This is a genomic window from Pseudomonadota bacterium, assembly GCA_008501635.1.
Taxonomy (GTDB): Bacteria; Pseudomonadota; Gammaproteobacteria; order QQUJ01; family QQUJ01; genus QQUJ01.
Map to the genome: position 1 here is coordinate 1 of QQUJ01000007.1, position 57671 is coordinate 57671.

At 62.0% G+C, this 57671-nt stretch carries 46 protein-coding genes and 2 pseudogenes (1 of these 48 running past the window's edge); 19 read left to right on the forward strand and 29 right to left on the reverse strand.

Annotated elements, in window-relative coordinates; all coding sequences use genetic code 11:
* From DWQ09_02080 to DWQ09_02100, 5 genes are all read right to left on the reverse strand, one after another.
* On the reverse strand, positions 1-338 hold a 338-nt coding region (locus tag DWQ09_02080; protein ID KAA3629994.1), incomplete at its 3' end, for a transposase.
* Between the two features lie 110 nt (positions 339-448).
* Positions 449-2485, reverse strand: coding sequence for a DUF87 domain-containing protein (locus DWQ09_02085; protein KAA3629995.1), 2037 nt, complete (start codon positions 2483-2485; stop codon positions 449-451).
* 14 nt (positions 2486-2499) lie between these two features.
* Positions 2500-3639: a hypothetical protein gene (locus DWQ09_02090; protein ID KAA3629942.1), complete on the reverse strand. Its 1140-nt coding sequence runs from the start codon at positions 3637-3639 to the stop codon at positions 2500-2502.
* Positions 3636-4778 (reverse strand): hypothetical protein, encoded by a 1143-nt coding sequence (locus DWQ09_02095; protein KAA3629943.1) that lies wholly within the window; start codon positions 4776-4778, stop codon positions 3636-3638. The genes DWQ09_02090 and DWQ09_02095 overlap by 4 nt, the downstream gene beginning before the upstream one ends.
* Before the next feature lie 404 nt (positions 4779-5182).
* On the reverse strand, positions 5183-6109 hold the full coding sequence (locus DWQ09_02100) for a universal stress protein (GenBank protein KAA3629944.1): 927 nt from the start codon (positions 6107-6109) through the stop codon (positions 5183-5185).
* Between the two features lie 916 nt (positions 6110-7025).
* Here DWQ09_02100 and DWQ09_02105 point away from each other — a divergent pair.
* The 11 genes and pseudogenes from DWQ09_02105 (at position 7026) to DWQ09_02155 (ending at position 19618) form a co-directional block, all read left to right on the forward strand.
* On the forward strand, positions 7026-8654 hold the full coding sequence (locus DWQ09_02105) for a TPP-binding protein (protein KAA3629945.1): 1629 nt from the start codon (positions 7026-7028) through the stop codon (positions 8652-8654).
* 9 nt (positions 8655-8663) lie between these two features.
* Positions 8664-9035, forward strand: a pseudogene (locus tag DWQ09_02110) (alpha-hydroxy-acid oxidizing protein).
* Positions 9019-9204 carry a hypothetical protein gene (locus DWQ09_02115; protein ID KAA3629946.1) on the forward strand — a complete coding sequence of 62 codons (186 nt, stop codon included), beginning with the start codon at positions 9019-9021 and terminating at the stop codon, positions 9202-9204. Before DWQ09_02110 ends, DWQ09_02115 begins: the two are co-directional and overlap by 17 nt.
* A gap of 167 nt (positions 9205-9371) precedes the next feature.
* A complete protein-coding gene (locus tag DWQ09_02120) occupies positions 9372-10778 on the forward strand; it encodes an FAD-binding oxidoreductase (protein ID KAA3629947.1) in 1407 nt (468 codons plus the stop codon).
* Positions 10779-10781: 3 nt separating this feature from the next.
* Positions 10782-12269, forward strand: coding sequence for an aldehyde dehydrogenase family protein (locus DWQ09_02125; protein KAA3629948.1), 1488 nt, complete (start codon positions 10782-10784; stop codon positions 12267-12269).
* 491 nt (positions 12270-12760) lie between these two features.
* The gene (locus DWQ09_02130) at positions 12761-13561 is read left to right on the forward strand and encodes an IclR family transcriptional regulator (GenBank protein KAA3629949.1); all 801 of its coding nucleotides are present in this window, start codon (positions 12761-12763) and stop codon (positions 13559-13561) included.
* Positions 13562-13645: 84 nt separating this feature from the next.
* Positions 13646-14665 carry a hypothetical protein gene (locus tag DWQ09_02135; GenBank protein KAA3629950.1) on the forward strand — a complete coding sequence of 340 codons (1020 nt, stop codon included), beginning with the start codon at positions 13646-13648 and terminating at the stop codon, positions 14663-14665.
* 100 nt (positions 14666-14765) lie between these two features.
* Complete coding sequence (locus DWQ09_02140) at positions 14766-16655, forward strand: TRAP transporter permease DctM/Q (protein KAA3629951.1); 1890 nt, start codon at positions 14766-14768, stop codon at positions 16653-16655.
* Entirely contained in the window at positions 16652-17629 is a 978-nt protein-coding gene (locus DWQ09_02145; GenBank protein KAA3629952.1) for a 2-amino-3-carboxymuconate-6-semialdehyde decarboxylase, read from the forward strand. Before DWQ09_02140 ends, DWQ09_02145 begins: the two co-directional genes overlap by 4 nt.
* Before the next feature lie 10 nt (positions 17630-17639).
* Positions 17640-19313 (forward strand): FAD-binding protein, encoded by a 1674-nt coding sequence (locus DWQ09_02150; protein KAA3629953.1) that lies wholly within the window; start codon positions 17640-17642, stop codon positions 19311-19313.
* A 17-nt stretch (positions 19314-19330) separates the two neighbouring features.
* The gene (locus tag DWQ09_02155; GenBank protein KAA3629954.1) at positions 19331-19618 is read left to right on the forward strand and encodes a 4Fe-4S dicluster domain-containing protein; all 288 of its coding nucleotides are present in this window, start codon (positions 19331-19333) and stop codon (positions 19616-19618) included.
* Positions 19619-19876: 258 nt separating this feature from the next.
* Here the strand turns inward: DWQ09_02155 and DWQ09_02160 are convergent, their stop codons facing one another.
* From DWQ09_02160 to DWQ09_02235, 16 genes are all read right to left on the reverse strand, one after another.
* Positions 19877-20341: a hypothetical protein gene (locus DWQ09_02160; GenBank protein KAA3629955.1), complete on the reverse strand. Its 465-nt coding sequence runs from the start codon at positions 20339-20341 to the stop codon at positions 19877-19879.
* On the reverse strand, positions 20338-20814 hold the full coding sequence (locus DWQ09_02165) for a hypothetical protein (GenBank protein KAA3629956.1): 477 nt from the start codon (positions 20812-20814) through the stop codon (positions 20338-20340). The genes DWQ09_02160 and DWQ09_02165 overlap by 4 nt, the downstream gene beginning before the upstream one ends.
* Positions 20815-20830: 16 nt before the next feature.
* On the reverse strand, positions 20831-21430 hold the full coding sequence (locus DWQ09_02170) for a CBS domain-containing protein (GenBank protein KAA3629957.1): 600 nt from the start codon (positions 21428-21430) through the stop codon (positions 20831-20833).
* 127 nt (positions 21431-21557) lie between these two features.
* Entirely contained in the window at positions 21558-22724 is a 1167-nt protein-coding gene (locus DWQ09_02175; protein ID KAA3629958.1) for an NnrS family protein, read from the reverse strand.
* A 139-nt stretch (positions 22725-22863) separates the two neighbouring features.
* On the reverse strand, positions 22864-24054 hold the full coding sequence (locus DWQ09_02180; protein KAA3629959.1) for a CoA transferase: 1191 nt from the start codon (positions 24052-24054) through the stop codon (positions 22864-22866).
* The gene (locus DWQ09_02185) at positions 24051-26372 is read right to left on the reverse strand and encodes a xanthine dehydrogenase family protein molybdopterin-binding subunit (GenBank protein ID KAA3629996.1); all 2322 of its coding nucleotides are present in this window, start codon (positions 26370-26372) and stop codon (positions 24051-24053) included. The genes DWQ09_02180 and DWQ09_02185 overlap by 4 nt, the downstream gene beginning before the upstream one ends.
* A gap of 5 nt (positions 26373-26377) precedes the next feature.
* Positions 26378-26851 (reverse strand): (2Fe-2S)-binding protein, encoded by a 474-nt coding sequence (locus DWQ09_02190; protein ID KAA3629960.1) that lies wholly within the window; start codon positions 26849-26851, stop codon positions 26378-26380.
* Positions 26835-27707 carry a xanthine dehydrogenase family protein subunit M gene (locus DWQ09_02195; protein ID KAA3629961.1) on the reverse strand — a complete coding sequence of 291 codons (873 nt, stop codon included), beginning with the start codon at positions 27705-27707 and terminating at the stop codon, positions 26835-26837. Before DWQ09_02195 ends, DWQ09_02190 begins: the two co-directional genes overlap by 17 nt.
* Before the next feature lie 252 nt (positions 27708-27959).
* A complete protein-coding gene (locus DWQ09_02200; protein KAA3629962.1) occupies positions 27960-29564 on the reverse strand; it encodes a methylmalonyl-CoA mutase in 1605 nt (534 codons plus the stop codon).
* Positions 29561-29956: a methylmalonyl-CoA mutase gene (locus tag DWQ09_02205; protein ID KAA3629963.1), complete on the reverse strand. Its 396-nt coding sequence runs from the start codon at positions 29954-29956 to the stop codon at positions 29561-29563. Before DWQ09_02205 ends, DWQ09_02200 begins: the two co-directional genes overlap by 4 nt.
* The gene (locus tag DWQ09_02210; GenBank protein ID KAA3629964.1) at positions 29953-31086 is read right to left on the reverse strand and encodes an acyl-CoA dehydrogenase; all 1134 of its coding nucleotides are present in this window, start codon (positions 31084-31086) and stop codon (positions 29953-29955) included. Before DWQ09_02210 ends, DWQ09_02205 begins: the two co-directional genes overlap by 4 nt.
* A 167-nt stretch (positions 31087-31253) precedes the next feature.
* Positions 31254-32969 (reverse strand): hydantoinase B/oxoprolinase family protein, encoded by a 1716-nt coding sequence (locus tag DWQ09_02215; protein KAA3629965.1) that lies wholly within the window; start codon positions 32967-32969, stop codon positions 31254-31256.
* Positions 32966-35086 (reverse strand): hydantoinase/oxoprolinase family protein, encoded by a 2121-nt coding sequence (locus DWQ09_02220; protein ID KAA3629997.1) that lies wholly within the window; start codon positions 35084-35086, stop codon positions 32966-32968. Before DWQ09_02220 ends, DWQ09_02215 begins: the two co-directional genes overlap by 4 nt.
* A 13-nt stretch (positions 35087-35099) precedes the next feature.
* Positions 35100-36638, reverse strand: coding sequence for a long-chain fatty acid--CoA ligase (locus tag DWQ09_02225; protein ID KAA3629966.1), 1539 nt, complete (start codon positions 36636-36638; stop codon positions 35100-35102).
* The gene (locus tag DWQ09_02230; protein ID KAA3629967.1) at positions 36635-38185 is read right to left on the reverse strand and encodes a long-chain fatty acid--CoA ligase; all 1551 of its coding nucleotides are present in this window, start codon (positions 38183-38185) and stop codon (positions 36635-36637) included. Before DWQ09_02230 ends, DWQ09_02225 begins: the two co-directional genes overlap by 4 nt.
* Positions 38185-39393: a thiolase family protein gene (locus DWQ09_02235; protein ID KAA3629968.1), complete on the reverse strand. Its 1209-nt coding sequence runs from the start codon at positions 39391-39393 to the stop codon at positions 38185-38187. Before DWQ09_02235 ends, DWQ09_02230 begins: the two co-directional genes overlap by 1 nt.
* A gap of 330 nt (positions 39394-39723) precedes the next feature.
* Here DWQ09_02235 and DWQ09_02240 point away from each other — a divergent pair, with 330 nt between their 5' ends.
* From DWQ09_02240 to DWQ09_02255, 4 genes are read left to right on the forward strand one after another with little or no spacing between them, the layout of a single operon-like run.
* Positions 39724-40317 carry a TetR/AcrR family transcriptional regulator gene (locus tag DWQ09_02240; protein ID KAA3629969.1) on the forward strand — a complete coding sequence of 198 codons (594 nt, stop codon included), beginning with the start codon at positions 39724-39726 and terminating at the stop codon, positions 40315-40317.
* Positions 40318-40329: 12 nt separating this feature from the next.
* Complete coding sequence (locus tag DWQ09_02245) at positions 40330-40653, forward strand: XdhC family protein (GenBank protein KAA3629970.1); 324 nt, start codon at positions 40330-40332, stop codon at positions 40651-40653.
* Positions 40650-41342, forward strand: a complete 693-nt coding sequence (locus DWQ09_02250; GenBank protein KAA3629971.1) for a xanthine dehydrogenase — start codon at positions 40650-40652, stop codon at positions 41340-41342. The genes DWQ09_02245 and DWQ09_02250 overlap by 4 nt, the downstream gene beginning before the upstream one ends.
* Complete coding sequence (locus DWQ09_02255; protein KAA3629972.1) at positions 41339-42952, forward strand: 4-diphosphocytidyl-2C-methyl-D-erythritol kinase; 1614 nt, start codon at positions 41339-41341, stop codon at positions 42950-42952. Before DWQ09_02250 ends, DWQ09_02255 begins: the two co-directional genes overlap by 4 nt.
* Positions 42953-42959: 7 nt before the next feature.
* Here the strand turns inward: DWQ09_02255 and DWQ09_02260 are convergent, their stop codons facing one another.
* The 4 genes from DWQ09_02260 to DWQ09_02275 all read right to left on the reverse strand — a co-directional run bounded on the left by DWQ09_02260 (position 42960) and on the right by DWQ09_02275 (position 46871).
* Positions 42960-43889: a methylmalonyl Co-A mutase-associated GTPase MeaB gene (locus DWQ09_02260; GenBank protein KAA3629973.1), complete on the reverse strand. Its 930-nt coding sequence runs from the start codon at positions 43887-43889 to the stop codon at positions 42960-42962.
* Between the two features lie 81 nt (positions 43890-43970).
* Positions 43971-45287 carry a TRAP transporter large permease gene (locus DWQ09_02265; GenBank protein ID KAA3629974.1) on the reverse strand — a complete coding sequence of 439 codons (1317 nt, stop codon included), beginning with the start codon at positions 45285-45287 and terminating at the stop codon, positions 43971-43973.
* Positions 45287-45766, reverse strand: coding sequence for a TRAP transporter small permease (locus tag DWQ09_02270; protein KAA3629975.1), 480 nt, complete (start codon positions 45764-45766; stop codon positions 45287-45289). Before DWQ09_02270 ends, DWQ09_02265 begins: the two co-directional genes overlap by 1 nt.
* A 73-nt stretch (positions 45767-45839) precedes the next feature.
* Positions 45840-46871, reverse strand: a complete 1032-nt coding sequence (locus tag DWQ09_02275; GenBank protein ID KAA3629976.1) for an ABC transporter substrate-binding protein — start codon at positions 46869-46871, stop codon at positions 45840-45842.
* A 687-nt stretch (positions 46872-47558) separates the two neighbouring features.
* Between DWQ09_02275 and DWQ09_02280 the strand changes: the two genes are divergently transcribed.
* Positions 47559-49394: a feruloyl-CoA synthase gene (locus tag DWQ09_02280; protein ID KAA3629977.1), complete on the forward strand. Its 1836-nt coding sequence runs from the start codon at positions 47559-47561 to the stop codon at positions 49392-49394.
* Between the two features lie 12 nt (positions 49395-49406).
* A complete protein-coding gene (locus tag DWQ09_02285; protein KAA3629978.1) occupies positions 49407-51083 on the forward strand; it encodes an acyl-CoA dehydrogenase in 1677 nt (558 codons plus the stop codon).
* Here the strand turns inward: DWQ09_02285 and DWQ09_02290 are convergent.
* The 3 genes from DWQ09_02290 to amrS all read right to left on the reverse strand — a co-directional run bounded on the left by DWQ09_02290 (position 51080) and on the right by amrS (position 53925).
* A complete protein-coding gene (locus DWQ09_02290) occupies positions 51080-51889 on the reverse strand; it encodes an enoyl-CoA hydratase (protein KAA3629979.1) in 810 nt (269 codons plus the stop codon). The two genes, DWQ09_02285 and DWQ09_02290, sit on opposite strands and share 4 nt — an antisense overlap.
* Complete coding sequence (locus tag DWQ09_02295; GenBank protein KAA3629980.1) at positions 51861-52625, reverse strand: SDR family NAD(P)-dependent oxidoreductase; 765 nt, start codon at positions 52623-52625, stop codon at positions 51861-51863. Before DWQ09_02295 ends, DWQ09_02290 begins: the two co-directional genes overlap by 29 nt.
* 208 nt (positions 52626-52833) lie before the next feature.
* A complete protein-coding gene (gene amrS / locus DWQ09_02300) occupies positions 52834-53925 on the reverse strand; it encodes an AmmeMemoRadiSam system radical SAM enzyme (GenBank protein KAA3629981.1) in 1092 nt (363 codons plus the stop codon).
* 158 nt (positions 53926-54083) lie between these two features.
* Between amrS and amrB the strand changes: the two are divergent.
* Positions 54084-55419, forward strand: a pseudogene (gene amrB, locus DWQ09_02305) (AmmeMemoRadiSam system protein B).
* Positions 55420-55494: 75 nt separating this feature from the next.
* On the opposite strand, the gene DWQ09_02310 reads toward amrB, so the two are convergent.
* A complete protein-coding gene (locus tag DWQ09_02310) occupies positions 55495-56418 on the reverse strand; it encodes a pentapeptide repeat-containing protein (GenBank protein ID KAA3629982.1) in 924 nt (307 codons plus the stop codon).
* A 124-nt stretch (positions 56419-56542) separates the two neighbouring features.
* Here DWQ09_02310 and DWQ09_02315 point away from each other — a divergent pair, with 124 nt between their 5' ends.
* A protein-coding gene (locus tag DWQ09_02315; protein ID KAA3629983.1) for a flagellar hook-length control protein FliK crosses the window boundary here: on the forward strand, positions 56543-57671 show its 5' portion. The gene runs 113 nt beyond the window's last position; only the first 1129 of its 1242 coding nucleotides appear in the window; the start codon lies at positions 56543-56545; its stop codon lies beyond the right edge, outside the window.

Sequence of the window (57671 nt, forward strand, 5' to 3'; positions counted from 1 at the left end):
TCCAGCAGATGACGAAAATTGAGAATCGTCGTCTCGTCGGGAACCGGCTCACGCCCAAGGTCAATGCCGGCGAAAAGACACATGGAGCGAGATTCATACAACGCTTCCTCGGCGCCTGGATCCGACAGGTTGAACCAGTGTTGGAGGAAGTAGATGCGCAACATCCGTTCCAGTTCAATGGGTGGGCGCCCGTTTCCCGCTTTGGGGTAGTGGGGTTCGATGAGCTCACAAAGCTGATCCCATGGAACCACAGCATCCATCTCCGAGAGAAATTTCTCTCGCCGGGTTGGTTTTCGAAATTGCTCAAATTCCCCCGCGGCAAACGTTTGCTGCTTCATCGTTTTCTACCGGTTCCAAATAATGCGTGTATTGTCGCAAACTTTGGGACTTAATCAGAGATGCCTTAGTCTGTCACCTTCTCCGCCACTTCATTTGTGAGTAATAAAGTTCAAATCAAACGTATCCATGTCTTGCCAGTCCCCTCGTTTTTGAAAGTCTCCCAATACTGCCCTTGGGGGCCAAAAGCCTCATCCATGGCATGTTTAACCTCTCTATAGGCCAAGTCACTGGCATCTTGTGTGATTCCTTCGGGGATACACTCTTCAACAATTTTATTCATGGCACCCCACGGCATCCCGTCTGATTTGAGTTTTTCTCTGATTGACTGATCGTTTTGCAGCCGCTCAACAGCTCGCATGTGAAAAACCTTCAGTGGGTCAATCTCACCTGTTTCTGGATCGGGTACTACGTCATGGGTTTTCTTGATTCCAGAGGCAAAAGTATTCCCAGCAGGCATGTTGTAGTCATGGTCAATCATCGAGAATTTGTTCTCGAACGAGAGTACTCGTACACCAACCGGGTAGGGCTTCTTGGTGGCTGAACTCCAGAACACACCTTGACCAGGGATTGGCTCGTTCAGCAGACCGCTCAAGATGTCTGAACTGAAGTGCGCGTTGGCGCTCTTAATATTTTGAAGATCACTGGCAGACAGCAGGTGGAACACGAACCAGTTGTCGCCCTGACTCAAAATCTCGTTAGGAATGCTTCCGGGTTGTTGGGTAATGAGCACCGCTCCAAGATCGTATTTTCGCCCCTCCTTCACCCATTCAATATAGGGGCCGGAACCCGATGCGCGTTCATTCAAAACGCTTTGAGCCTCTTCCACAACAGCTATCGTTGGAATAGTTTTCGGGTTGGCATCCGTGAACTGTTCTTGGTTGTGGTCGAATATTTTCCGAAGGAGGATGCCACTGAGAATCAGCCCCTGATTCCCGCGCATTTGCGACACGTCAATCACGCAGAGCTTTCCAGCGCTCAGTGAATCCAAAAGCTTGTCTAACAGGGTGCTGCTTGGGTCATGCAGCATACGCACAATGTTGGTCATGTGACTTCGGGCAGCGATTGCCTCTACAGACCCTTCTTGAACATGTATAATCGCGGCGATCTCATTCTCGTCAGCACGATTCCCATCGCGGTAGATCAGGTCGACCAGTCTGGACCAGCCATCCATAGGGAGACCGCGTAACTTTACAACGTTCTGCTGATCTTGCTTCTCTGGGCTTATCGCAATTGAGATCACATCGCCTGGGCGCAAGCGTCGAATATCCAAGCGGATTCCGCCCGCAACAAACGACTGATAGAACGCACTTGAGTTGTGGCGGTTCGTGAAGACAACCAGTTCGTCTTCCAGGTGAGGAACATCGCACAGACCAGGGCGTCCTTTATCGTCTGGCCAGAAGTATTCACCATCGGGATCGAACAGCAGTGTGCCAACAGGCACTTGAACACCCTTGCGTTTCTCAACAGTAGGCGTCTCTCTATAAAGCTCCGAAAACAGCAGTTTGTTGAGGTTTGATTTTCCGAAGCCTGCTCGGGCAAAGATAAAAGAACGACGAGAGACGAGATGATGGATCGGGAATTTAACCATCACCTCGGGTTCTTTTATCTGCATCCCAGGCTCCACCGAAGCATAGGGGCTATCACCGCAGTAGACATACTCGCCCAATGCAAAGTGGCCGATAGGCTCTGCCTGCTGGTTGTGTCCGACGATCTCTCTGAGGACTTCATCATCCAGAAAGGCTACCGGGCTACCCACGTGGGGAAGTCGGCGGTGTGAGGGCAGGAAGTGCAGCGCCGTTTCGTTTTGGCGAAGGACCCCGAGTACGCGAATGTCGACCTTGTACTTTAAGTATTTTTCTCTCAGATCCTCTGGGACAGGGCGCTCCTCCTGCATGGCTCGGACGTTGAATTCCTCTCCAACACCACTGGAAAGCTTGCCTGCTGATGAGAGCGAGGTGATTCTGCCAAGGACCGCCTCATCGTCGGATTCAAGCTGCACAAGAAGGAATTGCCCATGCATTGGGATGCTCTGAAAATCAGACCGGTATGGCAGAACCAAGTCGGCATGGAACTCTAAGCCGCCTTCCGAGAACCCTCTGAATACACCGATGATTTGATGTCGGGGAAAGAGTTTGAATGCCGCCACTATTTTTTTCTCCATTAATACCGGCGTTGCGCAGGATCAGCATCCTGGAACCGAGCAATATCCAATACTTTGCTGTTCTCTCCGAGCAGCTTACGGATGCCATCAAAAATCTCGTCTTGTAGTACGTCGAAGTCAAAATCAACCAGAGCCGCATTCTCGTGCGCCCTTTGCAGGCAGAGCGGATAAAAAGGCACGGGAAAACCGTTTTCCGCATCTGCCAGTAGGTATCCCATCGTCGCGTGGGCTTCTTTCACCTGGGGAACGAAGATGTCTACTGGCCATACCGAGTCGTGTGAACTCTTCCCGAACTTCACGAAGAACATCTTCCCACCGACGAATTTGTTAACCTCTTGGCCGTCGAAGTTCATGTCGTCGCCGCGTGCGTACTCTTGCCATGCGTAGGCTTTGCCCTCGATGTCCCTCGGAATCTCGACATAGCAGGGGTATGGCGAGTTCATGACGCTCTCGAGTTGCATGGCGAGCCTGTAACGGGAGAGCACCTTGCTGTGTTTCGCGAGTCCCACAAGATAGATGCGACGGCGAGTTTTTTTCCTGTGCTCCTCAATGGCCTCTTCAATACCACTGAGTAAGCGTCGGAAATACTCGCCAGAAAATATTTTGCTCCGCAGTAAGCCATCGAAGACGACCAATGTGTCAGAGCCGAACTCTTTTGTACGGATGATCTTGAAGAGAATTGCCCACTCGATGATCTCACGATACACCTGAACCCAACTCGGGTTAGCAATGTCCTTGCCTTCGTTCAGCTTGATCATTGGACTAAGCTTGTGAAGGCTATCCACGCCCAGAAAATCCATCAGCTCACCGAGAGCTGAAATGGCTTTACCGCCGTCAAGGTGCCGGGTATTCAACTCCCGAATTTTTGAAGAGGTCGAAACGGCTTCGAGGCAGTATTCGTTGTTACTGGAGTCAACGACCCGAATGAGCTGAATCAGGAACGGGTCGTATTCAATCTTGTTGTTACCCCCGTCAGTACCAACGAGGGAAATCGAGGTGGCCGTCCTCGGCTGGATACGACGAACTTGGTCTCGAAGCGGGCGGACTTCATATCGAATGTCGTCCAGAAGGCCGCGGTCCTCCATTATTCGTCTTGAAATCTCTTCACTGAGTTTCTTGTGGCTCTCTGGGTCAATCATTGCGCACGTAACCTAATGAAATAGTCCTTTTCTTCGATGGCAGTTGTTTTTGTTCTACTGCCCATCACATCGGCTTGTCTTCTCCCTCTAGATGCATTTCCTGCATTGCGACTATAGTAGATATACCAATCACCAGCTGATTGCTCTATGGAGTTACGAAAAATCTGGTCGTAGTCTGCTTTGCGTGACGCCAAGCCGCCAAAGCGGATAACCATGCGAACATCATCGGAGGCTTTATTATAAATATTGTCCCAGACGACTGATAACGATTCAGCAAAGCCCTTTGGGGAGAGGTGATCGACTTGCCCAGTGGCTTCGTAGGCAATAGTTTCAGGGCCACCAATTAACCAATGACGGAGCCATTGATCCTGAACATAGGTGCGCATACCGTAGTAAGGTGGCGACGAAATCACCAAATCAATGGGCTGTTGGATATCTCTATACCCAGCGTAATCACGACTATCCACACATCGGATATTGTTGACGCTGGAATGTCCTTCGATAGCGTGACCAAGCACTAATCCCACCTTCTTTCTGATCGGGATTCGTACATCGACAAATCGCGGATTCATCCCTCGCTGTTTCCAGTACCTGATCGAGTATTCGGGCTTGGAGGCGAAAGTGCGCGGCATTTGATTGGAAAAATAAGAGGGGTTGCCTAAGTCCTTCGTTAGTGGGCCATGCAGACACCCCATCAGAATGGCACGTAGCATGATCGATGCATCGGTTTCCGGTAGCGCCATCAGCCCCTCACGAAGTTTGCACAGATCCTGCAAGGTTTCTGGGTGAAACGCCCATTCCCAAAACTCGCCTTGAGGCACTGCACTGCGATGTTCTTCCTCAAGCAAGCGCCCCATTAAAGAGAGGACTTCAGTAGGGTCTGTGACGGCGAGTTTAGCCTTTGCGATGGCAACCGCTATAGGAGAAGAATCGTGGCCATATGAAGCGATCCCAAGAGTCTGAGCAGCATAGTTTGTCGTGCCCCTGCCGCAGAATGGATCAAACACAACAGTGTCTTGAGATGCTTGCTTGAGGATAGTCAGCGGGAATTCGAGCGGAAACATGGTGTAATACGGACACACCGCATTCAGCTTGTACTGTGGCCCCCTGGAAAGACTCCTTGCCGCACCGCCGCCCACTATTGCTCCTCGTTATTTGCTGTTTTCAAAAAAATTAATCTGTCACCTTTCCCGATCTTTCTTGATAAGGGCACATTTCATAGCAGTATACTAGCCAACCATTGGCGTTTTTACACTCACCCCAAACACTCTTGCTGCTCAATCTCTTTGTTTTCGCTACCGATGATCGCGAATGTTTTGACTTCGCCTTCTGCATGGTCTTTTAGAAAACTCAGGTTCTCATCAACAAAGTCTTTATTGCAAACACGGATATCCAAGGAGTGGGACTGGATGTCACCTTGATTGAGCGATCCGTTTTCTGTCGTGACCGTGAAATCCGGGCCGCGATAATTATCCGGGAGGTTTCCGGTTTCACGATCAATGGGGTCAGAGTCATTGATTTCATTAACCCTTGAGAACCGGCGTCAGCGACCGACCCAGACCGAGCACCGCGCATCTCTGACAATCCGGCCCGCAACGCTTCCCAGCAGCACCCTTCCGATACGACCCTTACCCGTTCCGCCAACGAGAATCAGATCCGCACCGAACTCATCGGCCGCACCGAGGATCGCTTCACTCGCGCTGGGAGCCTCGAGGACCTGTGTCGTAACTTCAACGGCGAGCAAATCGAGAGCTTCCGCTGTCTCTTTCAGGTGTTGCTTGGCGCCCGCCTTGCGTTGCCTCCACGATTCATTGAGCCGCTGACGAATATCCATCCGGAATGCCGTAACAAGTTCCATCACAGTCACCACCTTGATGGTGCACCAGCGTCTGGCGGCCAACTCGGCGAACTGCTCAATGGCAGCGTTCGATTGCTCCGAGCCATCGGTCGCCACGAGTACTCGAAGTGTCTCGGAGCGACCGTCGCCGGCGGAATCCATTGCTCCCATCGGCCGGGCGATGAGCACCGAGAACGGGGCGTATGTGACCACCTTGAGGGCAACGCTCCCTAAGAGGAACCGTTTGAACCCACCGCGTCCGTGCGAACCGACCACCGCGAGATCAGTCTCTGTCCGCACCCCGTGCTCGATGATCTCACCGGCGGCGTTGCCCATCAGCACGGTTTGCGACACTGGGAGGCCGAGTCTGGACGCTCGCTCGACCGTCTGTTGAAGCGCCCGATCTGCTTCCATCCGTACCGCTTCCTGAACGTCGACACTCTCCGGTGAAGTGTGGCCGCCTGTGACAGACGCAACATCCGGCACAACGGTTACTACCGACATCTCGCTTCCCTCTGGAAACGGCAGTCGGGCGAGGAACTCAAGCGACGATGTTGTGAAGTCGGAACCGTCTGCTGCGAACAACACTTTCATCATGAATCCCTCTCGGTGAACACGGCTCTGTCTCCACATCCTAAACTGGACAGGCACGTATCGGAACCCCGCCGGGGCTGGCCGGGCGCCCCGCGGGCGCCGACCCTGTGTCGAGCGGTCGACTCGGGGGTGATACTGAATTAGATCGATTGCTCCGTGGTCGCGGTCAAGCCGCCTGGCTTCGTAACGCCATTCACTTTGGTCGTACCGTGGTCTTCGTCACCGGGAACCGCGCACAATCAGGAAAGCCATAGAGTCATGTCCAGACCAGAACCAGCTATAGTCTCGATCCACGGCCATCTCTGGAAGGCCAGCTTCCAACCAAACCCATCAACTCGCCCAATTGGGAACGAATTTCCGCTGACGCGGCAAAACAGCCACCTAATGACAACTTCATACGTGTTTGCTTCTGACCGATCTCCGTCATGCGGGGCTTGAATTTATCCGGCGCTGGCTGTCAGCTGCAGCAACGACTGCTGCAATTCAATCCTGAGTCGAACAACCCTGCTGCGCAGCTCTGCATCGAAACGTGTTTTAGACGCGATCGACCTGGGCGTTCTTCGCGGCTCGGCGCAAAACCGCATCACCCGACCACCACCTTCCCCGCGTCCACTTCGATCGTCACTGCGTCGCCAACCCCGACACCCTCCAGCCACGGCGATCCCGACCCCATTGATCCCGGATTTAGGCGCCACAAGTGGCGAAACTGATTAACAACTACCTGGAGGATTGGCTAAGCAAGTATATTCTGGTGGCCAACATGGACTACATGCCGCTACTCGGCGGGCAGGAATCAAGAACAGGCTGCGTTGATTTCTTGATTTTCCGCTGTGAGGGCGCCAACGATACTTAACTTTGGCACAAGGGAACTTCAGCTTAAGAGGAAGAGACGTAAATTGATCAACCGGACAAAAACCATGACTGATACCGTCACCAGGCTCATAGGAGAAGCTCTGTGCCTCAAACCATAGCCCAACTGACCGTCGAGTCGCTGATTGCCAACGGGATCGAGAACCTCTATTGCGTGCCGGGCGTGCAAAACGATCATTTTTTCAACGCTCTGTTTGATCGCCAGAACGAATTGCGACCCGTCAATACCCGCCACGAACAGGGTGCGGCCTACATGGCCTTGGGCGCGGCACTGGCGACGGGTAGGCCGCAAGCCTTTTCCATCGTGCCCGGGCCCGGCTTCTTGAATGGCTGTGCAGCCCTGTGCACGGCCTATGCGCTGAACGCACCGGTTTTTGGCGTGATCGGGCAAATCCCTTCGGGTGCCATCGGCAAGGGGCTGGGCCTGTTGCATGAAATCGAGGGCCAGCTTGAGACCCTCAAATCATTGACAAAACATTCCGATCGTGTGGTGAGCGGCGCGGATGCGGTTCAGAAATTCGACACGGCGTGGAGCGAGCTTTTATCGGGCCGGCCGCGCCCGGTCGGCCTCGAGGTCCCGGTCGATGTGTGGCTGAAGGAGACGAGTTATGACCCGGGTAAATTGACAGTCATTCGCCCGTCCCCCGCGGAGGCAAATCCCACAAAGATTACCCAAGCCGCCGCGCTAATTTCGTCAGCCAAACGCCCCCTGATCGCCGTTGGATCCGGCTCGCAAGCCCACAGCGCAGAGGTACGCAGACTGGCTGAGGCAATCGGAGCCGGCGTCATGGCCTACCGGACCGGGCGCGGCGTCATGGATTCACGCGACGATCTGGCGATCACCATGCCGATTGGACACACCCTGTGGCCCGAATGCGATCTCGTTATCGGTCTTGGCTCGCGACTGACCACGCAGAAGCTTGACTGGGGCGTCGATGACGATCTTAAAATCCTGCACATCGATGTGGATGAAACCACGCTGACTAAGATCACGCCGCCGACGCTCGGGATCCATGCCGATCTTGCCACCGCCCTGCCAGCGCTGAACGCGGCACTTGGGGCACAGCCGGACCGCTCCGGCTGGAAAGCAAAAATCGCCAAGGAAAAGGCCCGTTTCGCTGCTGTCATCGCTGAGGAGTTTGCGCCGCAGCTCGGTTGGTTGAAGGCTATTCGCGACGCACTCCCCGAGGACGGAATCTTTGTCGACGAGCTCACCCAGATCGGCTACGTCTCGCGCTTCGCTTTCCCAAGCTATCGGCCACGCACCTACCTGTCGACCGGCTATCAGGGTACGCTTGGCTGGGGCATCGCCGCTGCACTTGGTGCCGCCCACGCGAGGCCGGATGTACCGGTTGTTTCCATCGCGGGCGACGGAGGTGCGATGTTCACAATCACGGAACTCGCCACGGCCACACATCACAACATCCCGCTCAACGTAATTGTCATGAAGGACAACGCGTTCGGCAACGTGAAAGGCATCCAGCGGGATAAATACGACTCGCGCTATATCGCGTCAGATCTGACCAGCCCCGACTTCGTCATGTTGGCCAGGAGCTGTGGGGTAACGGCTGCCCGTGCAACCACCTCGGATGAGTTGCATGCGGAGCTGACGAGGGCAATCGACAATCCCGGCCCGAACCTTATCGAGGTTCCGGTGAGTGACTTCCCCTCGCCCTGGCATTACCTCCTCATGCCCAAAGTGAGAGGCATGTGAGCGCAATGAGTGATTCCGCAATGTTCATTGCAATCTCTAGAACTTGCCGTAAGGGCAAGGTCGTGCATTTCAGATTTCGCCGGGAAATGTCTCGGCGGCGGCACCGGACCTGATATGCTCATCACTCGAAACCAGGACGCGACCCACCCGATTCGGTTTTCGCCATTGGTGCTTGCTGGGACGTTGGAGTCTGATACCGACCCAAACCTCTTTGGGCGAAGATTCGATGTCCCGTTCGGCTCGGTGCCGGTCGGCATATCGGGGTTGATATGGCCCGGGTCTGAGAAGTCCATTACTACTGCGGCCGCCCGGAGAAACTTCCCTTACCGCCTGAGTATGGCCGTGTGCGAAACGCCCAAGGCGATTGCCGCGATCGCCGGGGAAGGCAAGCTGGTTTCAGCTCCACCCGTCGCTTACGGCGGATATCCAGGCCGACATCCTCGAGCAGGTGAAAAACGCAGGCGTGGAGACGCTCGGCCGCATAGTGGACGCACCGGTGGTCAGCTGCCGCGAACGGCAGGCCAGGTTGGGGCTCGGCTCACCGCCCTGATACACACCCGGCTCGATGTGGCGCGTGGCGAGTCCGGGGAGGAACCACGTCACCGGGATCCTGGTGCAAGACCTGAAAAACAAGATGATCCAGACGGTGTTGAGTGATTTTGCCAGGCTTCGGGACCGTTTGTTGCCAACCCAATGCGAAGCTGAAGCAGCCCGACCATGAACGCTCCCCTCGAAACGCTGCGATCCTTGCTTGGCCCCAAAGGGCTTATCCCAGGCTCGGAGGCCGCCGGTTATACAACCGACATCGCCGGAAGAACCGCCCCGTGCCTTGCCGTCTTACGGCCCGCATCGACCCAGGAAGTCTCTGACGCCGTCAGGATCTGCGCCGAGCACGATCTCGCGATCATCCCGCAGGGCGGAAACACCAATCTCTGCCAAATGACCGTGCCCGAGTCAGGGCGCGACAGCGTTATCCTCAACCTGTCTCGTATGAACCATATCTTGGAAGTGGATCCGGCCTGCTCCACGATCACCGCGGAATCAGGCTGTACTATCCAGGCCTTGCAGGAGGCCGCAGCGGAGCAAGACCGTTTGTTTGCTCCTGATTGGGGCGCGCGGGGAACGGCGCAGATCGGCGGCGCCGTCGCCACCAATGGTGGGGGTCTGAACGTGTTCCGCTACGGTACTACACGCGAACAGGTTTTGGGCATGGAGGTCGTCCTGCCTGATGGCCAGGTCTGGGACGGCATGCGCAGCTTACGCAAGGATAATTCCGGCTATGACCTGAAGCAGCTTTTCATCGGTGCGGAGGGAACGCTGGGCATCATCACCAAGCTCGTCTTCAAGCTCCATCCCCTGCAGCCGTTCACCCAATCGATGATGGCGGTATTGGCCGATATAAGCCGTCTTACCGATTATCTGAACCTCGCCCAATCCCTTGCCGGCGGCAAGCTGGTGGCTGTCGAGCTGTTGAACGGGATCGGTATGGAAAAGGCCTTAGAACGCTATCCGGACCTGCATCGCCCGCTGGATACCAAGGCCGACTGGTATGTGCTGATCCGGCTTGCCGGCGCGTCTCCGGTCGAGGAAACCCTAACCGCGATATACGAACAGGGTTTCAAAGGCGGAATGCTGGAAGATGCGGTAATGGCGCAATCCGTTGCCCAGGAGCGCAATATCTGGGAAATCCGCGAACAGATGATTCCGATGCAGTATTTTAAGGGGCATCAGGTCAAATGGGATGTATCGGTACCCGTTTCCAGGATTGTGGATTTCCTGCGGGCCGCCGAAGCCATCGCCGCGAAACATCAGAAAGAGGCCATCACCTATGCGGTTGGCCATGTAGGCGACGGCAATATCCATTACAGCATTTTCCCCAAAGGCGAAGCGGGGCCGGAGATGGATCGATTGAACGCCATTTATACGCAGGAAATCGATGCACTCATCTGGTCCTTTGGCGGGTCGATCGTCGCGGAACATGGTGTGGGGTCTGTCTATATGGACCGCATGCGCCGGCAAAAGTCGGCGGTCGAATACCAGATGATGCAGAAACTGCGCGCCCTCTTCGACCCACAAGGCATTATGAACCCCGGCAAACTGATTCGCCGCAACCCGGACAACTAATCCATGTTGAAACAAGACGAAATCAATCGCTTGCGCGCTGCAAACCTGCCGCCCAGGGCCATGATCATCGACGGCGAAATCTGCCAGGCCCTATCGGGGCGGACACGCGAGGTTATCTCGCCGATCGACGGTACGGTCCTGACCACCATTCCCGATGGCGCTGCCGAAGATGCCGAGCGGGCCATCGCTGCTGCGCGCGTTGCGTTCGAAGATGGACGCTGGTCGCGGATGGCGCCGCAGGAGCGTAAGAAGATCATGCATCGCTGGGCGGATCTGATAGAGGCCGAGGCATTGTCGCTCACCGTCATGGGCGTGCGCGAAAACGGCACTGAGATCGCTACGGCGATCGACGCCGAGGCCGGGTCGGCGGTGACGACGATCCGCTACTATGCCGAGGCAATCGACAAGATCTATGGCGAAATCGCTCCTACCCCGGACGGTATCCTGGGTCTTATTCACCATGAGCCTGTGGGGGTGGTGGGGGCCATCGTACCCTGGAACTTCCCGCTCATGATTGGCGCCTGGAAGCTGGGACCGGCTCTTGCGACGGGTAATACCGTGATCTTGAAGCCCGCGGAAACGGCGTCGCTCACTCTCCTGCGGATTGGGGAACTGGCGCTGGAAGCCGGTATCCCCGCCGGCGTTTTGAATGTGGTGACAGGGGCTGGTTCGGTGGTCGGCGAAGCCATGGCCCGCTCCATGGAAATCGATGTCATCACCTTTACCGGCTCTGGCGGAGTCGGCCGCAGGCTCCTGGAAAATGCTGCGAAATCGAACCTGAAGCGTGTCTATCTGGAACTTGGAGGAAAATCCGCGAATATCGTCTTCGCCGACACGCCCGACCTTGATACCGCAGCTCGGGCTGCCGCCGCAGCGATTTTTAAAAATGCCGGCCAGGTTTGCGTCGCGGGTTCCAGACTTCTGCTGGAACGCTGTATCTATGACGAGTTTTTAGACCGGCTCGCCCAGGTTACACAGAGCTTGATAGTGGGGGATCCACTCGATCTCAACTCCAACATTGGCGCCATCAACAGCGCTCGCCAGCTCACCCAGAATCTAAGCTTCGTCGACACAGCGCAAGCCGAAGGCGGAACCCTATTGCTGGGCGGCAAGCGCATCCTGGCGGATACTGGCGGCTTCTACATGGAACCGACCATCGTGGCTCAAGTCGCGCCGCATCACCGCCTCGTCCAGGAAGAAGTTTTCGGGCCCGTTCTGGCGGTGATGGTTTTTGACGATGAAGCGGAAGCAGTGAAACTGGCCAACTGCACTAGTTATGGTTTGGCGGGCGCTGTCTGGACTGCGGACCTGGCCCGCACACTCCGGATGATCCGAGCGGTCAAAACCGGCATGGTGCAGGTCAACCGCTACGCCCAGGTCGATATCACGTCGCCGCTTGGTGGAGTGAAACAATCTGGCAATGGCCACGACAGATCGCTTCATGCGCTTGACAAATTCACCAACCTGAAAACCGCTTGGATCCAGTTCTGATTTTATTTCACATGCGATACCGTCCGCCTGCCCGCTGGTGGAGTGGCTTGAAGATGATGCGCATCGTGCCCCCGCAGTAAACAATTTTCAGCCGGTAACGAACATTGCCGTTTGGTGTGAGCGACAGACGCCTCCCGAAATGGCGGGCGACTGATATAGCGGCACAGCTTTTCGAACTTCTTTCGCAGGCGTTTCAGTCCCTTCAGCTGATCGAGCCTCATGCCGCTGTACCGCTTTCGCCATCGGATATCGGTTTGTTCCGTGATGCCGATTCGCGGATCGCGTCGATTCCGACTGTTTCCTGCTCAACCGGTATTTCCATCTGACAGAACGGGACGGTCCACTGCCAAATTGTTGCGTATATCGTGACAAATATCTGTACGTGATCTGTAATCTCTGCATACCAAGGTATTTTCTCCTTTTAATGTTGCGCATAGCATGACATATAGATACGATTAATCGGGTAAAAGCAGAAACTCGAACGCATCGACATGACAGAAATAAGCCGAATGCAGAGCGTCGCCAGGGCCACGAAGGTCCTCCGCGCGATCACAGAGGCACAGGACGAGGACGGCTGGACGCGGGGGGCGGAAATCGCTGAGGCGACCGGCCTTCACCGCGGCACGGTCCACCGCTTTCTGCGGGCTTGGGTGTACGAGGGTTGGGTGGAACACGATGAGAAGAGCCGCCGCTACCGGATCGGGTTGTCGTTGCTCGCCCTCTCGGCAACCGCCGCGGGCAAAAACCGCTTTCTCTCCGTGGCCCGCTCGGCGGTCGCGGCACTCGCGGAAAAGACCGGAGACACGGCCTACCTGTTTCAGCACGCGGGATTGGACGGGGTGTGCATGGAACGCCAGGCGGGCAGCCATCCGATTCAATACCTGGCCACCCACGTGGGCAACCGGGTCCCGCTGGGCAGGATGGCCGGAACGATCGCTATTCTCTCCGCTCTCGACGAACGAACCGCCGCTTATATTATCGATGAAAACATCTCAAGAAATGACGTTTTCGCTCAGGCGGGCCGCCGGTACTACCTCGACGCTGTCGACACCGCCCGCCGGCAAGGGTACGCGGAGACCGAAGGCACTCTTATTCCCGGCATTCGGGGTTTCGGCGTCCCACTTATGGTCGGCAACCAAGTGGCTGGCGGACTGAGTCTGGCGGTCATGAAGGACCGCCTGGAGGGCGACCACCGCACCGTCGTCCTGAAAGCGCTTAAGGAACAGGCGGCGCAAGTCCGCCGCATCATGAATCCCGGAAATGAAAGGGAAACAGTACGCAAAGCCGTATAGGCCTGCCCGGGCAGGCCGGACTATTTTCAAGCGGACATTAAGAACCGCGAAATACCAACCCACCAAATTGAGGAGTCATGAGAGATGAGCAAGTTCAACAGAACGGCCCTGGTCGTATTAATGGTATTGGGGATCACGGTTACCGCGACTGAGGCATCGGCCCAACTCGGGCGTGTCACCATTGGGACCAATCCACAGGGCACCCTCTATTACGTCGTTGGCGGCGGCTTTTCCAAGCTGCTGTCCGATAAATTGGGCATCAAGGCAACCGCACAGCCCTATGCCGGCTCGTCGGTCTACCTGCCGCTGGTGCAATCCGGCGAGGTCACCATGGGGATCAGTTCCTCGCTTGACAGCGGCATGGCCTTCTCAGGATCCGGCGCCTACGCCAACACGCCCGGCCTCAAGGGCCTGCGCGCCCTGGCCATGACCTGGCCGCTGCCCTACGCCTATTTTGCCCGGGCGGAATCGGGCATGAAGACCATCGCCGACCTGAAGGGCAAACGGGTAGTGACGGACTTCAAGGCCAACGCCGCGCTCAAGGCGGCGAATGAGGCCATGCTCAGGGCCGGCGGAATCGATCCGGAGAGAGACATCGATCCGATCGCCGTGTCCGGTCTTCCGGGCGGCTACGAGGGGGTAAGCGAAGGCTCTATCGACGCGTCGGCAACAGCGCTGGCGATTCCCTTGGCGCGCAAGTTCCATGCGACCATTCCGGGCGGCCTGGTCATGCTCGATGTCACCGGCTCCAACGCGACGACCGAATTCACCAACGCCCAGTTACCGGGCCTGTACATCACCAACAGCAAGCCGAGCAAGAACAATGTGGGTGTGAACAATGAGATCTCGGTTACAGGCTTCGATATCTTCCTTCTGATCGGCAAGGACGCGTCGGACGACGACGCCTATCAGGTGATCAAGCTGCTGCACGAAAACTGGGACGATTTGAAGACAAAGTACAAGGTTCTGGGGCGCAACACGGCCGACGGCTTGGCCAAGGCCAGCAATACGGTCCCCTACCACCCCGGGGCGATTAAGTACTTCAAGGAAATCGGCATTTGGACCGAGGCCAATGACAAGCGGGAAAAAGAGTTGATGAACTGACGGGTCTTCTCCCGAATATGGTTGGTGGGGTGGGAACGCGGCGCGAAAGCGGAAGCGTTCCCCCTCACCCGATTTTGCTAAAACCAGCGAGAGATTACTCATGTCATACCGCTTGGCCACTGCGTCCTATCAGTTCCTACTGGCGGCGATCCCCTTCCTGGGTATCCTGTGGTTAGTCGATCTTCCCCTCCTGCTAAGGCTGCCCGTCCTCGACGCCTCCTACTTGTCGGTAATGGTTGGGATGGCCATAGCCGCCGGCTTTCTGCGCAACCCGTACGGCAAACGGGCGGGCGCCCTCGAACTGACAATCGGCATCCTGGCCCTGGCCTGTTGGTTCTGGGCGGGATATAACCACGGCGACTGGCTGATCGACATCGCCAATCGGGGGCCCGAAAAATGGCTCCCGGGCCTGATCGGACTGGTGCTCCTGCTGGAGGCATTGCGGAAAAACTGCGGCACGCCGATCACCGCCCTGGTGTCGGTCATCGGGCTTTACGCCTTTTTGGGCCACCACCTCCCCGGCGCCTTTGAAGCCCCCTACACCTCGCCAGCCCGCCTCGTTCTATATCTCTACAGTGACACCAACGGTGTCCCCGGGCTGGTCCTCGGAGTGTGTGTGACAGTGGTGCTCGGTTTCATCGTACTGGGGGCGGTGATGGGTGCGGTGGGATCCAGCAAGTATTTCACCGACCTGGCCATGGGCGCCATGGGGCATCGACGCGGTGGACCGGCCAAGGTCGCCGTCGTCGCCTCCAGCATCTTCGGCTCGATCAGCGGCTCGACGGTCGCCAACGTCATGAGCACCGGCGTGGTGACGATTCCGCTGATGAAGCGATCGGGTTTCCCCCCTCACGTCGCCGCAGCCATTGAAGCGGTGGCGTCGAACGGCGGACAACTCGCGCCCCCAGTGATGGGCGCCACCGCTTTCCTGATCGCCGAATTTCTCCAGATCCCCTACAGCGACGTGGTGGCCGCCGCCCTCATTCCTGCGATTATCTACTACTTCATCCTGTTCATGCAGGTCGATCTGATCGCCGCCCGGCACGGCCTCCACGGTCTGCCGCGCGATCAACTCCCCAAGCTTGGGCAAACCTTCCGACACGGATGGCTCTATCTGACCCCTCTTGCCCTTTTGATCTACTTCCTGTTCTGGCTCGGCTACACGCCCGGGAAAACCGCCCTGATCTGTGCGGCGACAACCGCGGTGGCGGGCTTTCTGGTCATGCGGCGCCTACCGGACCGGGAGATGATCCGCTCTTTCTTCCACCAATCCGGCGGTACCCTGGTGACCCTAATCCTCATCTGCGCGGCGGCCGGAATTGTCATCGGCGCCCTGAATATTTCGGGCCTCGGATTTCTGCTGACCAACGTCCTGTCCCACGTGGGCGAGAGCGCCGGACTGCTGGTGATGCTGGCTCTGACGGCGGTGATCGCCATCTTTCTGGGCATGGGCATGCCCACGGCGGCGGTCTACATCCTGTTGTCGATCATCCTGGCACCAGCCATCGTCGGTATGGGCGTTCCGGAACTGCCGGCCCATCTGTTTATTTTCTATTTCGGTCTGCTGTCCATGCTGACCCCACCGGTCGCCATCGCCTCCTACGCCGCCGCCAGCCTGGCCGGGGCGGGACTATGGAAGACCGGCCTCGCAGGTCTCCGTCTGGGGTCGTCGGCCTTCATCCTACCGTTTCTTTTCGCCTTGAATCCGGCACTCGTTGCCCAGGGCTCCTGGCTTGCCATCGGCCTTGCGACCGTCACCGTCAGTTTTGCCGGCTATCTGCTCGCCCGGTGCATGGCGGGCCGGAAGAACGGCGATAGAACCGACTGGCAGAGATCGTGGGCTTTCCTCATCGCGGCGATGATCGTCGGAACCTCCACCCTCTGGTCGGGGCCGGAATCGTTTCTGGTGCTCGTCCCCACGGCAATCGTGTTCCTGCTGATCAACCTAAAAACCGGCCTCAACCGATTTAAACTCGGAGTAAGACAATGACAGTTATCGACGTCCACACACATATGCTCAACAACGAATGGGTGAAGCGCCTCGCTAAAGAGGGGGAGCGCTATACGGTCGAGGAACGCGGCGGCCAACAGGTCGTACACCTGGACGGCGCACCCTTCATGACCCTGATGGACAATATGTTCGATTACGCCAAGCGCATCGAGAACATGGACAAGGCCGGTGTCGATATTGCCATTGTCTCGCTGACCTGCCCCAGCGTCTATTGGGGCGGTGAGGAGACCAGCCGCCACACCGCCCGGATGATGAACGACGACATGGCCGCGCAGCAACGCGCCTGGCCCGACCGAATCCGCTATTTCGCCACCCTCCCGTGGCAATATCCACAGACCGCGCTGGGCGAACTGGCCCACGCCTGTGACCACGGCGCGCTCGGTGTCTTCGTCTCGGCCAATATCGACGGCATCTCGCTGACCGATGAAAAATTCGCGCCGCTGTGGGAGGAGATCGACCGGCGCGGGTTGCCGGTGCTGGTTCATCCGACCGCCCCGCCGGGCACCGCGGAGATGGATGTGTTCGACTACAACCTCATCGCCTCCACGGGCTTCATGTTCGACACCACTCTGGCCGTCTCACGGATGATTTTCGACGGATTCCTCGACCGCTATCCCAGCCTCAAAATCATCGCCGGGCACGGCGGCGGATTTTTGCCCTACCAGGCGGGGCGCCTGGACATGTGCTACCGGAACATGCCGCCCTGCCGGGAAAAGATCTCTCGGCCGCCCAGCACCTACCTGTCGCAAATCTACTACGACTCCGTGGTATTCACCCAGGGCGCCCTGGACCTTTGCGTCGACGTGGGCGGCGGCGACAACGTGCTCTTCGGGTCCGACTACCCGCATAACATCGGAGACATGAGCGGCTGTCTGGGGCGAGTCGATTCTCTCCCCGCCGCCGAGCGTAAAAAAGTACGGGGAGAAAACGCCAAACGCATTTTCAGTTTGTAGGAGTGCTGCCATGAAGATCAGAGAGTTTGCAACAGACGTCTTGATCATTGGCGGTGGGCTGGCCGGAACCAACGCGGCGCTCGGCGCCGCGGACAGTGGTGCGTCGGTCATCGTCCTCGACAAGTCGAATATCGACCGCTCGGGCGACATCGGCGGCGGGGTCGACCACTTCCTGGCCTACCTCAACACAGGTCCCGCCTGGGATACTGAGGACGCTTTCCTCAGCTACGTGGAGAAGATCGGCCGCGGTACCAATCACCTGGGACATATCCAATCCCTCTATTGCGCCGAACTGCCGGCGGCAATCGAGCGCATGGCCAGGATCGGCAACCCGATGACCCAGCCGGACGGTACCTTCTATCGCACCCAGTCGATGGGCCAACCGGGCCCCATGTGGATCAATTTCAACGGTAAGCGCCTCAAACCCAAGCTGGGAAAGGCGGTGCGCGAGGCGGGCTGCAAGGTTTTCGGGCGGATCATGACCGTCGACCTGCTGACCCGGGACGGCCAGGTGGTCGGCGCCATAGGCTATCAGGTTCGTACCGGCGATTTTTTCGTCTTCAAGGCGAAATCGACAATCGTTGCCACCGGCAACACCAACCGCCTCTATGAGAATCCACGGCTCAACCCGTTCAACACCTGGCTCTGCCCCTACAATACGGGCGACGGTCAGATGATGGCCTTTAAGGCTGGGGCGGCCCTTACCAATATGGAGTATATGCGTATGACCATCCTCCCCAAGGGTTTCGCTGCCCCGGGCTTCAACGCCCTGGTGGGTATGGGGGGACGATTCATGAACAGCATGGGCGACTATTACATGGAGAAAAGCCACCCTCAGGGAAACAGGGCACCCCGATACGCTGTGGTTTTCAATACCCTCAATGAGTTGCGAAACGGCCGCGGGCCCGTCTACGTGGACTGCACCCACCTGCCCAGTGACGAAATGCGGCACCTGCAGGCGACCCTGAGTTACGACAAGGACACGTTACCCGAATATTTCGATCAGCGCGGCGAAGACATTGCGACCAAGCCGATTGAGATCATGGTATCCGAAGGCATGCAGGCCGGCCCCACCGAGGTCACCGGAAGCGGTATCAAGATCGACGGCGAGGGTGCAACTACGGTTCCCGGGCTCTACGCCTGCGGCGATTCCGCTGATCACAACCGCTGTGTTCACGGCGCGGTCACCGGCGGCTACAAGGCGGGGAAATCGGCGGCGGCCCACGCTCTGCGCACCCGCCTGGGGGATTCACCAGACGCTGTCCTGGTTCGGGAGACCGCCGACCGGTTTGTTGCACCGCTGCATCGGAAAAGCGGCGTGCCCTACCGCCAGATCGAAGATACCGTGCGCAAGATCATGAGCGAACACGTCGGCCCGGCCCGAACGGAGGTTGGTCTCAAAACCGGTCTCGAAAAACTGGGGAAGCTCGAGACCCACTTCGACAGCGTCAAAGTGGATGATCTGCACGACCTGATGCGGGTCAACGAAACCCGAAACTTGTTGGCGGTCGGCAAGATCATGGCTCATAGCGCCCTGTTTAGGACCGAAAGCCGCAATAAACCCTATCACTACCGTCTCGATTATCCGGAAACCGACGATAAGAACTGGTGCGGCCTGGTGGTGGTCAAGCAGGCCGGCGCGAGTGTCGAATGCGATTTCGAACGCATCACCTATTCCGCTTAGCCGGACGGAGAAGAACCATGCCCGTGACTTTCGATCTCAATAAATGCGACGGATGCGGCACTTGCGACGTGGTCTGTCCCGGTGACGTCATCTACATGCATAAACCGCAAAATGTAGAGAGTCCTGACGGCTCGGGGGGAATCGTCAAGATCACCCCCCAGCGTCTGCCCTATGGCGTCCATCTGGAAAAACGCTCCCCCTACCTGCCGAAACCGGAGGAGTGCTGGCACTGCGGATCCTGCCGTCAGGATTGCCCGACCGACGCCATAAGTGTCGTTTTTTCGCCCGACATGCTATGCATCTGATTTCGGGCCGCGAGTTGGAGCAGCCTTGACGGAGATCTTGGACTCTGACGGCGTGATTATCGATCTTGGAGATGGTGGTCTGCACCTGACGATCTCTGTCATTCGAGGCTTGGATGTATCCGGCGCTGGCTGTCAGCTGCAGCAACGGCTACTGCAATTCAATCCTGAGTCGAACAACCCTGTTGCGCAGCTCTGCATCGAAACGTGTTTTAGAGGCGATCGACCTGGGCGTTCTTCGCGGCTCTGCGCAAAACCGCATCACCCGACCACCACCTTCCCCGCGTCCACTTCGATCGTCAAAGCGTCGCCAACCCCGACACCCTCCAGCCATGGCGCCAGGATCTCCAGTGTCGAGGCGTCGTGAAAGTGCTCGGGCTTGGTCTCGGGATCGGGGTAGTAGATCCAGCCGGGGACCGCGGTACCCCGGTGATATACCCGACAGGTGCAGAACGAAAAGGTTTCGGCGGGGACGTCGCTCGACCAGCGCATTTGCGCAAAGCGGTAGTCGGGTACACCGACCGTGTAGACCAGCGGCGAGATATCGAGATTAATAGTGCCGGGATGGCAATCGCTCAGATCGAGCCCCAGCGTTTTGAAGTGCGGTATCTGCAGCTGCAGTGTCCCGCGGGGAAAGCGTGTATCACCCGCGATACCCGAGGCGACGCCGTAGCCGCGTTTCACGACACCCACGATTTCGCGACACCGCGACGCTGTCCTGTTCATTCACCGCCGCTGTCTTGCAGACCACACCCGCCATCCGTGTAGCGCAACCGCGAATTCCGCTCTCGCAAGGTCTCCAGGAACCGGGGCTTGTCCTGCGGTGAAACCATGATGCGCCGTGCGCCGCCGGCATACTCGATCATCAGCCGATCCAGCGAACAGGCCGGACTGGAGAGCGGATTGCGGCTCGGCGTCACGGATACGATCCGTTCGATGGCAAGGTTCATGCGAAACGGGCCGCTGCGGATGTTCAGTCCCTGCTCACTCACCCGATAGCCGGTGCCGTACAGCACCCACAGCATGAACACCGCACTGACGATCATGATGACGGGGAACAGCATCGTGAACAGGAGACCTTCACCGCTCCCGAAGGCGGCAATCGCACCGAACACGCAACCGCTGCTGCCCAGCCAGATCAACAGCGTGAGCCAGCGATCGCGGCGTGACGGAAAAAGTATCCCCTCCCCTGTATCCATGCGTGGCGCCCGGTTCTTATCCCGCCAATACCGCCTCCAGCTCGGCGAAACTCTGCACGGCGCCCGAGGCTTCGACACTGATTCCCAGACGACGTCCGATGTGCGTCGTCGAGAAGATTCCACGCAGCGCCCACTCGCCGGTGGGTGTCTTCTCGATCGCCAGCGCATGCTGCCGACCCTGTTCGCGCAGCGTTTCGATGATGTCGCCGACCCGCGCACGCGTCACTTCGGCCATGTGCAGCACATCGACCTGACCGCGCGGGGTCATGATGTCGGCAACCCGCACCTGATCGCGGGCGATGCGATGCCGCGAGACGAAGTCGACCGGTTTCTCGCCCACGATGTCGCGCGAGGTGATCAGTCCCACCAGATCGCCCTCGCTGTTGAACACCACCAGCATGCGCACGCGGGCATGGATCATCAGCTTGAGCGCCTCGTCGATCCCCGCCTCCGCTTCGATGGAGATCACCGGCACCTGACTGAGGTCGGTCATCACGTCGGTCGCCGGGGCGTTCATGGCGACCGTGTCGGGTCGCACCTCCTGGTAACGCAGGATCGGCGTGTCGGCGGGGAGACGGTGGGAATCGATTTTTTTGTAGGTTCTGGCGGCTAACATGTGTACACCTCCTTCTCTGCAGGCTGACCACGAGCGACCCTGCAGCCGTCGCACGATACGCAAAGCCCTGCATTAAGGTTAGACCAGAAACAACCGAATCGGATTTGGAGCGCCGCGAGAGCCGGCATCAACTGCGCGGCAGGCTGGGCCGCAGCAGATGACCGCCATAGGCGATGAGATAGATCATCAGGGCTGCAATCCACAGCAGCACCGACGCGTCGATGATCAGGGTGGAAGTCGCCGCGACTCCGCCGGCGAAACGCAGCAACGCCGCCCCCGCCATCAGCCAGAACGCCAATACCACCACCGGGGCGGGCTCGACGCGGCGACCCGTGTGTTTCAGCACGACGCGGGTCATCAGCCCCATCTTCATGACGCCGAATGCACCCACCGTAAAGAGGTGCAGCGCGGCGTTCCCGCTGAGCACGGGGGTGAGATCCCCCAGCGCACGCGCCACAAAGGCGGCAATCAGCCCGAGATAACCCACATGCATCACGAACACCACCGGCACCCGGCGCACCGACCAGCTCCGCCAGCGCGCCATGCGCATCCCGTGAACCAGCGCCGCAGCCAGGGCCACCGCGCCGGTGATCACAGGTGCCAGATCGGCAACGAGAACCGCGCCGTAGGCCACGGTGACCAGCACCGCCGCAGTCTCCAGCGGCACGGAAAAGGGGATGCGTCCCGCCCATCCGCGCTCACGCAGCGTATTCTCGGTAAAGATCGGTGTGAGAAAACCGGCGACGAAGGTGAAGAGCGCCATCATCGTGTAGACCGCCAGCTGCAGCGCCCGCCCGGCGGCTGCGAAATCGCCGGCGGAGATGGCCTGCCAATAGCGAAGGTCGGCGACGAAGAAACCGATCAACAGGGGCAGCAGCAGAAGATAGAGCCGTTGCGGCACACGCCATAGACCGGGCGCAACAATCAGCGTCAGCAGCAGATAGAACAGCGCATCCATACCGCCCGCCACACCGGGCGGCAGGCTCCCCTGGTGCCAGAATGCAACGCGCCCCGCCAGCCACACGCCGGCCAACAGCACCAGGCGCCCACCACCGATCTCCGCGGTACCCGCCCACCCCGGCAGCGCGGTCAGGACAAACCCGGCGATGATCGCGGCAGCGAACCCAAACACCATCTCGTGGCCATGCCAGAGGGCATGGGGCGACACGACATCGGGGCTCACCCACTCCAGGGGCCAGACCAACAGCACCAGGGGGCCGTAGACCGCCGCGCCGAGATAGAACGGGCGAAAGCCGGAGAGCCAGAGGGGGGCGTTAAGCACACGAACAAGCATTATCAGCCGCCTTCCAACGCATCAGTCGGGACAAGCGGTCCCCCTCTCCAGGCGGGAGAGGGGATCTGCTGCGATCACTGCCTGCCGATCCGCTCGAGGACCTGCCCCTGCGGGAGGGGAACTATTGCGCATGTTTCCGTCACGCAATCGCCCCGCCAGCGATGAACCCATCGACCTCTTCCTCCTGATAACCCGCCTCGGCCAACACCCCGCGCGTATGCTCGCCGTACCTGGGCGGCAACGGCAGCTCGCTCTGCAATCCCGGTCGATCCACGGCCGGGGGCTGCATGCGGATCGTGCGGCCATCGGGCATCCGGGCCCGGGTCAGGCGATCGCGCAGGGCTTCGAGTGCGGCCACCTGCGGAATGGTATGGATGGGGGCATGGGCGATCTTGGCGGCGGCGAAATCGACGGTCAGCTCGGCGGTGGTGTAGCGCGCCGTGACACTCGCCATATCACGGTGTATGGCGGCGCGCACCTGGTGACGGCCGTCGTTGGTCTCGCGGCCCGGCTGGCCCACCGCTGCGAACTTGGGGATGGCGGTCAGGCGCTGCCACTGCACGTCGTTGCCCACGGCGACGAAGATGAAACCGTCCGCGGTAGGGTAGGCGTTAGTCGGAATGAACTTGCGGTGTTCGTTGCCGCAGCGGGTGATCTCCGAATAGTCGCAGTCGAAGTCCAGCAGCGGCAGCGTGGTGATGAGCCACGAGGCGGCCGCCTGCAGCATGGAGACATGGATCGCCTGCCCCTCGCCGCTCTCGGCGCGCTCGGCCAGCGCCAGACAGACGCCGGCGAACACCTCGTCGCCCGCCTTGAGATCGATCAGCGGCACACCGGTCAGCGTCGGCGGCCCGTCGGAGCTGCCGGTCAGTTCCATGTAGCCGGCCATCGCCTGCACCGCGGGATCGTAGCCCGGCACGTGGGGATAGTCGGGGCCCATGGCCGAGATGCCCGCCCAGATGATGTCGGGTTTCACCCCTTTCAGCGTTTCGTAGTCGATGCCCAGTTCGCGATAACGGCCCGGCAGCGTGTTGCAGCAGAAGATATCGACATCGAGTTCGCGCACGAGCCGGTGCAGAATGCGCTGCCCTTCGGGGCTCTTGAGGTTGAGCGCGATCGACTCCTTGCCGACGTTGGGGGCAAAGAAGTAGCTGCGCCGGTCGTCGTCCAGCACCTTGGCGCCGATATAGCGGTTGGGGTCGCCCGGCAGCCCGGAGCCCGTGGGTGTGGCCTCGATGCGGATCACCCGCCAGCCGAGCTGCGCGAAACGCAGCGTCGCCGACGGCAGGCTCAGAGCCTGTTCCAGAGCAAGAACGGTGCGGCGTTTCATCGGGTACTCAACACCGGCTCTTGCGCCATGCCACGCAAGGCCCGGTAGACCTTCTCCGGTGTGAACGGCGCTTCGTGCATGCGCACCCCGGTGGCGTTGTAGATGGCGTTGGCGGTGGCGGCCGCAATGCAGATGGCCGGCGCCTCGCCCACGCCCTTGGCGCCCTGCGGACCTTCGCCGTCCATGGTCTCGATAAAGGTCACGTCGATCTCGGGGACCTCGGGCGCGGTGACCAGTTTGTAATCGCGAAAGTTGGGATTGAGGCAGCGCCCTTCCCTGACCAGCAGATCCTCGGTGAGGGCATAGCCCTGCCCCATCACGATACCGCCCTCGATCTGCCCCTCGATGCCGAGACGGTTCAGTACCCGTCCCACATCGTGGGCGGCGGTCACCTTGAGCAGGCGCACGATGCCGGTCTCGGTGTCGACCTCGACCTCCACCACCTGGGTGGCCCAGGCGTAGGCGGCGGAGACATCGCCCTTGAAACCCTTGTCCTGATGCACGCTGGGCGGCTCGTAGTAGAAGCTGGTCATCACCAGCTCGGCCTTGTCGCGGAAGTGCAGCGAGCGTAGCAGCTTGTCGAGACGCATCACCACCTCGTCGTCGGCGGTGCGCACGATGTTGCCGGCACGCAGGTCGAGCCCGTCGGCGGGGATATCGGTCACCGAACTGGCGGCGGAGAGAATCTTCTCCTTCGCCAGGCGCGCGGCGCCGATGGCGGCGTTGCCGGCGATGAAGGTGGTGCGGCTGGCATGCACACCCACATCCCACGGCGTGACGTCGGTGTCGTTGTTGACCACCGTCACCGACGACATCGGCACGCCGAGTTCCTCGCACACCAGCTGCGCGATGACGGTTTCCGAACCCTGCCCGATCTCCGAGGCGCCGGTCATGATGGTGACGCGGCCGAAGTCGTCCATCTTGAGGATGGTGCCGCAACCGTCGGAGGGGTAGATCTTCGCCCCGCCGCCGACGTGCAGCATCGAGGCGATGCCGACACCGCGCTTGATGGGATTGCCGTTGTCGCGGGCCGCGGCGTTGGCGGCACGCCTGGCCGCGTAGTCGCTGCGCTCGGCCGCCGTGGTCAGGCACTGCTTGAGTCCGCAGCTCTTGAAGTGCAGTCCCTGGCCGGTGGTCTCGCCGGGGTCCTGCGCGTTTTTCAGACGGAACGCCAGCGGATCCATGCCGATGGCGTCGGCCAGCTGATCCATGTGCTGTTCGATGGCGAAGGTGGCCTGCAGATTGCCGTAGCCGCGGAACGAACCCGCGGTCGGATTGTTGGTGTAGACCGCGCGCGTGTGATAACGGCAGTGCGGCACCCGGTAGAGCGACGAGGCGGTCTGCATCATCACAAACGGGATGGTCGCCCCCCACGAGGTGTAGGCGCCGTTGTCGAGCAGCGCCTCGAAACGGCGGAACATCAGGGTGCCGTCCTTTTTGGCGCCGCTGCGCAGGCGCACGTAGGCGGGCTGGCGCGTCGGCGAGGCGATGAACTCCTCCTCGCGGGTAAAGACCAGCTTCACCGGCCGCCGCGCCTTCTTGGCCAGAAACACCGCAATGGGTTCGAACGGATAGATGTCGAGCTTGGAGCCGAAGCCGCCGCCGATGGGCGGCTGGATGATGCGGATGCGGTTGGGATCCATCTCCAGCACCTCGGCGAATTCGCGCTTGTGCAGGAACGGCACCTGGGTGTTGGAGTAGAGGGTGAGATTGCCGGAGGCCGCATCGAAATCGGCGATCACCCCGCTCACCCCCATGCAGCAGTGGGTGACGTAGTGGAGCTTGAAGGTGTCCTCCACCACCACGTCGCACTCCGCTTCGGCAGCGTCGATGTCGCCGTGCTCGTAGCTGAACTCCATGCACACGTTGTCGGGCTTGGCGTCCTGGATCACCGGGGCGCCCTCGCGCACCGCCTCGCGCGGATCGAAGATCGTCGGCAGGTCTTCGTACTCGACCTTGATCAGGCGCAGCGCCTCGGCGGCGATCTCCTCGCTCTCGGCGGCCACGGCGGCGATCTCGTCGCGTTCGGCGCGCACCTTGTCGCCCTTGAGCGGCGGATTGTCCTTGTTGATCCCGATCGAGCAGCGCGGCAGATCCTTGGCGGTGATCACCGCACGCACGCCGGGCAGCGCCGCGGCGGCGCTGGTATCGATGGAGAGGATGCGCGCGTGCATGCGGTCGGTGCGCAGGATCTTGCCCACCAGCTGCCCGGGCAGGTTCAGATCCTGAATGTAACGGGTGCGGCCGGACACCTTGTCCGGCGCATCGAGCTTCGGGATGCTGCGGCCGATCAACGACTCTTTCTTTACCGCGATCATGGTATTCACTCCGTTGTTCCTGCCAGGTCCGCTACCGCGTCGACGATCTTTTTGTAACCGGTGCAGCGGCACAGATTGCCCTCCAGCCCGCGCTGGATCTCGTTGCGGTTGGGATGGGGATTGCCGTCCAACAGCGCCTTGGTCTGCACCACCATGCCCGGGGTGCAGAAACCGCACTGCACGCCGCCGTGCCTGACCATGGTGTGGCGCAGTTCGTCGTTGGCCGGGTCTTCGGCGATGCCTTCGATGGTGGTGATGGAGCGACCCTCGCAATCGACGGCGAACATCAGACAGGCGTTGACCGACACACCATCCATGAGAATGGTGCAGGCGCCGCATTCGCCCTCGCCGCAGCCGTACTTGGTGCCGGTCAGTCCCAGCTCCTCGCGCAGCAGGTCGAGCGTACTCATAGTGACCGGGACCGATACCCGGACCGGGCTGCCGTTGAGACGGAAGCGGATTTCACGCAGCAGTGACATGGCGCAGTACCTTCTTGGTCAGATTGGCGATGAGTTCGTGGCGGTACCAGGCACTGGCCCGCGCGTCATCGATGGGGTGGACCTCCTCCTTGGCCGCCGTCGCCGCGGCGGCGATGGTCACCTCGTCCAGGGGTTTGCCCTCCAGCGCAGCGGCGGTGGCGGTCGCCCGGTAAGGCGTCGGCCCCACGGAGCCGAAGGCGACGCGCACATCGCTAAAGGCGCGGTCGGTGAGCACACCGCCGATGGCTACCGAGACGGTGGAGATATCCAGCGCCGGGCGGGTACCGAACTTCTCGAACCAGGCGACGAAACCGGCGGGTGGCAGCGGCACATGGATCGCGGTAAGCAACTCATGGGGCTGGCGGTGCGTCCTGCCGGGACCGGCGAAGAAATCCTGCAGCGGCAGCCGGCGGGTGACCACCGTGCCGCCATCCCACGCCGCCAGCTCCACCTCGGCATTCAGCACCAGCAGCGGCACCAGGGTGTCGCCGGCGGGCGAGGCGTTGCAGATGTTGCCGCCCACGGTCGCTGCGTTGCGGATCTGCGGGCTGGCAAAGACATCAGCGGCGCGCACCAGCAGCGGCAGGTGCTCCTGGATCAGCGGGTTCTCTTCCAGTTCGGTGATGGTGGTCAGCGCGCCGAGGCGCAGTTGATCGCCTTCAACGCGCACGCCCGTCATCTCGGCGATGCGGCGCACGTTGAGCAGCAGCGGCTGATAGCGCACGCGGCCCGATTCGCCCTGCACCATCAGATCGGTGCCGCCGGCGAGGATGGTGGCCTCGCCGCGGGCAAGCAGTTCGACCGCTTCGCGCACCGTCGTCGGCGCGGCGTACTCCTGAATCTCGGGTTGGTTCATCTCGTCACTACCTCCAGTGTCCTGCAACAGCTCGAATGCTCATTCGGCGAAGTGGCTCGCCCGATGGTTCTCTCTTTTCCTCTCGCCAAGACGCGAAGAGCGCCAAGTCATCAAACTTGGATTGAATGGCTAGGAAACGTTAACGCCCCGCTTGCGGATGTGGTCTTCTGTCATGGTTCCAGTTTTCTTGGCGTCCTTTGCGTCTTGGCGAGAGAAAAATGATCTTTGCAAACATGAAATCCGGTACCCGGCCTAGAACCGAATCGGTTCACGGTAGCGGCCGTAGACCGCCACCATCGCCTGGGTGATTTCGCCGACCGTGGCATACGCCTTGACCGCCGCCACGATGGCGGGCATGACGTTGCGGCCCGCCTCGGCATCACCGCGCACCTGGGCCAGGGCCTGCTGTGCCTGTGCCTCGTCACGCTCCTGGCGCACGCGATTGAGGCTGTCGACCTGCAGTTGCGCGTCGGCCTCGTTATAGGGATGGAACTCGACGCTGCGCTCCTCCTCTTCCATCTGGTAGCAGTTGACGCCGACCTTGGGGAAGCGTCCCGACTCGATGTCCTGGTGCATGCGGTAGGCCTGGGCCGAGACCTTGGCCTGGATCTCGCCGCTCGCCACCAGCTTGACGATGCCGCCGGCCTTGTCCACCTCGGCCATGATGGTCTCCATCTCGTCGCGCATCTGGTTGGTCAGCGTCTCCATGTAGTAGCTGCCGGCCAGCGGGTCGACGGTGTCGCACAGCCCCATCTCCTTGATCAGCAGTTGCATGGTGCGCAGCGACAGGCGCGCCGAGTATTCGGTGGGGATGGTGTAGGCCTCGTCGTAGGAGCAGAGCGCCATGGTCTGGGTGCCGGAGAGCGACGAGATCAGCGCGTAGTAGGCGCCGCGCACGATGTTGACTTCGGGCTGCTCGAAGGTGAGCCCGCCGCCCCCGCCGCCGGCGATCATGCGCAGCCACATCGACGACGGTTGCTGCGCGCCGTAGTGTTCCTTGACGATCTTCGCCCACAGCCCGCGCCCGGCGCGGAACTTCGCCACCTGCTCGAAGAGGTTGCCGAAGATGTTGAAGTTGTAGGAGAGACGCCCGGCGAATTCGTCGATGGCCAGACCGCGTTTCAGCGTCTCGTCGGCATAGGCCTTGGCGATGCAGAAGGCGTAGGCCATCTCCTGGGTCGGCGTCGCCCCCGATTCGCGGATGTGATAACCACACACGCTCACCGGGCTGTACTTGGGGGCGTGCTCGGCGCAGTACTCGATGGTGTCGCAGACCAGCTTCACCGACGGCTCCACCGGGAAGATCCAGGTGCCGCGGCCGATGAACTCCTTGAGGATGTCGTTCTGCGCCGTGCCGCGCAGCGTCTTGACGTCGTAGCCGCGCTTCTCGGCCATGGCGAGGTACATGGCGATGAGGATGGCCGCCGCGCCGTTGATGGTGAGCGAGACGGTGATCTTCTCCAGGTCGATGCCGTCGAAGGCGATCTCGAAATCGCGCAGCGAATCGACCGCCATGCCGACCCGCCCCACCTCGCCGACCGCCAGCGGATCGTCGCTGTCGAGGCCGATCTGGGTGGGCAGGTCGAAGGCGACGTTGAGCCCGGTCTGGCCGTTGGCGATCAGGTACTTGAAACGCTGGTTAGTATCCTGCGGATTGCCGAAGCCGGCGTACTGGCGCATGGTCCACGGCCGCTTGCGGTACATCTCGCGGTGGATGCCGCGGGTAAAGGGATACTCGCCCGGCGCGCCCACCATCTCGACGCCGCCGGAAGCGGCCACATCGTCGGGACCGTAGGCGCTCTTGATCTCGATGCCGGACTCGTTGATCACCCGGCCGTCGTCGGTATAGATGGTCATTGCACCTTCTCATTGATGTAGTCGACGATCTCGCGCAGCTTGCTGCCCTGGGCGAAGATCGCATCGACGCCGATCGCCTGCAGCGCCGCATGATCCTGGGGCGGGACGTTGCCCCCCACCAGCCACACCTTGTCGCCCAGGCCGTGCTCGTCGAGCAGCACCTTCAGGCGCTGGCAGAAGGGGAGGTGCGAACCGGCCATGCTGGAGAGGCCGATCACATCCACATCCTCCTCCATGGCCACCCGCGCCACCGCCTCGGGGGTCTGGCGCAGGCCGGTGTAGATCACCTCGAAACCGGCGTCCATCAGGGCCCGTACGACTACTTTGGCGCCCTGGTCGTGGCCGTCGAGGCCGGGTTTGGCGATCAGCACCCGGATACGCCGCTGGTTCATGTCGATAACTCCTTGGCGATGATCAGCTTGAGGATCTCGCTGGTGCCGCCGCCGATCAGGGTGAAGCGCACATCGCGCAGGTAGCGCTGGAAGGGGTACTCCATGGCGTAGCCGTAGGAGGCGGCCACCCGCGCGGCCTGATCGGCGACGCGCGCCGCGGTCTCCGAGGCAAACAGCTTGGCCATGGCCGACTGCTTGTGGTGCGGGCGCTCGTTGTCTTTCAGCCAGGCGGCGTAGTGGACCAGATGCTCGGCGGCCTCGAGCTCGGTGGCCATCTCGGCGAGCTTGAGCTGAATCGCCTGAAAGCGGTTGATGGGCTTGCCGAACTGCTGGCGCTCGGCGGCGTAGTTGATGGCGGCTGCGAGCGCGGCGCGCGCCACCCCCACCGCCATGGCGCCGGTGATGATGCGGATCTCGGCCAGGAGCTTGCGCAGGTGCGCCTCGCCGTCACCCTCCTCCCGACTCAACCGGTGGCTGTCGGGCACGAAGCAGTCGTCGAAGGCGACCTCGGAGGTGGGCAGCGCCCACACCCCCATCTTCTCGATGGCGCGGCCAACGGCGAGCCCCGCGAAATCACGCTCGACCAGGAAGATGGTGAGCCTCTTCTCGGCACCGGCCTTGGCGAAGACGGTGAAGAAATCGGCCACCGGCGCCGAGGTGATCCAGGTCTTCTGGCCGTTCAACCGATAGCCGCCATCGACCTTGATCGCGCTGGTGGTGATACCGCCGAGATCAGAGCCGGCGTTGGGCTCGGTCATGCAGATGCCGCCGATCTTTTCGCCGGCCAGCGCCGGCCGGAACAACTGTTCATGAATGGTGGAGTTCCCCAGCATCTCCAGGAACTTGGTGCCCATCAGCGACTGCATGGCCACCGCGCCGGCCAGCGACAGCGAACCGCGCGACACCTCGGTCAGCGCCAGCACGTAGCTCACCAGATCCATCCCCGAGCCGCCCGAGGCCTCGGGATAACGCATACCGAAAAACCCCAGCGCCCCCAACTCGTTGAAGAGTTCGCGCGGAAAGGCGTGCGCTTCGTCCAGCGCCTCGGCCTGCGGGGCGATGCGCTCGTCGCAGAAGCGCGCGAAAGTATCGCGCACCGCCTGCTGCTCTTCGCTGAGATCGAAATCCATGGGCTCAAGCCGCCTCGGTCACATTCACGTCAACCAAACCCGGTTCCCTCTCCCTCGGGGAGAGGGTTAGGGTGAGGGGCGTCACGGGATCGAAGTCCCTCCCCTCATCCCCTCCTTCTCCCCTGGGGAGAAGGAACTCGCCAAAAATCCTTTCTGAAGTTGCGGGTCTACCTAGCACTTGTTGGGCTCCCTGTCAGGCTGGCGGACGGCTCATAACCGTAGGCGTCGCGCGCCTGTTCGGGGGTGATCACGCCGTTGCGCACCTCGGCGGCCAGTTTCTTGCGATCGCGTTTACCGGGTTCGCCATAGCCGCCCCCGCCGCCGGCGATCTGGTGATAGAAGGTGCCCTTGGGCACGCCCTTGATCAGGTCCTTGTTCTTCGGCACCACCTTCGTCCCATCCGGATAGGTGAGCTGGATGGTGTTGAGGATGCTGCCTTCGCCGCCAAAGAGGCCGAAGGCCGGCTCGAAATCGCCGTCGCCGAAGGTGACCAGCTGGGTGTCGTCGGAACCGATGACGAATTCGGTTACCACGCCCAGTCCGCCGCGCCACTGGCCGGGGCCGCCGGAATCGGGGATGTACTCGTGGCGCACCAGCCGATGCGGCGTCATCTGCTCGAACATCTCGTAGTCCTGATCGAGCACACCCCCCGAGGCATCGATCATGCCGATGTGGTCGTAGCCGTCGGTGCCCTTCATGGCGCCCGAGCCGCCCTTCAACCCCATGAAGCCGATATCGACATAGGGCTCGTTGCGCTGGGGGTCGACGCCGGTGGTCAGCGAGCAGAGCAGGTTGTTCCACCCCGCCGTCACCCGCTCCGGGATCACCGGCGCCAGCGCGCGGATGATGGCGTCGGCGTTGGGCGGGCAGAGATGATTGCCGAAGGTGGTCGCCTTGGGGTAACTGGCGTTGAGCACCGTCCCCTCGGGGATGATGATCTCGATGGGCGCGACCATCCCCTCGTTGTGCGGGATGTCGGGATTGACCATCTGCAGGAAGGTGAGGATGGTGGCCGAGGCGCTGGAGGTGAAGGTGCCGTTGACGAAGCCGTCGGTCTGCGCGTCGGTGTCACTGTAGTCGAAGGTGATCTTGCGATCCTCGACGGTGATCTTGACACGGATGGTGAACTCGCTGCCGTCATGGTGGCCGTCGAAATAGATCATCCCTTCGCCTTGATAGACGCCGTTGGGGATCTGCGCGATCTCGGCCTCGATCATCTTGCGCGAGGCCTCGAACAGCGCCGCCTTGTGCGCATCGAAACTCGCGCGCCCGTACTTGCGTACCAGATCCTGCAGGCGCCGCTCGCCCACGGTGCACGCCCCCATCTGCGCACGCATGTCGTGCTGGACGATGTCGAGGCGGATGTTGGCAAAGATCAGATCCCAGACATCCTTGCGCAGCTTGCCCTTCTCGTAGACTTTGACCGGCGGGATACGCAGCGCCTCCTGCCACACCTCGGTGGCGTTGGGGTTGTAGCCGCCGCGCACCGCGCCGCCGATGTCCGCCTGGTGGCCCTTGACCGCGGTGAAACCCACCAGCTCGCCGTCGACGAAGACCGGTTTGTAGACGGCGACGTCGTTGTTCTGGTTGCCGAGGCTGAAGACGTCGTTGTGGAAGATCACATCGCCTTCGCTGAAATCGCCCTCGAAGTACTCGATGATGTATTTGCAGACCGGCGCCAGCGAGAAGGCGAGGATGGGCAGATTCTCGGTCTGTTCGAGCATATTGCCTTCGGCGTCGTAGAGCCCGGTGACGAAGTCCTTCGCCTCGCAGAGGATCGGCGAGCGCGTGGTCATCTGCACCGAGAGACTCATCTCGTCGGTGATCGATTTGAAGGTGCGCGCGTAGACCGACAGCAGAATCGGATCGACCTGGGTGCTCATGCCTTGCCTCCTGTCTTCAATGCTTCGGCGACCAAATCTTCGCGTCCCTTGCGGTAAAGGGCGAAGGAGCCGTACTTGTCCACCACGCAGTCGAAGGCCGCCGAGACGAAAATCGCGGTGGTCTCCTCCTCGATCATGGCGGGTCCTGCAAGCCGGTTGCCGCGGGCCATGCGATGCCCATCGTAGACCGGCACCTCCTGGAACTCGCGGGTTTCGAAGACGTACATGGCGCGGCTGCCCTTGCGCGCGTGTTCGGCATCGGCGCCGGCATGGGGCAGTTCGCGGTAGACCGGCTTGTCGGTGCTGCCGATGGCCTGCACCCGCACGTTGATGATCTCCACCGGCACCCCCTGCTCCTCCAGCGAGTAGCCGTAGAGACGGTTGTGCTCGGCGTGGAAAGCCCTGGTGATCGCGGCGACATTGCGCCCCTCCAGCGCCGCGCGCGGCACCTCGAAGGAGACCTCGTGGTACTGCTTGAGGTAGCGGCAGTCGAACTTGACGACGTGGGTGCGCTGCCCCTTGGGAATGCGCTCCTCGTCGAGCAGCCGTCCGCCCTCGGTCTCCATGTCGCCGATCAGCTGCGCGAGCCGTTCCCAATCCACGCTCGCCAGCGGTGCGACGAAGGTGCGCACGAAATCGTGCTTGAGATCGCTCATCAGCATCCCCGAGGCGCAGAGGATGGAGGATTCGCGCGGCACGATCTGGAACGGGATGTCGAGTTCCTCGCAGATCAGGCAGGAGTGGATGGGGCCGGCGCCGCCCGCCACCACCAGCGGGAATTCGCGCGGATCGAAGCCGCGCTTGATGGTGATCTCGCGCACCCCCTGCGCCATGTTGGTACAGGCTACACGGTACATGCCCGCGGCGGCCTCTTCGACACTGAGATCGAGCTTGTCAGCGATGTGCTCCTTGATGGCACGGCGCGCGGCCTCCAGGTCGAGCTTCATCTTGCCACCGGCAAAGTAGTCGGGATTGAGATAGCCCAGCACCAGGTTGGCGTCGGTGGTGCACGGCAGCGTGCCCCCCTTGCTGTAGCTGGCCGGACCCGGATCGGCGCCGGCGCTCTGCGGCCCCATGCGCAGCAGGCCGCCCTCGTCGATCCAGCCGATGGAGCCGCCGCCCGCACCGATGGTGTGGATGCCGAGCATCGGCAGCGCGATCTTGAGGCGGTCGATGGTGCCGTCGTTGACCATCACCGGCGTCTTGTCCACCAGCGCCGCTTCGAAGCTGGTGCCGCCCATGTCGGTGACGATGCAACGCTCGTGGCCATGGGCCCGCGCGTACGCCAGTCCCGCGCCGGGTCCGCCCGCGGGTCCCGAGAGCAGCGTCAGCGCCGCCTTCTCGCGCGCCACCTGGGGCGACATGACGCCGCCGTTGGACTGCATGATCAGCAGTATCCCCTGGAATCCGGCCTCCTTGAGACGCCCGGTGAGCTGGTTGAGATAGCGGTTGAGGATCGGGCCGACGTAGCTGTTGAGGGCCGTGGTGCTGACCCGCTCGTAGAACCGAATCGAGGGCAGCAGATCGGCGGAGACGGTGAGGTAGGCGTCAGGCAGCGCGCTGCGCACCAGTTCGGCCGCGGCCTGCTCCTGCGCGGGATTGGCAAAGGAGTTCATGAAGCAGATCGAGACCGCCTCGACCCCCTCCTGGCGGAACAGCTCGATAGCCTTGCGCACGCCCTCCATGTCCAGCGCCTCGACCTCGCCGCCATCGCGATCCAGCCGGCCGCCGACGCCGGCGCGCAGATAGCGCGGCACCAGCGGAACGACGTTGGTATAGCGGTTGTTGTACTGCTCCTCGCGGATGCCGCGGCGCATCTCCAGCGCATCGCGCACCCCGCGGGTGGTGATCAGGCCCGACTTGGCGCCGGTGCGCGTCAGCGTGGCGTTGGTGGTCACCGTGGTGCCGTGGACGATGGTCTCGATGCCGCCGATGAAAGCCTCCAGCGACTGTGGCGGAGTCTCCGATCCGGCAATCTCGCGCAGCCCCTCCAGCACCGCGACCGACGGATCGTGCGGCGTCGAGAGCACTTTGTGGATACGCGGTTCGCGCCCTTCGCCGGCCACCAGAAAATCGGTGAAGGTGCCACCGACATCGATTCCTATCTTCAACGCCATAGCGGTGAACTCCTCAACCTGCCGCTGCGCCCGCAGCGCTGGCGGCAACCATTTCACGAAGTATCTGTTTCTGGATCTTGCCCAGCGGATTGCGCGGCAGCGCGTCGACACAGATCAGATCGCGCGGATGTTTGAAACGGGCGAGCTTGCCTTCGAAGAAGCTCGCCAGCGCCTCGCGATCCAGCGTGTGGCCGTTCTTCAGCACCACGACCGCCACCGGGATCTCGCCCCACTTGGCATCGGGCCGACCGACCACGGCGGCCTCGACGATCGCTTCGTGCCCGGCCAGCAGATTTTCCAACTCGGCGGGGTAGATGTTCTCGCCGCCGCTGATGATCATCTCTTTCTTGCGGTCATCGACGTAGAGATAACCCTCGGCGTCGAGATGGCCCACGTCGCCGGTGTAATACCAGCCGTTGCGCAGGCACGCCGCCGTGGCTTCGGGCTGGTTCCAGTAGCCCGTCATCACATTGGGACCGCGAATCAGAATCTCGCCCGAAGCACCGCGCGCCACCTCACGGTCCTGCTCGTCGACGATACGCATCTCGCAGTGCAGAGCGGCTTTTCCCGCCGAACCGGGTTTGCGCTGGGCATCGCTGCGCGTCAGGTAGGTGGCGATGGGCGAGGTTTCGGTGGCGCCATAGACCTGGATCAGCGGCACGCCGCGCGCATGCACCGCGGCGATGAGCGAGGCGGGAACCAGCGTCGATCCGGTGCTGATCACGCGCAGGCTGGAGAGATCGGTCGTCTGCCATTGCGGTGTGGCCAGGATGGCCACCAGCTGCGCCGGCACCAGGACGGTGAGCGTGATCGCCTGCTCGGCGATGGCCGCCAGGGTCGCCAGCGGATCGAAAGTGGCTTGCAGTGTGACCGTAGCGCCAGCATGCAGCGCCGGCAGGGTTTGGATATTAAGCCCGCCGACGTGAAACAGCGGCAAGCTGGTCAGCACCCGATCCTCGCTGGTGAGGTCGTGCATATGGGCGCTGTTGATGGCGGCATGGAGCAGCGCGTTCTGGCTGAGCAACGCGCCCTTGGGCAAGCCGGTAGTACCTGAGGTGTAGCAGAGCAGCAGCGGTGCATCGTAGCCCGCTTGACTGTCGCGGCCGCGTAGCGCGACGGCGTCCTCGAGCAGATCGGCATAGCCCAGCCAGCCCTGCGCGGGTTGACCGTAGGTTACCAGTGAGCGGCAGGCGATGCGTCCGCGATTCTCCTCCACCCGCGCGACGAACTCCTCGCGCGCGAACAGCACCACCGGTTCGCAGTCGTTGACGATGGCGCGATGCTCGGGTGCCGCCAGCCGCCAGTTGAGGGGTAGAAAAATCGCGCCGACGCGTGCACAGGCCAGCAGCAGGATCAGCATCTCCGGGCTGTTGTAGCCTACGTAGGCGACGCGATCGCCCGCCCGCACCCGCAGCCGTTTCTGCAACACGCCGGCCAGGCGCGCCACGGCGACGGCCAGACCGGCGTAGCTGTAGCCACCCTCGCCGTAGCGCAGCGCCATCTTGTCCGGCGTGAAATCGGCGTGGCGGTCGATCCAGTCGGCAACGTTCATACGCCCGCCTCCGCGCCCGCGATGGCCGTCAGCGCCTTTTTGTCGATCTTGCCCACCGTGGTGCGCGGCAATGCGTCCACAATTTCGATCAACGCGGGAACCTTGTACTTCACCAGGTTCGCCGTGCAATAGGTGCGCAGCGCCTCGCCGTCCAGCGTGCTGCCCGGCCGCAGGCCGACATAGGCGCGCAATTGCTCGCCGCGATAGCTGTCGGGCACTCCGACCACCGCCGCCTCCAGCACCTCGTCGTGGGCGCAGAGCAGCTCTTCGATCTCGCGCGGATAGACGTTGAAGCCACCGACGATCACCATCTCCTTCTTGCGCCCGGCGATGAACAGATAACCCTGCTCATCCAGATAGCCCAGATCGCCGGTGTGGAGCCAGCCGTCGCGCAGGGTCTCCGCCGTTTCCCTGGGCCGGTTGCGGTAGCCGTGCATGATCTGCGGTCCACGGGCACGGATCTCGCCAGGCTCCCCCGTGGGCAATACGCGGGTGCCGGTTTCGGTATCGACGATCTGGATCTCGGTGTAGGGCACGGCGATCCCCACGGAGAGCGGCCTGCGCTCGCCGCGCTCGGGATTGAAGCACAGCACCGGGCCGGACTCGGACTGACCGAAGCCTTCGAGCGTCTTGCAGCCCGTGGCCTGCTCCCAGGCCAGCAGCGTATCCACCGGCAGGCGCTCGGCGCCCGAATAACAGAGGCGCAGCGCCGAGAAATCGGTGCGCGCAAAATCCTCGTGCTGCATCAGTCCGGTGTAGATGGTCGGACTGCCGGGAAAGAGCGTGATGCGCCGTTCGGCCAGGGCGCCGAGCACCCAGTCGGGGCGGTAGCGCGGCAGAATCACCAGGGTGCCACGGCAATAGCAGGTGAGGTGCAACGCCATGGCCACGGCGTAGACATGGAACATGGGCATGACGCAGAGCAGCCGTTCGCTCTCGGGGCGCGTCGGCAGCAGCGCCTCGCGCTGGCTGATGTTGAGCGCCATCTGTCCGTGGGTGATGTTCACTCCCTTGGGAATGCCGGTGGTACCGCCGGTGTATTGCAGCGTCGCCAGCTCTTCGGGATCAGGCGACGGCTGCGGGAGCTCCCGCGCCTCGTCGGCCCAGGCGATCAGGCGCCGTCCGGCAGCGCCGCCGACATGGACCGCGCAGGCAATGCCAGGTTTGGTCACCAACGGTTGTACCCGTTCGGCGGCCGCCTCATCGTATACCATCACCCGCGGCTCGGCGTCGGCGAGGATTTCACCCAGCTCGCGCGTCGAGTACATGGGATTGAGGGGCACCACCTGGGCACCCGCGGCATGCGCTGCGAACATCGCCACTGCGATATCGAGCGAGTTACCGAGCACCAGGGCAACCCGCTCGCCGCGCGCACCGTGCTCGATCAATTCATTGGCAAAACCGGCGACACAGCTCAGATACTGTCCGTAGGTGAGCGCTTCGTTGCCCATCTCCAGCGCGGGATGGTGCGGTGCGCGTGCGGCTGCATCGGCCAGCATGTGGACTACCGTCGGGAAGATCGGCGGCAGATCCGGGTAGGCGCTCATCAGCGGGTATCCACCTGCAGCACCACCGCCATGGCGGTATCGCCCGCGGCGCAGCCCTCGAACAGCCCGTAACCGCCGCCGCGCAGCACCAGTTCCTCGATCAGTTCGATCACCGCCCGCATCCCGGTCGGCGCCTGGGGGTGGCCCCAGATCAGCGAACTGCCGTAGTTGTTCATGGTCATGGCATCGGCGCCCGTGGCGCGGGCAAAGGCGATGTCGTTCACCGCAAAGGGATTGTGCGACTTGATGGCGTCCATGCGGGCGATGGGCAGATCGGCCATCGCCAGGGCGTTCTTTGCGGCAGGGATGGTGGCCTCGGGCATGTAGGCCAATTCGGCGCGCGCCTGACCGAAACCGAGCAGGCGGATGACGATGGCGGGATCGCGGCTCAGCGCCCGCGCCTGCTCCGGAGCCGCAAGAACGATGGCCGCGCTGCCGTCGGCCGGGTGAGTCTGTCCGCCGAAGGTGACGGTCCCGCCGTTCACCACGGGACGCAGCTTCGCCAGCCCCTCGGCGGTTGAGAGCGTGACGCCCTCGTCCCCTGTCAACTGCCCGACCGTTTTGCGGAAACTGCTGTTGGGCACGGCAAAGGGCAGCGTCATGAAGCGTTTCAGGAAGGCCCCATCATCGGCCAGGGCCATGCGGTACTGCTCGGTGCGCCGCAGCACCACGTCGTGCTGCTCGGCGGCGGTGATTCCGTGTTTTGCGGCGACGTTCTCCGCGGTCTGGATCATGGCGTGGTTGCCGAGCGGATCGCAGGAGAAATTGTCCATCACCCAGTTCTCGTGATCGCCGGTGCCGCCGGGACCCAGGGGATTGGGGTAGTAGAGGTGCGGACCGTTGGAGGTGCGATCGCAGGTCACCGCCAGCGCCGCGGTCGCCAGACCGGTCTCGATCTCCTGGGTCGCGGCCAGCAGGCAGCGCGCTCCCGTGGCGCAGGCCTGGGCGATGGTCGGCCCGCCGACCTGGAGTGCCCCCGCCATCCCCATCAGCCAGGGCAGACCGTAAAAACTGTGCTTTTGCGGCACGCTGGTGCCCAGCACTCCGTAGTCGAAGATCGAACCGGGGATATCGCGCCGTTGCAATTCGTCGCGCACGACTTCGGCGGCAAACCGCACGCTGTGCAGCGTCGCGAAGCTTCCCTGCCATCGTGCAAAGGGCGTACTCCAGTACGCGCCGTAGGGAATCTCAGCCTTGAATGCGCTCACCCTGTCTCCTCCCGTGCCGGATTGGTCTGGTTGTCGGGGTCGGGTCGGGCGAGGGCACTCGCACTGGGCGCGCCGGGCCGATGGTCCGCCACGATCAGAGCGTGTAATCTCCTCTCCTCCTCGATCCCCGACGCCGCACACTCGTTCTTAGAACCATTTTAGACTGCGGCACCGCTCTTGAAACGCTAACAAAATCCAGGATCGCTGTAAATGTCGTTTTTACAGACCTGTAAAATAATCTATTGCTTAATAAAGGGTGAATCAGTACATTAGAAATCGTATTTTACAACCAGTAAATCCTTCTCACAGCTAAGGGACGGGAAGCGGAGCATGTCACGACGGGTACAGATTCTGCGCCGGGCCGCCGAGATATTCGAGCGCAAGGGCGTTGCCCAGACCTCCATCGAAGACATCGCCAACGAAGTCGGCATCAAACGTGAGGGGATCTACTATTACTTCAAAAGCCGCGAGGACATCCTGCTCGAACTGATCCTGCCACAGAGCAATATCCTGTTGCGCAACCTGCGCAATATCATGGCCGCGCAAGGCGACCATCTGGGCAAGCTTCATGCGGCCATGGAGATGCACCTCAGCAGCTACAGTCCCGGGTATCTGGAGACCACCGTCATGCTGCGCGAGAACCACATCTTCAAGGACCAGAAGAAACTCGACGCGCTGCGCAAGGTGTGGCGCGAGTATACCGACCTCTGGGTCCAGCTGGTCGCGGAAGGCCAGGCGGCGGGTGAGTTCCAGGCCGATCTCGATCCTAAAATGGCCTCCTATGGCATTCTCGGCATGTGCAACTGGATGTCACGCTGGTACACGCCCGGCAAGGGGATGTCGATCGCGCAGATCACCGAAGATTTTTTCAGGCTGTGCGCCTTCGGCATCGCGGCTCCCGCTGCGCGGCCCGGGCCCACCTAGGCACGCGCTGCGATGCACCCCGGCGATCAGGAGTTGATGGAACAGGCCGCGCAGTGGCTCGACGCCGGCCTCGGCGTCGCCCTGGCGACCGTGGTCCAAACCTGGGGCTCGTCGCCGCGACCGGTGGGCAGCCATCTGCTGGTCAACGACAGAGGCGAATTTTCCGGTTCCGTTTCCGGCGGCTGTGTCGAGACCACGGTGGTTCAGGAAGCGCAGACGGTGATTCGCGATGGCACGCCACAGATGCTGGATTTTGGCGTCACCAACGAACGCGCCTGGGAAGTCGGACTCTCCTGCGGCGGGACCATTCAGGTCTACGTGGAGCCTCTGCGGTGAAACGTCTCCTGCTCGACCAGCTGCGTGCATTCCAACAGGCGCATCGTTCGCTGGCCCTGGTCACCCGTCTCGCCGACGGCGCGCAAGCGCTGGTCTGCTGCAACGAAAGCCGGGGCGATCTGGAACTCAACCTCGAGCAGCTCAAGCAAGTGCGCCAGCTGTTGCTCAACAACCGCAGCGCATCGCTGGCCGGGGAAGGGCTGTTCGTGCGCAGCTACTCACCTCCGTTGCGGCTGATCATCGTCGGCGCGGTGCACATCAGCCAGCTCCTCGCACCCATGGCGGCGTTGGCGGGATTCGATGTCGTGGTGGTCGATCCCCGTCAGGCCTTCGCCGATGCGCAGCGGTTCCCGGGCACCGAACTGCGCGCACAATGGCCGGAGCAGGCCTTCACCGAGCTGCATCCCGACGAGCGCACCGCGGTGGTGACCTTCACTCACGATCCCAAGATCGACGATCCCGCGCTGTGCGCGGCGCTGCAGAGCCCCGCCTTCTACGTCGGCGCACTCGGCAGTCGCCGCACCCACGCAGCACGCCTGGAGCGGCTGAGGGAACAGGTGCCGGGCGCCGATTTGACGCGCATCCACGCGCCCATTGGCTTGAATCTGGGCGGCCGCGAACCGGGGGAGATCGCAGTCGCTGCCCTGGCGCAGATCGTCGAGCAGCGCAACCGCGAGGTGATGCCATGATCTTCGGCGAGTTTCCGCTGCATGACGCTGAAGGCGTGCTGCTCGCTCATAGCCTGCGGTTGCCCGAGCGCACGCTGCGCAAGGGACGGCGCCTGGGAGCGCCCGAAATCGAAGCCTTGCGAGCGGCCAACCGCGAGTCTGTGTACGGCTGTCGTCTGGATGTCGAGGACGTGGACGAGAATCAGGCGGCCGCCCAGGTAGCGGCCGTATTGCAGGGCGACGGGACCCACGCCGCACGACCCGGCGCCGGCCACTGCAACCTGGTGGCCGATGTCGCCGGTCTGGTGCGACTCGATCCCCACCGTATCGAAGCACTCAATCTGCTCGACGAGGACCTGCTGGTCGCCACTGCGGCGCCCTGGCAGCGGGTCGCGCCCGGGGACCTGGTGACACGCGTAAAAATCGCCTCTTTCGCCATTCCCGGCCAGCGCCTGGAACATTGCCTTGACGCCATCGACGCCAGCGCAACCCGCATCGCGGTTGCACCGTTCCGGCAACTGCGGGTCGCGCTGATCCTGACCCGGCTTGGCGCAGGCGACGAAAAACGAACCAGCGAGCTCCGTGACGGCATGCAGCGGCGGTTGGTACAACTGGGTAACGGTATCGACCTGGAGATCACCTGCGGGCACCAGCCCCAGGCGGTGGCCGCGGCGATCGCCCGGGCACGCGGCGCGGGGTGCGAACTGATCATCATCGGCGCCGCCTCGGCCACCGTGGATCGCGCTGACATGATCCCCGCAGGCATCCGCCTTAGCGGTGGCCGCATCGAGCGCTTCGGCTTCCCCCTGGAACCGGGCAGCATGCTGGTGCTGGCCCGGCAGGACGACACCCCCATCCTGGTACTGCCCGGCTGCGCCCGTTCACCCAAACCCAACGGGCTCGACGGGCTGCTGGCGCGCATCGTCGCGGGCCACCCCCCCAGCGACACCGAGATGGCCCGATGGGGCTGCGGAGGACTGTTGCCCGGGCAGCGCGCCAAGCCGGAGGGTGACGCAAAATCCAACGAACGGGCGAAGTCAGAGCAGCCCCGAATCGCGGCTATCGTGCTGGCCGCGGGCCGCTCGCAGCGCATGGGGGATGACAACAAGCTGCTGCGGCCGGTAGCGGGAACTCCGATGGTCCGCCATGCCGTCAATGCCGCGTTGGGCGTTCCCCTGGCCGGTGTGGTGGTGGTGACGGGACACCAGCACGAACAGATCGCCGCCACTCTCAGCGCTCACGACATCACGCTGGCGCACAACCCCGACTACGCCAGTGGTCTCTCCTCCTCGCTGCGCGCCGGCCTGGCCGCGCTCCCCGCCGGCATCGACGGCGTCGTCGTCCTGCTCGGCGATATGCCGCTGGTCACCGCCGCGCATCTGGCGCGCATCCTCGATGCCTTCGCACCCGATGCGGGGCGCAGCATTATCGTGCCCACGTTCGAGGGGACGCGCGGCAATCCGGTGCTCTGGTCGCGGCGGTTCTTCCCCGAAATGATGGCACTGGAGGGCGATGTGGGTGCGCGCCGGCTGATGCGCCAGTATCCCGATCTGGTCTTTGATCTGGCGATGGACGATGCGGCAGTGCTGACCGATATCGACACACCCGGGACCCTCGCCGACTTGAAGTAACCCCTGTTCAGTCTTGCGTTCGGCGTTGATCGATCAATTGATCGAGCGCTTCCGGTACGGTTGTCTCACCGGCGCGAATCGCATCGCAGAGACGATCGAGATGATCACTCTCCCCAATATTCCATTCGGCCAGCAAACGCTGCGCCAACGCCTCGGCCAACAGGCGCCGCAGATGCCGGCGGCGTTTCAGCAGCCGGTGTTCAGGCGTTGCGGTTGCCGCGACCTTCAACATCGCATCCACGCACGGCGCGAGCCCGGACCCGTTCAACACATCGGTGAGCAGCACCGGCAGTTCGCGACCGCTGCCGTGCAGCGTCAGCGCAAGCCGCTCGGCGTAGCTGGACGCACCGGGCAGATCGGCCTTGTTGACCAGCACCAGATCGACCACCTCCAGCACCCCGGCCTTCTGTGCCTGAACCTCGTCGCCCAGACCGGGGGCGCAGATCAGAACGTTGACATCCGCCACCTCGACGATGGCGGTTTCCGATTGTCCGACGCCGACGGTCTCAATGATGATCACATCGCGTCCGGCGGCATCCATCACATCCACGGCCTGGCTCACCACCGGCGCGAGCCCGCCGAGGCTGCCGCGTGAAGCGACGGAGCGCACGAACACACCGGGATCGGCACCGATATGGTCGGTCATGCGCAGACGGTCGCCCAGCAGCGCGCCGCCACTGCGTTGACTGGAGGGATCGACGGCGATCACGCCGACGCTGAGTTCACGCCGCCGCAACTCGGCGACCAGTGCGCCGGTCAAGGTCGATTTACCCACTCCCGGCGCCCCCGTCAGTCCAATCACCCGGGCGTTGCCGAGATGCGGTTGGATCGCCGCCAGCAACTCGCCGGCCCAGGTGACGTTTCTTTCCAGCGCGGAAATCGCGCGCGCGAGAACATCGACGCGTCCTGCACAAAGCTGCGTCACCAGCGTTTTCATGTCGGGGTTTTGTGAGCTCACAGCCGGCCGAACCCCGGGTGATGCACGTGCAGGCTGGCGCGGCTGTGGTTCACAGGGGCGTCAACCCATGAGCGATGGGAGATAGAGCGACAGCGGCGGGATGAAGACCAGCAACATGAGGCGCACGATATCCATGCACCAAAACGGCGTCACCCCGCGGAAAATGGTGGAGAGTTTCACCTCCGGCAGTACGCTGCGCAGCACGAAGACATTCAATCCGACCGGTGGCGTGATCAGACTGATCTCGGTGACAACCACGATCACGATGCCAAACCAGATGAGCACCATCTCCGGATCCATAAAATCACCAAAATCGAGTCCCACCATCACCGGATAAAAAACGGGTACTGTAAGCAGGATCATGGAGAGACTCTCCAGCACACAACCGAGGATCACATAAACGCCCATGATCAGCACCACCACGATCAGCGGCGAGACATCGAGCGAGGTGACCCACTCGACCAACCCTGTAGGCAGACTGGTGATGTTGATGTAGTTCGAAAACATCAAGGCGCCGATCAGCACGAAAAAGATCATGCTGGTGGTGCGCACGCTCTCGACGAGGACGTCGAAAATCCCTCTCAGGGTCAGTCGCCGGCGGGCCAGCGCAAACAGGAAACTCCCCGAGGCGCCGATACCGGCGGCTTCGGTCGGCGTAAACACACCGCCGTAGATACCGCCAATCACCAACACGAAAAGCACCACTACGCCCCACACTCCGCGCAAGGCTATCAGTCGCTCGTGCCAGCCGGTGCGAATGCCGGGCGGACCCGATTTTGGATTGAGCCGCACCGTGATCATGACGGCGACGAGATAGAGCATCACGCCGAGGATGCCGGGCACCACACCGGCAATGAACAGCTTACCGATGTCCGATTCGGTGAGTATGCCGTAGATCACCAGGATGACGCTGGGTGGAATGAGAATCCCCAGCGTGCCGCCCGCAGCGATGCTGCCGGTCGCCAGCGCATCCGAATAACCGAAGCGGCGCATCGGTGGATAGGCCACCTTCGACATGGTTGCAGCGGTGGCGAGACTCGATCCGCAGACCGCGCTAAAACCGCCGCAGGCCACCACGGTCGCCATGGCGAGTCCGCCGCGCCGGTGCCCGAGAAACGCATTGGAGGCTTGATAGAGTTCGTCGGAGAGCCCGGCCCGGGAGACAAAATTACCCATCAGGATGAACAGCGGCACCACCGAGAGGCTATAGGAGAGGCCCGTCTCGTAGGTCGCTGTCGTCGCCATCTTCAGCGCGGGCTCCCAACCGACCACAAGCCCGTAACCAATGTATCCCACGATACCCATGGCGAAGGCGATGGGCACGCGCAGGGCGATCAGCCCGAGCATGCCGGCAAAGGCAATAAACGCTTCCGACATCAGAGCCTGTCTTTGTGAAGTTGATCGTGTCCGGTCAGCGTCCACCAGGCCATGCCGAGCAACACCACTCCGGTGAAGGCCAGCATCCCGCTCATGAAATAGACCAGCGGGGAGATGGGAATGCTCAGGATAGCGGTGGTATCCCCGTAATTCAGCATTTCGTCGGCCTTCTCCCACATGCTGACGCAGAGGACGAAGAGGATCAGACCACTGAGGAGGGAGATCAAGGCATCGCGAAAGTGCTGGATCGATGAGGGGATCATGGCGTCGAACAGATCGACCGTTATCTGCTCGCCGCTCAGGGTGACCAGCGGCAATGCGGCAAAGATCAGCGTGGCCAGCAGCAGTTCGGTGATTTCGAAGCCGCCCGGCACGGGGGCATTGAAAAAGTAGCGTCCGATCACGTCGACGAAGGTCAGCACCATCATGCAGAACAGCAAAACGGCTGCGACGCCGCCCAACAGCCAGTGGAGCACCATCCCCACCTTGCCGCCAGACGGCGCCGCGACTTCAGACGCCGGTTGATTACTGCCTGAACTCACCTGAACTCAACTATTTGCCTTCGATCTTGGCGATCTCTGCACGCAGCGCGCTCATGATGGCGGCGCCATCCGCGCCCTTGGCGTTGGCTTCGCTCACCCACCCCTGCTCGACACCGGCCGTCGCTTTCTTGATCTGCCCCACCAGCGCATCGGAAGCGGTTGAAAGCGTGACGCCGTCTTCCTTCATCCTGGCGATACCGATCTGATCGACGTTGTCCCACGCCTTGCCCGAAAGCCGCGCAAAGTTCTCACCGGAGACCTTCATGATCGCGTCCTGGTCCGCTTTGGGCAGTTCACCAAAAGTCTTGCTGTTCATGACCAGGAAGAAACTGGTGTTGTAGAGCCCCTTGGGCACCAGCGTGCCGTAATGCACCAGTTTGGTCAGCTTGAACGAGGCGACCGATTCGCTCGGGAAGAAGACACCGTCGGCCACACCGTTGGACATCAGTTCGTACGCTTGCGAGGCAGGTTTGAGCAGCGCGGTGGCGCCGATGGCCTGTGCGATGTCATTGACTACACCACCACCGACACGGATCTTCAGGCCGTTAAGATCTTCAAGAGCATTGACGGCTCGCTTGGAGTTGAAGATATGACCTGGGCCATGGGTGAAGACCGACAGCAGCGTCACGCCGTCGTGTTCGTTGGCCTTCTCCATGTACTGCTTGTAAACGCGCCAATAGGCGACCGAGGTCGATTCGGCACTGTCACCCAGGAACGGCATCTCCACCGCCTTGGTCAGCAGGAAGCGACCCGGCTGATAGCCATGTACGCCGAAGGTCACATCAGCGACGCCGTCTTTGGCCAGATCGAAGTGAGCGGGCGGCTTACCCAGCGGTTTGGGCAGCACGTTGACTTTGACGCGCCCCTGTGTGGCCTCGGCGACCTGCTCTGTCCAGGGAATGATCATATCCCGGACGATAGGGTGGCCCGGCGGCAGCCAGGACGATAGGCGCAGTGTCGTTTCCGCCATGGAGGACGGCGCAATCAATGTACAACTTAGTACTAGTGCTGCAGCGGTGGCAATACGAAGCTTGTGTAACATTTTCTCTCTCCTCCCCAAAGGGTGCCTTCAGGTGCCATTGGTCCATGGTCTCCCGGATCGGGATACCCACTTCTTAACCGGCTACCCGCCCGTTGCGGACCGATAGCCTGTATACGGATTATTTAAAGCATCTTGTCCTAAGGAGTCCCTGCAAACGGCAACCGCTTACGCACATCCTGTGTCTGCGGCAATCGCTCTTGTCGGCGTATGCAGGTTAGTATGACTGTCTATCATCAATCGGTCGGCACCAGCACCGCGCGCAGCCTTAAGTGTAGACAGTATGAATGCGGCTGCGATGTTGCGCTGGATCAATTGTATGTCCCGGCAACCCGACGGGCTTCTAATGGCCCACTTTCCTGCGTTGGACACGCTAGCAAACTCAATTCACGAAGTAAACCAATGAAATTTACAGTTACGTAAAACTGCAACTAGGGCCTTGGATAAGGCAGTGCTATGATTTCCTCGGTGAGCGATAAGCCGATAACAAGATGATTTTACACTTCGTAAATCCTGCTTAGTTGCATTGCACCATCGAGGGCCGCACGGTCCATAATGGCGGAGGGCCGGATTTCGAACCTGGATTGACGAAGAAACGCTGCGGATCGGTACCGCTCTCCGGTACCGCAACAACCAACGATAATCCAGCGTTGTGCCCCATTATTGAGGTTGAATAGGAGGAGCCGAACCATGAGTACCCCACCGCGTTCAAAACTGCATTTTGCGCCTCCGGCAGTGGAATCCGAACCCCTGGCGGGCGGCGGCATGATACTGCGCTCGACGCAGCCGCTGGAGGCCTATGCGGATAATGTGCCGCTGCTGTTGCGCCACTGGGCCGAGGCGGCTCCCGAGCGCATCTTTCTCGCCGAACGGGGTGCGGACGGGGCATGGATCACGCTCAGCTATGCTGAGGTACGCCTTCAGGTCGATGCCATAGCGCAGGCCCTGCTCGACCGCAAGCTGCGGCCCGAAGCACCGCTCATGATTCTCTCGGACAACGGTATCGGCAACGCGCTGATGCAACTGGGTGCGATGACCGCCGGCATCCCCGCCGCACCGATCTCGCCGGCCTATTCGCTGATGTCGCAGGATCACTCCAAGCTCAAGCACATTTTTTCGCTGCTGCGCCCGCAGCTGATTTACATCGCCGACGGGCAGAAATTTGCCAACGCACTGGGCGCACTCGATGTGTCCGATGTCGAGGTGGTGGTCAGCGCCAACCCGATCGCGGGGAGGGAGTGCACGTCACTGACGTCGTTGCTGAGTACGCCGGTCACTCCGGCCGTGGATGAGGCACTCATCCGGGTCGGCCCCGATAGCATCGCCAAGATCCTTTTCACCTCCGGCTCGACGGGACTGCCCAAGGGGGTCATCAACACGCAGCGCATGCTCTGCTCCAACCAGCAGGCGATCGTGCAGCTCTGGCCGTTTCTCAAGGAGCGGCCGCCGGTGGTGGTGGACTGGCTGCCCTGGAACCACACCTTTGGCGGCAATCACAACTTCAACCTGGTGTTGTTCAACGGCGGTTCACTCTATGTGGACAACGGCAAGCCGGTGCCGGGTCTGATCGAGAACACGGTGGCCAATCTGCGCGAGATCTCGCCCACGCTCTATTTCAACGTGCCGCGCGGGTTCGATGTGCTGCTGCCGTTCCTGGAGCAGGACAGCACCCTGCGCGACAACTTCTTCCGCGAGCTGGACCTGATCTTCTACGCCGGCGCCGCGCTGCCGCAGAATCTGTGGGAACGGCTGGAAGCGTTGTCGATCCAGGCGCGTGGCGAAAGAGTGCACATGGTCTCGGCCTGGGGCTCCACGGAGACCGCGCCCATGGTCACCACTGTCCATTTCCCCATCGACCGCGCCGGTGTGATCGGACTGCCCGCCCCGGGCACCGCGCTCAAGTTCGTCCCCAACAGCGGCAAACTGGAGCTGCGTGTGCGCGGGCCCAATATAACGCCCGGCTACTGGCGCAACCCGGAGCAGACCCGCGAGGCTTTCGACGCGGACGGCTACTACTGCATAGGCGACGCCGGCAAGCTCGTCGACCCGCAGGATCCCGCGCAGGGTGTGGTATTCGACGGTCGCGTCGCCGAGGACTTCAAGCTCAGCTCGGGCACGTGGGTACATGTGGGCAGCGTACGCGTGGAGGCGATCGCCGCCACTGCGCCGGTGGTTCAGGATGCCGTGGTCACCGGCCATAACCGTGACGAAATCGGTCTGCTGGTATTTCCCAACCCTGCCGGGTGCAAAAGCCTGTGCCCCGATGCATCCACCGCTATGGCACCCGGTGATCTGATCCAGCGCCCCGAAGTCCGTGAAAAATTGCGCGCGGGCCTGGCGAGTTACAACCGCGGCAAAAGCAACAGCCAGCGCATCGCCCGCGCGCTGCTGATGGCGGAACCACCGGATATCGATGCCAACGAGATCACCGACAAAGGCTACATCAACCAGCGGGCGGTGCTGGAACGGCGCGCAGAACTGGTGGAGCGCCTCTACGCGGGCGGCGGCGATGTGCTCGTGCTCTAGCAAGGACACCCGATGAACGATTTCCGCAGCCCCGTCGACGATATTCTCTTCACCCTGGAGCACGGCGCCGATGCCGCGCGCCTGCCCGACTGGGATCCCGATCTGGCCGCCGAGATCGTCGGGCACGCCGCCCGCTTCATTGACGAGCGCATCGCCCCCCTCGATCCGCTGGGCGACGGCGAGGGGGCACGACTGGAATCGGGGCGCGCCCGACTGCCCGCACCCTTCGTTGCTGCCTATCGTGACTACGCCGCCGCCGGCTGGCCCGGTCTGACGGCACCCGAGGCCTATGGCGGACAGAGTCAGCCCGAAGTGCTCGGTGGTGTGGTCTCCGAACTGCTCTCCGGCGCCTGCGTCGGACTGCAGACCCTGCTGTCGCTGGGGCAGGGGTCCGCGCGCACGCTGTTGCGCCACGGCTCCGATCACCAGAAGGCGCGCTACCTGCCGCGACTGGTCTCCGGCGAGTGGCTGGCCACCATGTGCCTGACGGAACCGGCGGCGGGTTCCGACCTGGGACGTATCAGCACCGTGGCAACCCCGGAGGGTGATGGCTGGCGTCTGAGCGGCACCAAGATTTTCATCACCGGCGGCGACCAGAATCTCACCGACAACATTCTGCACCTGGTGTTGGCGCGCACCGCCGGCGCACCGGCTGGGGTGAAAGGGCTGGCACTCTTTCTCTGCCCGGCCGTGCTCGAGGATGGTTCGCGCAACGCGGTGGCCGTGATGCGCCTTGAGGAGAAGATGGGACTACACGCCTCGCCCACCTGCCAACTGGCCTTCGACGGCGCACAAGCGGAAATCCTCGGCGCTCCCGGTGAGGGACTGGCGCGCATGTTCACCATGATGAACGCCACGCGGCTGGATGTCGGGCTGCAGGGGGTCGGGCTCGCGGAGGCTGCCAGTCAGCGCGCCTGGCGCTATGCCGCCGAGCGCGTGCAGGGGCGCAGCGGCCGTAGCGGCGAAAGCGCCGATCCCATCTTCCGTCACGGCGACGTGCAGCGCATGCTGCTCCACCAGCAGGCGCTGACCGCCGGGTGCCGCGCCCTCTCCTATCGCACCGCCGTCGATCTGACGCTCGGCGATCAGCCCGCCCTCATCGAATTCCTGACGCCGGTCTGCAAAGCATTCTGCACCGACTCGGCGCTGCTGGCGGCCAATCTCGCGCTGCAGGTCCACGGGGGATACGGCTACACCCGCGAGTATCGGGTCGAGCAGGTACTGCGTGATACGCGCATCACTCTCATCTACGAAGGCACCAATGGCATCCAATCGATGACTCTGGCGGGAAGGTTGTTGCACGCCGCCAACGGCGCGTGTGTTGCGGCCTTCGAGGAGGAGATCGGCAGACAGATCGCGGCCATCCAGGCGGCCGATCATGACGCCATGGCGCAGGCGGTGACCATCGCGCTGGAGCAGTGGCGGCGCGCCACCAACGTTCTGCTGTCCGCCGCCGACCCCGCCCCGGTGGCCGAGGCTTACCTGCGCCTGACCGGCCTGGTCGCTTTTGGCGCGGTGTGGGGATTGATGGAGAGGGGTTTCGCCGCAACGGCGAATCCCCCGCGGTGGCAGGCACTGGCCGATTTTGTGCGCCTGCGCCTGTTGCCCGAGACCGCCTGGCTCGCCGAGGTCATCAGCAACGGCGACCAGTACGCGCCGGCCGCCGAAGAGGTGTTCAGCGGCGCTTAATCGTCGAACTTCGCTTCGCGCTTTTCGAGAAAGGCGCGCATCCCTTCGCGGGCGTCCTCGCTGGTCTGCGTCAGCGCGGCGGCCAGCGACTCGGTGAACAGGCCTTCGGTCATCGGCATGTTATCGATTCGCGCCAGGGCATTGAGCATCATGTAGTTGGAAGCCGGGGCATTGCCGGCGATGGTGCGCGCCAGCGCAAAGGCACGCTGCTCGGCTTCTCCCTCTCCCACCAGATAGTGCGACACCCCCAGCGCCTGCCCCTCCTCGGCGCTGTAGCGGCGCCCGGTGAGCATCATCTCGCGGGTGCGGTCGGCACCGATCACACGCGCCAGGCGCACACTGGCACCCCCGCCGACGAAGATGCCACGGCGCCCTTCGGGCAGTTCGTAGAAGGTGCTCGGTTCGGCGATACGCACATGGGTGGTCATGCACAGCTCCAACCCGCCGCCGATGACCGCGCCGTGCAGTACCGCGATGATGGGCAGCCCGCCGAACTCCATCAGATTGCCGGTCTCGTGCCAGAACTGGGAGTGGCGCATCACATCCAGCGCGCTGCGCTCGCGATGCTCGGAGAGATCGAGCCCGGCGCTGAAGTGCTTGCCGTTACCGCGCAGCACAACCGCTTTGACCGCCGCCGGCGGTTTGGAGAAGAAACGGTGAAAACTCTCGATGAGCTCATCGTTGACCGCATTGCGTTTCTGCGGCCGATCGATGGTGAGCACCGCGATATCACCCTGCTGCTCGTAGAGCAGATGCTTCAGTTCCATGTTTGATTCCTCAACGTGGCGGCAGGCGCAGCGCGCCATCGAAACGGATCACTTCACCGTTCAGGTATTCGTTCTCCACCAGATCCACCACCAGGCGCGCGAACTCATCGGGACGCGCCAGACGTTTGGGGAACGGCACCGAGGCGCCCAGCGCCGTCTGAATCTCTTCCGGCAGACCCGCCATCATGGGCGTGTCCACCAGGCCGGGGGCGACGGTGAGCACCCGCACCCCGAACTGCGCCAGCTCGCGCGCGGCGGGCAGCGTCAGGCTCACGATGCCGCCCTTGGAGGCGCTGTAGGCCGACTGTCCCACCTGACCATCGTAGGCGGCAATGGATGCGGTGTTGATGATCACACCGCGCTCGCCGCTGTCACCCAGCGGCTCGGTGGTGCTCATGGCTGCCGCCGCCAGACGCAGGACATTGAAAGTGCCGATGAGGTTGATCTCGATGACGCGGCGAAACTCCTCCAAGGGCATCGGCCCTTCCTTGCCGACGATGCGTTTGGCGGTGCCGACACCGGCACAATTGACCGCGATCCGCGCCACGCCGTGATGGGTCGCGGCCTCGGCCAGCGCGCGTTCAATGGAGGCGGCATCAGCCACATCGCACCCAAACGCCTGGCCGCCGATCTCAGCCGCCAACTTCGCAGCGCGCGCCTGCTCGCGGTCGAGGACCGCAACACGCGCACCCTTCGCCGCCAGGGCACGGGCCGTCGCCTCTCCCATCCCCGAAGCGCCGCCGGTAACGATTGCAGCACTGCCATTGATCTTCATCCGCGTCTCCCTGGAAGGCACACCATTCCAGCGCGTGCCGGGTTCGATTGTTGGTCTTCCACTTTTCGTGCTTCTCCGCGTAAGTATCACGCGCGCTACGGTGCGTCAATCACCGCCACTGACACCGGCGGGTAGATCCCAGCCACCAACGCCGGCTGATATTCTCCATTGAAAATAAGCTGTTATAGGATCTCGCTGGAAACCGGACTTATTGCGCGAGGCGCATATCGATAGGCATGCGCCGTGACCCCCAGACGCCGGGTTTGGCTTCGAAGACACCCGCGCACTGTGCCCCGCAGGCCTGGCAGCATCCCCTGGCTGTCAGTCCCCAATAGCCCAGTTCGTACCAGTCGCGCTCGATGAGCAACTGGCCGCACTGATGGCAATAGGTGCTGCCGCCACCGCGATCATGGACATTACCGGTATAGGCATAGCGCACGCCGTTGTTGCGCGCGATCTCGCGGGCGCGGGTGAGGGTGCGTGCGGGCGTCGCGGGGAGATCCTGCATCTTCCAGTCGGGGTGAAAGGCGGAGAAGTGCATCGGCACGTCAGGCCCCAGGTTCTCCACCACCCACTGGGTCATGCGCTGCAGCTCCTCTTCGCTGTCGTTGAGCCCGGGAATCAGCAGCGTGGTGAGTTCGATCCAGACCGAAGTCTCGAGATGGAGGTACTGCAACGTCTCCAGTACCGGTTGCAGGTGGCCGCCGCACACCTTGCGGTAGAAATCCTCGGTGAAGGCTTTCAGATCGACGTTGGCGGCATCCATGTCGCGGAAGAACTCCTCGCGTGCCTGCTCGGTGATATAGCCCGCGGTAACCGCCACCGACTTCACGCCCGCTTCGCGACAGGCCCTGGCCACGTCCACCGCGTATTCGAGAAAAATCACCGGATCGTTATAGGTAAAGGCAACGCTGCGGCAGTCGAGCTTTTTCGCCACCGCCGCGATCTTTTCGGGTGAAGCGCTGGCAGCCAGGATATCCGTTTCGCGCGATTTGCTCATGTCCCAGTTCTGGCAGAACTTGCAGGCGAGATTGCAACCCGCCGTGCCAAAGGAGAGGACCGGCGTACCGGGCAGAAAATGGTTGAGCGGTTTTTTCTCGATGGGATCGATGCAAAACCCGCTGGAGCGCCCATAGGTGGTCAGCACCATTTGATCACCTTCGCGCTTGCGCACGAAGCACAGCCCCTGCTTACCCTCGTGAAGATGGCAGAAACGCGGACAGAGATCGCACTGGATGCGCCCGTCATCCAATGCATGCCAATAGCGTCCCGGGACGGGAGCAATCTCCGGTGCGTTCATTTTCACTACCCTCCTGTCACTTATGCTAGCTCATCTTCGGCAAGCACGTGACAGGTGCCTATACTCAGAGTGAGTCGAGATATCAGATGTTGCGCACGCTTTGCACACCGCTCCAGACTAGAGAGCGGGCGCGAGCACCCAACTGAGGAGCGAACGCCATGAGCGGTATTCGAATGCCGGCGGTGGCAGGTATGTTCTACCCCAATGACCCCGCCGAATTACATGCAATGGTCGCAGGGTATTTGCAGGATGCGAAACCCGGGCCTGCCCCCAAAGCGCTGATAGCGCCCCATGCCGGCTATATCTACTCGGGACCCATCGCCGCCACCGCCTACAAGCGGCTGGCCGCCGCACGCGACACCATTCGCCGTGTGGTATTGATGGGACCCTCTCATCGGGTGCCCTTCCGTGGTATTGCGGCCAGTTCGGCTGATACCTATCGCACACCGCTGGGGGACATACCGGTGGATCACGCCGCGCTCGCGGCAATCGGCATGCTGCCCCAGGTGATCGAACTCGACGAAGCCCATGCACTGGAGCACAGCCTGGAAGTACACCTGCCCTTTCTGCAGGAGGTGCTAGGTGAGTTCACCCTGGTGCCGCTGGTCGTCAGCGATGCCTCGGCCGATGAAGTCGCCGAGGTACTGGAGCTTTTGTGGGGTGGACCGGAGACACTGATCGTCATCAGTTCCGACCTCAGCCACTATCACAACTACGACATCGCGCAGCAGATGGACACCGCCACCTCGCTGGCCATCGAGAGGCTGGAGCCGCAAAAGATAAGCTACGAAGGCGCCTGTGGCCGTATCCCGGTAAGCGGGCTGCTGAGTTTGGCGCAACGCCACGGCCTGCAGGCCGAAACCATCGATCTGCGCAACTCCGGCGATACCGCCGGACCGCGTAACCAGGTGGTGGGGTACGGTGCGTATGTCTTCCAATAGCTACACCGGGGAAGAACGCGATCTGCTGCTGAAAACCGCCGGTGACTCCATCGACCACGGCCTGCTCCATGGCTGTGCGCTGAAGGTCGACGCCAGTGACTATCCCGAGGCGTTGCGTGACCAGCGCGCCACCTTCGTCACATTGACCATCAACAAACAACTGCGCGGCTGCATCGGCGTACTCGAAGCACGCATGCCGCTTATTGTCGACGTGGCCAACAACGCCTATTCGGCTGCCTTTTCCGACCCGCGCTTTCCACCGTTGGGCAAACTCGAGCGCGGGCGACTCGAAATCAAGATATCGATCCTGACACCTCCCGAAGCTCTCGCGTTTGACTCGGAAGAGGATTTGATCGAGAAGCTGCGTCCCGGAGTCGACGGTCTGATACTGGAGGAAGGATCGCATCGCGGCACCTTCCTGCCCGCGGTGTGGGAATCGCTGCCCGACCGGCGGGAGTTTCTCAGCCATCTCAAACAGAAAGCGGGGCTTGCCCCAAACTATTGGTCGGATCGAATGCAGGTGCAGCGGTATCGCGCGGTGGAAATCAGTTGAAGTGGTTCCGCGTTGGCTGGAGAGTGGAAGCAGCCGACAATCCCGGTGTCATACCAACGACGCCTGCTGTGCAGTCTACTTCTTGCCGGCGATCAAACACCCGCCAACAGAACCCATCCCGCACAACGATTGATCGGGCCACACGGCCTTGTCGAAACGCGCGCCGTCGAGTTTGGCATCCACCATCACTGCCCCGGTCAGATCGGCATAGGAGAGGTCGGCGCCGCGCAGATCGGCGCTGGTAAGGTTGGCGCCGCGCAGATTGGTGCCCACCAGTTGTGCTTTGGCAAGATCGGCGCCGGTCAAATCCGCTTCGCTGAGCACCGCGTAGGAGAGGTCGGCACCCGCCATCAGACCAAAACGCAGCCGCGATCTGGCGAGATTGGCGTTGCGTGCACTGGCGGCACGCAGATCGGCCCCTTCCAACTGCGAGCCGTCGAGTTGGCAGGTATCCCAGACGATGCCTGAGCGCGGCGGTGCATTGCACTCGCGCGCCACCTCGGTGGTCTGCGGCTTGGCGAGAAAATAAGCGATCACCACAGCCGCGACCAGCACCGCGGCGACACTGATCTGCCAGCGGTAGTTGGGGCGCTGCGTACGCAGCTCCTGAATCAGCTCAGCTTTGGTGAGGCGGTGCTGGACCACCTCCATGTTCTCGTCACGGCGGCGGTCGCTGCGATCGCGACGCTCCCAGTCCTTGGGTTCCGGCAGCCCCGGCGCGAGACGGCGGTCGGGATCGAGGCGCTCATCCTCGCGCAGACGGGCGCGCTCCAGCCGCTGGTAGTCTTCGGGGGTTTCGAGGTTCTTCGCCACGTCCGGGATCACCGCGTCGGTATCGCGCACGCGCGACCAGGTCTCGCCGTCGGGGCTCACCTCGTCGCTGTCACGCAGGCGCCCCAGCAGCACATAGCGGCGAATCTGTCCGATCGGAAAGGGCCCCTTGGTCTGCCCATCGCGGCGGGTATACCAGATATGGCTTTTGGTCTTATCGTCCGGCATGGAACTGTGTCTGTTTCAACGCTATTGTAAAACCCGATTAGATCAGAGGTTGCTCAAGTTGACCAAACCGTGATCGCTATACTGCTATGACGGTCGCAAGAAAGATATCTGAATAGCACCCGACATGAACCTGCCCCCCATCGACCTTCCCCCGTTATCAAAGGGCGATCCACTGACTCCGCAAACGCTGCCCTCGGCGGTTCGCGGCTGGCAGGTGGGGCAGGTCCTGCATGCCACGGTCGTCAACCGCCCGACGACGCAGACCGCCACGCTGCGATTCGGCGCCAACGAGGTGCCTGTGCGGACCGGTATCCCGCTTGCGACGGGCGCACCGGTCAGGGTCAGAGTCGATACTATCGGTGTGACGATCACGCTGCGCCTGTTGGGCGGCACACCGGGTGCGGATACGACCCGAAACGATGCTTTGCGCGCCGCCCTCCCGCGGCAGCAATCGTTCGCCCCGCTGTTGGCGAACCTCAGCCGCCTGATCGCACCGCGGAATGGCGCCTCCACGACATCCGCTGCGCCGGCACTGCCGCCCTCCGTGTTCAAACTGGCACAGCAACTCTTCGACGCCCTGCCCGAAGCGCGGCGCCTCGCCACCCCGGAGGGCGTCAGACAGGCGATACGCGACAGCGGCACGCTTGCCGAAGCCAGACTGGCGGCAAATGTCGATCGGGGAACCAGCCCGGCGATGGGCGACACCAAGCTCAATCTGGTACGGCTGCTCGATAGCCTGCGGGCGCTGCTGCGCGCCCCCGCCACCATGGCGGAACCGGCATCCCTCAAACCGCTGCCACTGCCCTTGTCCATCGCACCACCGTTGCGCGATCAGCCGCCCGTGGCGCAAGCGCGCGTCCCGCCCTCGATCGTGCAATTGCTGGAGGACAACGTCTCGCAGCTGCGTATCGTGCAGGAGCTGACAGCTCAGCTCGAGGGTGCTTTGGCGCGACTGCAGATCAGCCAGATCTCATCGCTGCCCAGCGAACAGAACCCCACCCAGATCTGGGTGGCGGAGGTGCCCGTGCGTCAAGGACAGCAGACGGATCTGTTCCAGTTTCGCATCGAGCACCGCCGCCCGGCCGGCGCACAGGCCGAAGAGTACTGGAGCATTACCTTCGCCTTCGAACTCGAGGAGTTGGGCGCGGTGCGCGCACGCGTGGTCTTCTACCAACAGGAGTTGAGCGCCACCCTGTGGGCTGAGCGCCCAGCAACCGCACGCAAATTCAAGGAGCATCTGGACGAGCTGCGCA

Excerpts from the sequence above, each read along its gene's own strand:
- DWQ09_02245 (KAA3629970.1), top strand. The coding sequence starts at position 40,330 with ATGCACCCCGGCGATCAGGAGTTGATGGAACAGGCCGCGCAGTGGCTC.
- DWQ09_02180 (KAA3629959.1), bottom strand. The coding sequence starts at position 24,054 with ATGAAACGCCGCACCGTTCTTGCTCTGGAACAGGCTCTGAGCCTGCCG.
- DWQ09_02140 (KAA3629951.1), top strand. The coding sequence starts at position 14,766 with ATGTCATACCGCTTGGCCACTGCGTCCTATCAGTTCCTACTGGCGGCG.
- DWQ09_02310 (KAA3629982.1), bottom strand. The coding sequence starts at position 56,418 with ATGCCGGACGATAAGACCAAAAGCCATATCTGGTATACCCGCCGCGAT.
- DWQ09_02280 (KAA3629977.1), top strand. The coding sequence starts at position 47,559 with ATGAGTACCCCACCGCGTTCAAAACTGCATTTTGCGCCTCCGGCAGTG.
- amrS (KAA3629981.1), bottom strand. The coding sequence starts at position 53,925 with ATGAACGCACCGGAGATTGCTCCCGTCCCGGGACGCTATTGGCATGCA.
- DWQ09_02195 (KAA3629961.1), bottom strand. The coding sequence starts at position 27,707 with ATGAACCAACCCGAGATTCAGGAGTACGCCGCGCCGACGACGGTGCGC.
- DWQ09_02225 (KAA3629966.1), bottom strand. The coding sequence starts at position 36,638 with ATGAACGTTGCCGACTGGATCGACCGCCACGCCGATTTCACGCCGGAC.
- DWQ09_02200 (KAA3629962.1), bottom strand. The coding sequence starts at position 29,564 with ATGACCATCTATACCGACGACGGCCGGGTGATCAACGAGTCCGGCATC.
- DWQ09_02230 (KAA3629967.1), bottom strand. The coding sequence starts at position 38,185 with ATGAGCGCCTACCCGGATCTGCCGCCGATCTTCCCGACGGTAGTCCAC.
- DWQ09_02210 (KAA3629964.1), bottom strand. The coding sequence starts at position 31,086 with ATGGATTTCGATCTCAGCGAAGAGCAGCAGGCGGTGCGCGATACTTTC.
- DWQ09_02290 (KAA3629979.1), bottom strand. The coding sequence starts at position 51,889 with ATGGCGCGCTGCGCCTGCCGCCACGTTGAGGAATCAAACATGGAACTG.
- DWQ09_02295 (KAA3629980.1), bottom strand. The coding sequence starts at position 52,625 with ATGAAGATCAATGGCAGTGCTGCAATCGTTACCGGCGGCGCTTCGGGG.
- DWQ09_02155 (KAA3629954.1), top strand. The coding sequence starts at position 19,331 with ATGCCCGTGACTTTCGATCTCAATAAATGCGACGGATGCGGCACTTGC.
- DWQ09_02190 (KAA3629960.1), bottom strand. The coding sequence starts at position 26,851 with ATGTCACTGCTGCGTGAAATCCGCTTCCGTCTCAACGGCAGCCCGGTC.
- DWQ09_02125 (KAA3629948.1), top strand. The coding sequence starts at position 10,782 with ATGTTGAAACAAGACGAAATCAATCGCTTGCGCGCTGCAAACCTGCCG.
- DWQ09_02090 (KAA3629942.1), bottom strand. The coding sequence starts at position 3,639 with ATGATTGACCCAGAGAGCCACAAGAAACTCAGTGAAGAGATTTCAAGA.
- DWQ09_02240 (KAA3629969.1), top strand. The coding sequence starts at position 39,724 with ATGTCACGACGGGTACAGATTCTGCGCCGGGCCGCCGAGATATTCGAG.
- DWQ09_02145 (KAA3629952.1), top strand. The coding sequence starts at position 16,652 with ATGACAGTTATCGACGTCCACACACATATGCTCAACAACGAATGGGTG.
- DWQ09_02255 (KAA3629972.1), top strand. The coding sequence starts at position 41,339 with ATGATCTTCGGCGAGTTTCCGCTGCATGACGCTGAAGGCGTGCTGCTC.
- DWQ09_02285 (KAA3629978.1), top strand. The coding sequence starts at position 49,407 with ATGAACGATTTCCGCAGCCCCGTCGACGATATTCTCTTCACCCTGGAG.
- DWQ09_02170 (KAA3629957.1), bottom strand. The coding sequence starts at position 21,430 with ATGTTAGCCGCCAGAACCTACAAAAAAATCGATTCCCACCGTCTCCCC.
- DWQ09_02100 (KAA3629944.1), bottom strand. The coding sequence starts at position 6,109 with ATGTGGAGACAGAGCCGTGTTCACCGAGAGGGATTCATGATGAAAGTG.
- DWQ09_02165 (KAA3629956.1), bottom strand. The coding sequence starts at position 20,814 with ATGGATACAGGGGAGGGGATACTTTTTCCGTCACGCCGCGATCGCTGG.
- DWQ09_02220 (KAA3629997.1), bottom strand. The coding sequence starts at position 35,086 with ATGGCGTTGAAGATAGGAATCGATGTCGGTGGCACCTTCACCGATTTT.
- DWQ09_02205 (KAA3629963.1), bottom strand. The coding sequence starts at position 29,956 with ATGAACCAGCGGCGTATCCGGGTGCTGATCGCCAAACCCGGCCTCGAC.
- DWQ09_02185 (KAA3629996.1), bottom strand. The coding sequence starts at position 26,372 with ATGATCGCGGTAAAGAAAGAGTCGTTGATCGGCCGCAGCATCCCGAAG.
- DWQ09_02265 (KAA3629974.1), bottom strand. The coding sequence starts at position 45,287 with ATGTCGGAAGCGTTTATTGCCTTTGCCGGCATGCTCGGGCTGATCGCC.
- DWQ09_02270 (KAA3629975.1), bottom strand. The coding sequence starts at position 45,766 with ATGGTGCTCCACTGGCTGTTGGGCGGCGTCGCAGCCGTTTTGCTGTTC.
- DWQ09_02120 (KAA3629947.1), top strand. The coding sequence starts at position 9,372 with ATGAACGCTCCCCTCGAAACGCTGCGATCCTTGCTTGGCCCCAAAGGG.
- DWQ09_02150 (KAA3629953.1), top strand. The coding sequence starts at position 17,640 with ATGAAGATCAGAGAGTTTGCAACAGACGTCTTGATCATTGGCGGTGGG.
- DWQ09_02275 (KAA3629976.1), bottom strand. The coding sequence starts at position 46,871 with ATGTTACACAAGCTTCGTATTGCCACCGCTGCAGCACTAGTACTAAGT.
- DWQ09_02135 (KAA3629950.1), top strand. The coding sequence starts at position 13,646 with ATGAGCAAGTTCAACAGAACGGCCCTGGTCGTATTAATGGTATTGGGG.
- DWQ09_02175 (KAA3629958.1), bottom strand. The coding sequence starts at position 22,724 with ATGCTTGTTCGTGTGCTTAACGCCCCCCTCTGGCTCTCCGGCTTTCGC.
- DWQ09_02130 (KAA3629949.1), top strand. The coding sequence starts at position 12,761 with ATGACAGAAATAAGCCGAATGCAGAGCGTCGCCAGGGCCACGAAGGTC.
- DWQ09_02215 (KAA3629965.1), bottom strand. The coding sequence starts at position 32,969 with ATGAGCACCCAGGTCGATCCGATTCTGCTGTCGGTCTACGCGCGCACC.
- DWQ09_02160 (KAA3629955.1), bottom strand. The coding sequence starts at position 20,341 with ATGAACAGGACAGCGTCGCGGTGTCGCGAAATCGTGGGTGTCGTGAAA.
- DWQ09_02260 (KAA3629973.1), bottom strand. The coding sequence starts at position 43,889 with ATGAAAACGCTGGTGACGCAGCTTTGTGCAGGACGCGTCGATGTTCTC.